The sequence below is a fragment of the Paenibacillus sp. O199 genome (assembly GCF_001636635.1).
Lineage (GTDB): Bacteria > Bacillota > Bacilli > Paenibacillales > Paenibacillaceae > Paenibacillus > Paenibacillus marchantiae.
Window position 1 is genome coordinate 1 of record NZ_LGRP01000001.1, and the last position, 57,671, is coordinate 57,671.

Annotated in this window: 50 protein-coding genes (1 of these 50 running past the window's edge); 21 read left to right on the forward strand and 29 right to left on the reverse strand. The window is 42.5% G+C overall.

Annotated features, from left to right (window positions below; genetic code table 11):
• From map to A6049_RS00015, 3 genes are all read right to left on the reverse strand, one after another.
• Nucleotides 1–706, reverse strand: a 706-nt coding sequence (gene map, locus A6049_RS00005) for a type I methionyl aminopeptidase (RefSeq protein WP_063562623.1), incomplete at its 3' end; no start/stop codon positions are given.
• A gap of 27 nt (nt 707–733) precedes the next feature.
• Nucleotides 734–1,456: a TetR/AcrR family transcriptional regulator gene (locus A6049_RS00010; RefSeq protein ID WP_063562624.1), complete on the reverse strand. Its 723-nt coding sequence runs from the start codon at nt 1,454–1,456 to the stop codon at nt 734–736.
• 297 nt (nt 1,457–1,753) lie between these two features.
• On the reverse strand, nt 1,754–2,464 hold the full coding sequence (locus A6049_RS00015; RefSeq protein WP_063562625.1) for an SDR family NAD(P)-dependent oxidoreductase: 711 nt from the start codon (nt 2,462–2,464) through the stop codon (nt 1,754–1,756).
• A 103-nt stretch (nt 2,465–2,567) separates the two neighbouring features.
• Between A6049_RS00015 and A6049_RS00020 the strand changes: the two genes are divergently transcribed.
• The 3 genes from A6049_RS00020 to A6049_RS00030 all read left to right on the forward strand — a co-directional run bounded on the left by A6049_RS00020 (nt 2,568) and on the right by A6049_RS00030 (nt 4,451).
• Nucleotides 2,568–2,927 carry a MerR family transcriptional regulator gene (locus A6049_RS00020; protein WP_063562626.1) on the forward strand — a complete coding sequence of 120 codons (360 nt, stop codon included), beginning with the start codon at nt 2,568–2,570 and terminating at the stop codon, nt 2,925–2,927.
• Between the two features lie 227 nt (nt 2,928–3,154).
• Nucleotides 3,155–3,982, forward strand: coding sequence for a helix-turn-helix transcriptional regulator (locus tag A6049_RS00025; protein WP_063562627.1), 828 nt, complete (start codon nt 3,155–3,157; stop codon nt 3,980–3,982).
• 130 nt (nt 3,983–4,112) lie between these two features.
• The gene (locus A6049_RS00030; protein ID WP_063562628.1) at nt 4,113–4,451 is read left to right on the forward strand and encodes a cupin domain-containing protein; all 339 of its coding nucleotides are present in this window, start codon (nt 4,113–4,115) and stop codon (nt 4,449–4,451) included.
• 132 nt (nt 4,452–4,583) lie between these two features.
• Here A6049_RS00030 and A6049_RS00035 read toward each other — a convergent pair whose 3' ends face one another.
• On the reverse strand, nt 4,584–7,082 hold the full coding sequence (locus tag A6049_RS00035; RefSeq protein ID WP_063562629.1) for an FAD-dependent oxidoreductase: 2,499 nt from the start codon (nt 7,080–7,082) through the stop codon (nt 4,584–4,586).
• Nucleotides 7,079–7,393, reverse strand: coding sequence for an ArsR/SmtB family transcription factor (locus A6049_RS00040; RefSeq protein ID WP_063562630.1), 315 nt, complete (start codon nt 7,391–7,393; stop codon nt 7,079–7,081). The genes A6049_RS00035 and A6049_RS00040 overlap by 4 nt, the downstream gene beginning before the upstream one ends.
• Nucleotides 7,394–8,107: 714 nt before the next feature.
• On the opposite strand from A6049_RS00040, the gene A6049_RS00045 reads away from it, so the two are divergent.
• From A6049_RS00045 to A6049_RS00065, 4 genes are all read left to right on the forward strand, one after another.
• Nucleotides 8,108–8,716 carry an RNA polymerase sigma factor gene (locus A6049_RS00045; RefSeq protein WP_240321261.1) on the forward strand — a complete coding sequence of 203 codons (609 nt, stop codon included), beginning with the start codon at nt 8,108–8,110 and terminating at the stop codon, nt 8,714–8,716.
• Complete coding sequence (locus tag A6049_RS00050; RefSeq protein ID WP_063562632.1) at nt 8,677–9,654, forward strand: hypothetical protein; 978 nt, start codon at nt 8,677–8,679, stop codon at nt 9,652–9,654. The genes A6049_RS00045 and A6049_RS00050 overlap by 40 nt, the downstream gene beginning before the upstream one ends.
• Nucleotides 9,655–10,363: 709 nt before the next feature.
• A complete protein-coding gene (locus tag A6049_RS00060; RefSeq protein ID WP_063562634.1) occupies nt 10,364–10,978 on the forward strand; it encodes a TetR/AcrR family transcriptional regulator in 615 nt (204 codons plus the stop codon).
• A gap of 76 nt (nt 10,979–11,054) precedes the next feature.
• A complete protein-coding gene (locus A6049_RS00065) occupies nt 11,055–12,569 on the forward strand; it encodes a DHA2 family efflux MFS transporter permease subunit (protein WP_063562635.1) in 1,515 nt (504 codons plus the stop codon).
• A gap of 495 nt (nt 12,570–13,064) precedes the next feature.
• On the opposite strand, the gene A6049_RS00070 is transcribed toward A6049_RS00065, so the two are convergent.
• From A6049_RS00070 to A6049_RS00080, 3 genes are all read right to left on the reverse strand, one after another.
• Nucleotides 13,065–13,541 (reverse strand): PTS sugar transporter subunit IIA, encoded by a 477-nt coding sequence (locus tag A6049_RS00070; RefSeq protein WP_063562636.1) that lies wholly within the window; start codon nt 13,539–13,541, stop codon nt 13,065–13,067.
• A 52-nt stretch (nt 13,542–13,593) separates the two neighbouring features.
• Nucleotides 13,594–15,057, reverse strand: coding sequence for a glycoside hydrolase family 1 protein (locus A6049_RS00075; RefSeq protein ID WP_063562637.1), 1,464 nt, complete (start codon nt 15,055–15,057; stop codon nt 13,594–13,596).
• 151 nt (nt 15,058–15,208) lie between these two features.
• The gene (locus A6049_RS00080; protein ID WP_063562638.1) at nt 15,209–16,588 is read right to left on the reverse strand and encodes a PTS transporter subunit EIIC; all 1,380 of its coding nucleotides are present in this window, start codon (nt 16,586–16,588) and stop codon (nt 15,209–15,211) included.
• A 150-nt stretch (nt 16,589–16,738) separates the two neighbouring features.
• Between A6049_RS00080 and A6049_RS00085 the strand changes: the two genes are divergently transcribed.
• Nucleotides 16,739–17,731, forward strand: coding sequence for an AraC family transcriptional regulator (locus A6049_RS00085; protein ID WP_063562639.1), 993 nt, complete (start codon nt 16,739–16,741; stop codon nt 17,729–17,731).
• Nucleotides 17,732–18,112: 381 nt separating this feature from the next.
• On the opposite strand, the gene arsC is transcribed toward A6049_RS00085, so the two are convergent.
• The 3 genes from arsC to A6049_RS00100 are packed head-to-tail and all read right to left on the reverse strand — an operon-like array spanning nt 18,113 to nt 20,314.
• Nucleotides 18,113–18,532, reverse strand: coding sequence for an arsenate reductase (thioredoxin) (gene arsC, locus A6049_RS00090; RefSeq protein WP_063562640.1), 420 nt, complete (start codon nt 18,530–18,532; stop codon nt 18,113–18,115).
• Between the two features lie 47 nt (nt 18,533–18,579).
• On the reverse strand, nt 18,580–19,197 hold the full coding sequence (locus tag A6049_RS00095) for an NAD(P)H-dependent oxidoreductase (RefSeq protein WP_063562641.1): 618 nt from the start codon (nt 19,195–19,197) through the stop codon (nt 18,580–18,582).
• Nucleotides 19,198–19,216: 19 nt separating this feature from the next.
• Nucleotides 19,217–20,314 (reverse strand): lipocalin-like domain-containing protein, encoded by a 1,098-nt coding sequence (locus A6049_RS00100; protein WP_063562642.1) that lies wholly within the window; start codon nt 20,312–20,314, stop codon nt 19,217–19,219.
• Nucleotides 20,315–20,438: 124 nt separating this feature from the next.
• Between A6049_RS00100 and A6049_RS00105 the strand changes: the two genes are divergently transcribed.
• Together A6049_RS00105 and A6049_RS33845 are read left to right on the forward strand one after the other, a co-directional pair.
• Nucleotides 20,439–20,978 (forward strand): TetR/AcrR family transcriptional regulator, encoded by a 540-nt coding sequence (locus A6049_RS00105; RefSeq protein WP_063562643.1) that lies wholly within the window; start codon nt 20,439–20,441, stop codon nt 20,976–20,978.
• 221 nt (nt 20,979–21,199) lie between these two features.
• Nucleotides 21,200–22,063: a cupredoxin domain-containing protein gene (locus tag A6049_RS33845; protein ID WP_240321263.1), complete on the forward strand. Its 864-nt coding sequence runs from the start codon at nt 21,200–21,202 to the stop codon at nt 22,061–22,063.
• A gap of 138 nt (nt 22,064–22,201) precedes the next feature.
• Here A6049_RS33845 and A6049_RS33850 read toward each other — a convergent pair whose 3' ends face one another.
• Nucleotides 22,202–22,327 (reverse strand): hypothetical protein, encoded by a 126-nt coding sequence (locus A6049_RS33850; protein ID WP_063562644.1) that lies wholly within the window; start codon nt 22,325–22,327, stop codon nt 22,202–22,204.
• Between the two features lie 203 nt (nt 22,328–22,530).
• Between A6049_RS33850 and A6049_RS00120 the strand changes: the two genes are divergently transcribed.
• Nucleotides 22,531–23,979, forward strand: a complete 1,449-nt coding sequence (locus A6049_RS00120; protein ID WP_063562645.1) for an amidohydrolase family protein — start codon at nt 22,531–22,533, stop codon at nt 23,977–23,979.
• Nucleotides 23,980–24,188: 209 nt separating this feature from the next.
• Here A6049_RS00120 and A6049_RS00125 read toward each other — a convergent pair whose 3' ends face one another.
• From A6049_RS00125 to pdxS, 8 genes are all read right to left on the reverse strand, one after another.
• A complete protein-coding gene (locus A6049_RS00125) occupies nt 24,189–25,271 on the reverse strand; it encodes an ABC transporter substrate-binding protein (protein WP_063562646.1) in 1,083 nt (360 codons plus the stop codon).
• Nucleotides 25,272–25,610: 339 nt separating this feature from the next.
• Nucleotides 25,611–26,177 carry an LOG family protein gene (locus A6049_RS00130; RefSeq protein WP_240321264.1) on the reverse strand — a complete coding sequence of 189 codons (567 nt, stop codon included), beginning with the start codon at nt 26,175–26,177 and terminating at the stop codon, nt 25,611–25,613.
• Between the two features lie 24 nt (nt 26,178–26,201).
• On the reverse strand, nt 26,202–27,080 hold the full coding sequence (locus tag A6049_RS00135; protein WP_063562648.1) for an RCC1 domain-containing protein: 879 nt from the start codon (nt 27,078–27,080) through the stop codon (nt 26,202–26,204).
• Nucleotides 27,081–27,233: 153 nt separating this feature from the next.
• Nucleotides 27,234–28,586 (reverse strand): FAD-binding oxidoreductase, encoded by a 1,353-nt coding sequence (locus A6049_RS00140; RefSeq protein WP_063562649.1) that lies wholly within the window; start codon nt 28,584–28,586, stop codon nt 27,234–27,236.
• Nucleotides 28,587–28,771: 185 nt separating this feature from the next.
• The gene (locus A6049_RS00145) at nt 28,772–30,823 is read right to left on the reverse strand and encodes a serine hydrolase domain-containing protein (protein WP_063562650.1); all 2,052 of its coding nucleotides are present in this window, start codon (nt 30,821–30,823) and stop codon (nt 28,772–28,774) included.
• 118 nt (nt 30,824–30,941) lie between these two features.
• Nucleotides 30,942–32,240 carry an ATP-binding protein gene (locus A6049_RS00150; protein WP_063562651.1) on the reverse strand — a complete coding sequence of 433 codons (1,299 nt, stop codon included), beginning with the start codon at nt 32,238–32,240 and terminating at the stop codon, nt 30,942–30,944.
• Between the two features lies 1 nt (nt 32,241).
• Entirely contained in the window at nt 32,242–32,982 is a 741-nt protein-coding gene (locus A6049_RS00155; RefSeq protein ID WP_063562652.1) for a LytR/AlgR family response regulator transcription factor, read from the reverse strand.
• A 248-nt stretch (nt 32,983–33,230) separates the two neighbouring features.
• Entirely contained in the window at nt 33,231–34,115 is an 885-nt protein-coding gene (pdxS, locus tag A6049_RS00160) for a pyridoxal 5'-phosphate synthase lyase subunit PdxS (protein ID WP_205411984.1), read from the reverse strand.
• Between the two features lie 132 nt (nt 34,116–34,247).
• On the opposite strand from pdxS, the gene pdxR reads away from it, so the two are divergent.
• A complete protein-coding gene (gene pdxR / locus A6049_RS00165; RefSeq protein ID WP_063562654.1) occupies nt 34,248–35,738 on the forward strand; it encodes a MocR-like pyridoxine biosynthesis transcription factor PdxR in 1,491 nt (496 codons plus the stop codon).
• A gap of 167 nt (nt 35,739–35,905) precedes the next feature.
• Here the strand turns inward: pdxR and A6049_RS00170 are convergent, their stop codons facing one another.
• The 3 genes from A6049_RS00170 to A6049_RS00180 all read right to left on the reverse strand — a co-directional run bounded on the left by A6049_RS00170 (nt 35,906) and on the right by A6049_RS00180 (nt 40,238).
• On the reverse strand, nt 35,906–37,174 hold the full coding sequence (locus tag A6049_RS00170) for a cytosine deaminase (RefSeq protein WP_063562655.1): 1,269 nt from the start codon (nt 37,172–37,174) through the stop codon (nt 35,906–35,908).
• The gene (codB, locus tag A6049_RS00175; protein ID WP_063562656.1) at nt 37,143–38,423 is read right to left on the reverse strand and encodes a cytosine permease; all 1,281 of its coding nucleotides are present in this window, start codon (nt 38,421–38,423) and stop codon (nt 37,143–37,145) included. Before codB ends, A6049_RS00170 begins: the two co-directional genes overlap by 32 nt.
• A 408-nt stretch (nt 38,424–38,831) precedes the next feature.
• Nucleotides 38,832–40,238: a family 4 glycosyl hydrolase gene (locus tag A6049_RS00180; RefSeq protein ID WP_063562657.1), complete on the reverse strand. Its 1,407-nt coding sequence runs from the start codon at nt 40,236–40,238 to the stop codon at nt 38,832–38,834.
• Nucleotides 40,239–40,435: 197 nt separating this feature from the next.
• Here A6049_RS00180 and A6049_RS00185 point away from each other — a divergent pair, with 197 nt between their 5' ends.
• The gene (locus A6049_RS00185; RefSeq protein WP_177031164.1) at nt 40,436–41,266 is read left to right on the forward strand and encodes an AraC family transcriptional regulator; all 831 of its coding nucleotides are present in this window, start codon (nt 40,436–40,438) and stop codon (nt 41,264–41,266) included.
• A gap of 100 nt (nt 41,267–41,366) precedes the next feature.
• Here the strand turns inward: A6049_RS00185 and A6049_RS00190 are convergent, their stop codons facing one another.
• Nucleotides 41,367–42,482 (reverse strand): phosphotransferase enzyme family protein, encoded by a 1,116-nt coding sequence (locus A6049_RS00190; protein ID WP_240321266.1) that lies wholly within the window; start codon nt 42,480–42,482, stop codon nt 41,367–41,369.
• Nucleotides 42,483–42,864: 382 nt separating this feature from the next.
• Between A6049_RS00190 and A6049_RS00195 the strand changes: the two genes are divergently transcribed.
• Genes A6049_RS00195 through A6049_RS00205 form a run of 3 tightly spaced genes read left to right on the forward strand, consistent with a single transcriptional unit; the run spans nt 42,865 to nt 46,297 of the window.
• Nucleotides 42,865–44,469 (forward strand): type 2 periplasmic-binding domain-containing protein, encoded by a 1,605-nt coding sequence (locus A6049_RS00195; protein WP_063562659.1) that lies wholly within the window; start codon nt 42,865–42,867, stop codon nt 44,467–44,469.
• 31 nt (nt 44,470–44,500) lie between these two features.
• Nucleotides 44,501–45,391 carry an ABC transporter permease gene (locus tag A6049_RS00200; RefSeq protein WP_063562660.1) on the forward strand — a complete coding sequence of 297 codons (891 nt, stop codon included), beginning with the start codon at nt 44,501–44,503 and terminating at the stop codon, nt 45,389–45,391.
• A 15-nt stretch (nt 45,392–45,406) separates the two neighbouring features.
• A complete protein-coding gene (locus tag A6049_RS00205) occupies nt 45,407–46,297 on the forward strand; it encodes a carbohydrate ABC transporter permease (protein WP_063562661.1) in 891 nt (296 codons plus the stop codon).
• A 108-nt stretch (nt 46,298–46,405) separates the two neighbouring features.
• Here the strand turns inward: A6049_RS00205 and A6049_RS00210 are convergent, their stop codons facing one another.
• A complete protein-coding gene (locus tag A6049_RS00210; RefSeq protein WP_063562662.1) occupies nt 46,406–48,148 on the reverse strand; it encodes a cache domain-containing sensor histidine kinase in 1,743 nt (580 codons plus the stop codon).
• Nucleotides 48,149–48,170: 22 nt separating this feature from the next.
• Nucleotides 48,171–49,793, reverse strand: coding sequence for a helix-turn-helix domain-containing protein (locus A6049_RS00215; protein WP_063562663.1), 1,623 nt, complete (start codon nt 49,791–49,793; stop codon nt 48,171–48,173).
• A 198-nt stretch (nt 49,794–49,991) separates the two neighbouring features.
• Between A6049_RS00215 and A6049_RS00220 the strand changes: the two genes are divergently transcribed.
• The 3 genes from A6049_RS00220 (at nt 49,992) to A6049_RS00230 (ending at nt 53,507) form a co-directional block, all read left to right on the forward strand.
• On the forward strand, nt 49,992–50,558 hold the full coding sequence (locus tag A6049_RS00220; RefSeq protein WP_063562664.1) for a GNAT family N-acetyltransferase: 567 nt from the start codon (nt 49,992–49,994) through the stop codon (nt 50,556–50,558).
• A gap of 253 nt (nt 50,559–50,811) precedes the next feature.
• Nucleotides 50,812–52,833 (forward strand): ATP-dependent DNA helicase, encoded by a 2,022-nt coding sequence (locus A6049_RS00225; RefSeq protein ID WP_063562665.1) that lies wholly within the window; start codon nt 50,812–50,814, stop codon nt 52,831–52,833.
• Nucleotides 52,834–52,979: 146 nt separating this feature from the next.
• On the forward strand, nt 52,980–53,507 hold the full coding sequence (locus A6049_RS00230) for a DinB family protein (RefSeq protein ID WP_063562666.1): 528 nt from the start codon (nt 52,980–52,982) through the stop codon (nt 53,505–53,507).
• Between the two features lie 6 nt (nt 53,508–53,513).
• Here A6049_RS00230 and A6049_RS00235 read toward each other — a convergent pair whose 3' ends face one another.
• Nucleotides 53,514–54,587 carry an NAD(P)H-dependent flavin oxidoreductase gene (locus tag A6049_RS00235; protein WP_063562667.1) on the reverse strand — a complete coding sequence of 358 codons (1,074 nt, stop codon included), beginning with the start codon at nt 54,585–54,587 and terminating at the stop codon, nt 53,514–53,516.
• Between the two features lie 132 nt (nt 54,588–54,719).
• Between A6049_RS00235 and A6049_RS00240 the strand changes: the two genes are divergently transcribed.
• Nucleotides 54,720–55,595 (forward strand): LysR family transcriptional regulator, encoded by an 876-nt coding sequence (locus tag A6049_RS00240; protein WP_063562668.1) that lies wholly within the window; start codon nt 54,720–54,722, stop codon nt 55,593–55,595.
• Nucleotides 55,596–55,682: 87 nt separating this feature from the next.
• Here A6049_RS00240 and A6049_RS00245 read toward each other — a convergent pair whose 3' ends face one another.
• Entirely contained in the window at nt 55,683–56,147 is a 465-nt protein-coding gene (locus A6049_RS00245) for a hypothetical protein (protein ID WP_063562669.1), read from the reverse strand.
• A gap of 18 nt (nt 56,148–56,165) precedes the next feature.
• A complete protein-coding gene (locus A6049_RS00250; RefSeq protein ID WP_063562670.1) occupies nt 56,166–56,645 on the reverse strand; it encodes a GyrI-like domain-containing protein in 480 nt (159 codons plus the stop codon).
• 106 nt (nt 56,646–56,751) lie between these two features.
• On the opposite strand from A6049_RS00250, the gene A6049_RS00255 reads away from it, so the two are divergent.
• On the forward strand, nt 56,752–57,671 hold the 5' portion of the coding sequence (locus A6049_RS00255; RefSeq protein ID WP_063562671.1) for a helix-turn-helix transcriptional regulator. It continues 43 nt past the right edge of the window; only the first 920 of its 963 coding nucleotides appear in the window; the start codon lies at nt 56,752–56,754; the stop codon falls past the right edge of the window.

The following is a 57,671-nucleotide window of genomic DNA, read 5'->3' on the forward strand; positions in this document are numbered from 1 at the left end:
CGATCGTATGCTCATATTGTGCCGACAACTTGCCGTCGGCCGTTCTCGCCGTCCACTGATCGTCGTCGATCGTGATACGGAACGTTCCTTCGTTGATCATCGGTTCAATCGTAAACACCATGCCTTCTTTTAATCGAATGCCTTTGCCGGCTACGCCGATATGCTCATAGGTCGGTTCCTCATGCAGGCTCCGCCCAATCCCGTGTGCCAACAGATCACGTACCACCGAGTACCCATGCGCTTCCGCATGCTTTTGAATCGCCGACGTTATGTCGCCGAGCCGGCCTCCGGGTATAGCCCGAGCAATTCCCAGATCCAAGCATTCCTTTGTCACCTTCATTAACTTTTGCACTTCCGGCCGAATATTGCCTACCGCATAGCTCACACACGAATCGCCGAACCATCCCCCGTATTCCACGACGATGTCGAGTTTTAGCAAGTCTCCATCCATGATTACCCGTTTCGAAGGAATGCCGTGGGCCACCACATCGTTGATCGAAATGCAGGTTTCGGCGGGGAAGCCATTATAGCCTTTCGTAAACTGCTTGCCACCCAGCTTGGTGATGTGCCTGGCAACAAAATCATTGATTTCTAGTGTGGTGATGCCAGGCTCGATGAGTTTGGTCACCTCGCGGTAACAGTCCGCAACGATTTGGCTCGCCGGCTTCATTTCTTCAATTTCCCTAGGTGATTTTATAATGATCATCTTTTGTATATTCACTCCTTAGGCATCCTATAATTTTAAAAACCCGACGATATCCCCTGCCTCCTCGTGCAGCTTTTCGCGACGCAGCGAAAGCGAGGCGCACCCAACCAAGGCAGCCATCAGCATTTCCGCGCGCTGTAGCCGATACGGCTGCTCCGCCGCGTTTCCGCCGGAAGAAGCATCCTCGTCCGCCGCACGCCCGGTGTCCACCAGCGCAGCAAACGGCGAGAGCACCTCATCTTGAAAAGCAGCCATAAGCTTGGTCGAGCGTGCTTCAGGTAGCGAGGCAAACCCCTCAAGAGCCAGCTTATACAGCAGGTATATGGCGTGGTCCTCCGCCCAAAGCTGCAGCAACTGGACGCTGGCTGCCGCGACGGGGCCAAGTTCTGCGGAAGCGGTCGTTTCGTAGTTTCCGCTTTGGGAATCCGCGACAGCAAAGTTTCCGGTATTCGCCGCAGAAGCAAAGGCGAGGGGCCCATTCGCTGGCTCATCCCCCGAATTCGAAGCGTGTGGGGCTGCTGGTGCTCCCCCTGCCCGCTCCAACGCATCCCACAGCAGATCGTGGAGCAAATCGCCTTTATTACTGTAATAATGGTATACCGTGCCATATCCGAGTCCCGCCTCAATGGCCACATCTCGGATTTCGAGTAAAGACCCTTTATTCAAAAACACATCGGCAGCGGCTTTACGAATTTGCGCCAGGCGCCGCAGCCGGATCTCTTCGTTTTGTTCTTTTGTGCGTGGAGTCATCTCGTCCGCTCACCTCTTTTATTTTTGACCTACTCTTATGTCAATATAAAACATTAGCTTGCAAATAACAAGAATTAGCTGGAGGATTACGGAAAAACAGACATACTAAGCGGGTGCCCCGGCTTAATATGTCTGTTACTTAACGAGTATATAGCTTTACCACAACATAATGACAAAGCCTTTTAACACTTCGTTCTTGTCCTTCCAAATTAATTCGCGCCATTTTACCCCTTTGATTAGCCGTTGAATGTTACTCTAACCAAAATACATTTGGATACCATTGCTTTGCAGATGGGATTACCAGGCGTACACGCCTTGCTCATTCAAGAATTCGCCGTTATGATGTTTGCCATCTGTCGCATAACCCACGATAATCGCAGCAGCTGCCTCTTTTGATTTACCGCCTTCAGCATTTCCGTTGAGGTCTGTTGATGTGAATCCAGGCGTTACCGCAAATACTTGAGCCCTGCTGCTTTTAAGTTCATAAGCCATCGAAACTGTCATAGCATTGTTGGCCGTTTTGGATGAGTTATAATCGAATGCGTTTAAAGCAAATCCAGCATTTTGCATATGATCCAGAGAAGCCATGTCGGTCGATACATTAACGATTGTGCCTTCGTTATCTTTGATTAACGGGAACAAACGCTGGTTCAGACGAAAGGTTCCGAAAAAGTTGACTTCAAAAGCGCTCCTCAGATTCTCTTCTTTGGTATCCGTAAAAGAACGGGCGAAAGCACCCGGCATACCCGCATTATTGATCAAAAGTGTTAAGTACGGATAATCCTTGGCAATCAAATCGGCTGCCCTTTCGATAGTTTCCAAGTCACTCATGTCAATTTGCACAAATTCTATGTCTAACCCCTCAGAAGTTAACTCGGTAACAGCCGCTTCGCCCCGTTCAACGCTGCGTGCACCAAGGACGACTTTCCAGCCGGCTTGTCCTAACTGCTTAACGATTTCGAATCCGATTCCTTTATTTGCTCCAGTTACAAAAGCGGTCTTCTTCATGTGAATCCTCTTTTCTCTAATTTGATTTCATTAACAATACATAAGTTACTATGCTAAACTTAGTGTAGGTCAACTATAAATTTTGATAAAAAAGAGGGTTAACATGTTAACGATTGGAGAAGTAGCGAAGAAAGTCGATATCGCTATCGGGGCGATACGCTTTTACGAAAGAAAGGGCCTGTTGAAGCCTGCTGCGCGAAGTGAGCAGAATAACCGTCTTTACACGGAAGATGATCTGAACTGGCTGGTTTTTATCAAATGTCTTCGCGAAACCGGGATGAGTGTGGAGGATATCAAAACGTATTATGACAAAGTAAATGAAGGAACCTCGACTCTGCCGGAAAGAACCAAACTGATTCAAGATCAAAGGCAAAAGTTGCTGGAAGATATCGAGGAGAAAAAAGCGCAGCTCGTTCATTTGGATCACAAACTGGAGCGCTATTATCGCGGAGAAAATTATTAAGATAAGTCTTTTCCTAAAGACAAAACTTTTGAATTTCATGTAATTAGAACGTTGAACCCAAAAAAGGCAGACGATCACGTTTGATCGTCTGCCTTCTTCATTTTATTTAGCTATAGTTCGCATAAGCTAAAGTTTCAACATCGATGAAACTATTGTTTAAATAGGTTGACAATGAGAATTGTTATCAATAATGTGGAGTGAGTTACTATCGAAATGAGGTACACAACGTGAAAATAGATGTGAATCAGTTAGCAGAACATTTTGCACACATTCCTTTTCAAGTAGAGGGAATATATAGATATGCTACGAATCCAGGAGTGAATCACGCTGACTATACCGACTCTTTTCCTGGATTTGTGTTTCCCCTTACAGGAAAGATACAATTTCAATTTAATGGAACACCTTATATTCTTTCGCCAGGAAAAGTGGTGCATGGTGGTGCAAAAATGAAATTGAATGAAAAAACGTTTGATAACTCCAACTGGGAATATATCCTTGTTTTATACCGTATATGTAGCTCAGAACTAGAAGAGTCAAGCTTTTCCCATCAGCATTTTGAATTATCAACGGGACAATCCCCACGTCTTATCGAATTAATTATGCAGCTTTGGCATGTGTATAATCAGCGTGGAGGCATTTCAAAATTTCAGACTGAAATGCTGTTTCGCGATGTGCTGAACGAAGCCTTAATAAGTGTGTCGAATAGGCAAATGAGTAGTGAATCACATACTTTATTCGAACGGGTATCTAATTATATTCATGAATACTACTATCATGGCCTTACCATAACATCGCTCGCAGAACAATATAACGTTAATCGAAATCGACTTTCTTACGTATTCAAAAAACATGCAGGGATGGGCCCGGCAGAATATCTATTAAAATACCGTATAAACATGGCACAAAAAATGCTATTTACAAGTGATGTGCCAGTACAGCAAATTGCACAAGCGGTTGGAATTGCTGACCCTTTTTATTTTAGTAAAGTGTTCAAGAAACAATTTGGTTTTTCTCCTACTGAATATCGACGGAAGTTCATCAATAATCCATCCTAACTTCAACAGGCATCCATTTTAAAGCGAAAATTAAATCAGTATACTTATGGCAGACCAAGAAAAACATCATCATGTCTTGAGTTGCGTATGCAGCATTATATCGAAGGTGAAAAAATAAGGAGGGCTTACTATCCATTATCAAGCGATTAAACTAAGCGAGGAACTATCTAAAATAAAAGATAATTGGTCACCCCAATTAATTGGTGAAATGAATGACTATCAATTTAAAATTGTTAAGATTGCTGGCGATTATGAATGGCATGTTCATCCCGAAACCGATAAGTTATTTTTCGTGATTGAAGGCAAGATGATCATTGATTTTCGTGATGGTCAGGTGAGGATTTCCAAGGATGAGATGTTTATTGTCCCGAGGGGACTTGAGATCAAACCCTCCGCCGAAAAGGAATGTCATATCATGTTGATGGAACCTAAAAGTGAAGGAAACACTGGCGGGACTGAGTCCGCATAAATACCCTACTACGTTTCATCGAACGGACATTGTAATAAACGAATCTAAGCCCCTTCAGCAATGAAGGGGCTTTTGCTTTTTAAGATAACACATGTCACTAAACAGTTGAATGGTTTTATTAACAAACCGATTTTAAATAAATAGATTATGATTTGCATGAGCTGCCTGCCCCAGATAGTAGCCCACTCCACCGATGTTAACCGAATCCATTAATTCTTCACGCTGAATCCCCATTAAATCCATGGACATCTGGCAAGCGACAAACTCAACTCCCTGCGCAGTTGCGGTCTGCATCAGTTCTTCCAGAGAAGCAACATTATTATTCTTCATAATGCCTCGAATAATCTTTGGGCCAACTCCAAGCATATTCATTTTGGACATGCCTAGCTTGTGGCTGCCGCGCGGTAACATCATGTCAAACATGCGGCCAATCATTGTTTTGGATACAGGCTGTGGCTGATGCTTACGGATAATATTCAATCCCCAGAAAGTGAAGAACATGGTTACTTTACGTCCACTTGCTGCTGCCCCATTTGCAATAATAAGAGAAGCAATCGCTTTATCTAGATCACCACTGAAGACAACCAGCGTGCTCGCAGGCTCCTCTTTAGGAGTTTCCATAGCTGACGATGCGGTCTGCGCAGTATTTTTGGCAATTACAGCTTCAATAGTACCGCTTTGGGATCGTTCCAAGTGTAGAAGTGAGGAACCAGACATCGTTGCCCATGCTTTCACATCTTCATAAAATCCTGGATCGGAAGCTTTCACCCGTAGAGTCTCTCCATTCGATAGTTGATCCATTTTCTGCTTGAGTTGTATCAGCGGACCGGGACAACTTAAACCGCACACGTTCAACTCATTATCAATACGCTGTGGCTCTGTAAAGATTGGATTGGAGAGCTCTGCTTCCTTTACAGCATGTTTCGGATTGTTGTTCTGACCCTGTCCATCATTATTATCATGGTTTCCGGTAGAAATTGGAGCAGGCCGAAATTGTGCTTGGCGGTATGTTTTATAACCTCCACTCAGATTTTTCACATTAAAGCCATGCTGACGCAAAATCTGCGAAGCTGTATATCCACGCAGACCAACCTGGCAGTATACCCAAATATCTTTGGTTGAGTCTAATTCATCTAATCGCTGACGAAGCTCATCCACTGAAATATTTATGGAGTCCGGAATATTCCCATTGCGATGCTCCAGCTCACTGCGTACATCCAGCAATATCGACTGCTCCGGCTGGCGTTCAGTTAGCTGATCATAGGTGAACGTTTCAACACGTCCAGCCGTAATATTTTCAGCTGCATAACCAGCCATATTAACTGGATCTTTCGCAGAGGAATACGGTGGCGCGTAACTCAACTCAAGCTCTGATAAATCACTGATGTGACCCCCAAAATGAATGGCTACAGCTATGTCATCAATCCGTTTATCCACACCGTCATAACCAATTGCTTGTGCACCTAAAATTTTACCTACCGGAGTAAACAGCAGTTTAAGAGTAATCGCGCTGGAACCCGGATAATACGATGCATGAGATGCAGGATGCACAATTACAGTTCGATAATCGATGCCGAGACGTTTTAGTGTTTTCTCATTACTACCTGTAGTTGCTCCGGTCATTCCAAACACTTTAATAATTGCCGTTCCTTGTGTTCCTTTGTAGATGGAACTTAGTCCGGCGATTTGATCTGCAACAATTCGTCCCTGTTTGTTGGCAGGTCCAGCAAGCGGAATAGCTGTCTTTGTGCCATGAATGGTTTCAGTTACTTCGATGGCATCGCCAACAGCATAGATATGTGGCACACTGCTTTCGAGTGCTTCGTTGACCATAATATGTCCACGTGTTCCTAGGGAAACTCCGCTATTTCTCAGAAAAGCTGTATCTGGAGTTACTCCTATCGCAAGAATAATTAGGTCAGCTGTCAGAACACGACCATCTGCAAGCTCAACACCAATTCCCTGCTCAAGTGCCTGAAAGCTCTGAACCCGCTGGGAAAACAACAGCTTCACCCCATTTTGCTCCATTTCCTGTGCCAATGCTGCTGCCAACTCAGCATCAAATGGTGTGAGCAGCTGACCATTACCCTCTACCAACGTTACATCTAATCCGGCTTCCTTCAAATTTTCCGCCATTTCAACACCAATAAATCCCCCGCCTATAACAATCGATGATATGTTGTTAGAAGAACTTATTTGTTCCTTGATGCGATCAATATCTGGAATGCTGCGCACTGTATAAATCAGTGGATTATCCGTACCCGGCAGATCGGGAATAATTGGCTTGGCACCTGGTGACAAAATCAATTCGTCATAGCTTTCTTCATATTGACCGCGCTCCTGGCTTTGTACCTGAACTGTACGAGTATGCGGATCAATAGCGACGACCTCACTTCGTGTACGCACATCAATATTAAATCGATCGACCATACCTTTGGGAGTTTGTACTAGCAAACGCTCTCGATCCTCGATCGAGCCACCAATATAATAAGGTAAGCCGCAATTGGCAAACGATATATAGGGTCCTTTTTCAAATATGATAATTTCGGCATGTTCATCCAGGCGGCGCAGACGGGCAGCTGCTGATGCACCACCCGCTACTCCGCCCACAATCAGTACTTTTTTACTCATGATTTACAATCTTCCTCTCCAAACAAAATAGGTATCATCTGTTCAATCCGTTGGTCGGCAAGCACGTAATTTACTTCAAGGCCATTGCGCTCAGTCGTTACAATACCTGCATTGCGTAGCTTCTGCAAATGCTGGGACACTGTTGATTGGGGAAGGTCTAGACACTCCTGCATATATGAAACATTACATTTCTTTTTTCGCATCAACCCGCGCACAATGCACAGACGAATTGGATGAGATAGAGCTTTCAGTAGATTAGCAGGTTCATCGAACTGTTTTAAATTAGTGCTATCAAAAGCTTCTGTATTCAAAAATACCCCTCCTGAATCGTTATATCGTAATATTACGATATTTGAATTGGGATGTCAAAATATTTTCATCTTATGCTCATGGCCCTATAAAATTTTAACCAACAAATTTATAAGGCAGCTGAACGTATTCAATCAATAATCAATTAAGTAAAGTATTTCTTTTAATATGTTAATCCTAAAATTAATACCTGAGGATACATAAAAATATTCCTTATATCTAGAAGCTGATTTCCCCCTCTTACTCTCCCCAATCTGTTAGTCACATCTAACATATAGGGGTTTATTTAATACGTCCACTTCAAAAATCGGTGCGTTCTTCCATGTCGCCCCCTACTTCTCTTCTAACTAAGTCGACCTTCATTAAAACAACAATCCCAACAGTTTTATCGAGTTTTAGTCCCAGCTAGTGTAATTCAGTTTAAGTAACAATTCTCGAATGAAAACATATCAATCACGTTTACTATGTCCCATCAATATGTTATATAACACCCATGGCTAAAATAAACATCTCCATACTAAATCCGATCATACTAATAGAATGGCTTCTCTCCACAATGTGTCGTCCTCTGTTTATATGACTTAAGCCGCTCGGCTTATACACGAATTTAACGTTTTTTCCCCACTAAAATCTAGAATAAATATAAGAAAACAAAATCATTTTTCGGAGGCACTTTTCTTTGTCTTCAAGTGTTATAGGGATAAAAGGTCAAGGAGGTGTTGGCATCGCCGCAGGAATACATTAACTCAGAAGAAGTGGAAACGCTTATCTCCAACATTCAACAAGGAAATACAAACGAATATGAAGCGATCATCAAGATATTTCAACAGCCGATTTTCCGCTATTGCTACCGTTTGCTGGGCAACAGACAAGACGCTGAAGACGCCGTACAGGATGTATTGGTCAAAGCCTATCAATCGTTGCATCAATACAAGAAAGAGAATCATTTTTCGGCTTGGCTGTATCGGATCGCCTATCATCATTGCCTGAATCTGCTGCGAAGACGCCGTATTTATCTTAATGTATTGAAGATTATTTCCTTAGAATCCGTTGTAATAAGCTACGAACAGGAGCTGGATAATATATTGTACAAGCCTCTATGGGCTGCAGCACTGTCTCGATTATCACTGGAGGAACGAAACTTGCTTATACTTCGGGTGTTTGAAGACAAGACTTTCGCGGAGATCGGCACCATTTTGAAGGTCAACCCTAATGCGCTTGTAAAGAGAATGAAACGGATCCAGCAGAAGATTCGGAAATCCATGAAATTGAAGGAGGAATTCGTTTGGAACGAAACAGAGTTGCCCATGAATACCAAGATTTAAAACAAGCATTGAGCAACGAGAGGATGCCTGAAATCGACGTCACCTGCCAGGTAATGCGCAGAATCTCTTTAATTGAAAGCCGCCGTCATTCGGTCTTGAAAAAAACAACGAGAAGCACAGTTGCAATGGGTGGTATGCTCGCCCTCATTTTGCTAATCTCAGTCAGCGCTTATGCCGCTTCGGAATACATCCAGCTCTTTACTCGTGACGGGGTCGTTAAGGTCCAACATGTTGCTTCGGATGAACCTGCTACTGGCACGGCAAACGTATATGATTATTCTGCTGCCCAGGTACAGGACTTTGCTAAGCCGGGGGAATTAATCGCTTTTTTTGTGAAAAGCGACAGAATTTCAGAAATTACAGAGCTTGGACTACGTTTTGAGTATAAAGAACAGCAAATAACTTCGTACTCCGACTTCTTGAAGGAAATCAAACGTACAGGAGCTCCTAACCTGCCTCTAACCGCCATGGGCTATTCCTTCGAGTACGGAAAGATAAACCCAAAGTTTCCAACAATTGATGTGCAAAAGAAAGACTCCTATTACCAGAAAGTATATAGTGATCTTAGAGTTCAAGCTGCCAAATCTTCTTCAGGGCAAAAGGTGTTCATGAAGACCGTACCATGGTCAGAGCCTTTAAGCATTAGCGGAATATATTCAAAAGGAAAGGCCCATATCGGAATTTCTGTCATCCTCATGAATGGAGGAAATATGGTTGTAGAGCAGGAGAAAGAGAATTCAACGGACAAAATTTTAGTCGCCGGAACGGAAGTTGTCTATAACAATATGAAAAAAAATGCCGTAAGTTATCATTACCTAAACTGGTACAATGAAGAGCAAGATGCATATTACACACTTTCCAGCTTTGGGGACAAAGAATTAACCAAAGCACAATTTTTACAATTGGCCGGAGAGTTACTAAGAAAAGGAACATCATAAGAAAGCCGATAAACACACAGAAGCTGTTGTGTTTATCGGCTTTTTTAACTACCCTTATATTATGAATGAATAATTCCCAATCTTCGGAATCAATATAAAATTAAAGACCTGATAAGAAAGAACGTACACAAAACACCCAGCAATAAAAACATCATTGCTGACTGACGTTCATTCTTCCACAATCGAATTGTATTAGCAATATTTAAAATTACCAATGCAAGCATATTAATTCTAGTATTCATTTCAATAAAATTAATACACAATAGAATAAATACCACTATCCCTACAAAAAGAAACCATATCGGTATATTCTTACTAAGCCGTTTAATCATTTCATTCCCCTTCTAAAATTAATATTCTATCTCTAATAGGGTATTCTTCAACTTTATTGAAATACCTTTATAATTTCAATAAAGTAGGAATCGTAAACGTCCACGCTAGTCACGGAAATGCGGGCTTTAATCCCCACTCGTAGCCGTTAACTCATACTCCTGCTCAATGTGGGAATAGCCGATTATTGCGGTGTTTCCAGTTCCAAGGTTGAATTTTTATACGAAACGTCGGATTCCGAGCCCATGCATCATGAGGTGCCTTTTCCACATATGACACTGTGTCATTTTTATTGTTGACTTGTGACACAAGTGTCATATATAATTCATTAATCAGCAATTGTGACACGGTGTCACTTATTAGGATTGGAGGATCATATTTGCCCAAAAAAACATTTTTTCACTTATCGAAAGATAAACAGGACACGTTAATTCAATGTGCTAAAAGGGAATTTTCTCGAGTTCCATTACACGAAGCATCTATTGCCAATATCATCAAAGACGCGGGGATCTCTAGAGGAAGTTTTTATCAATACTTTGAGGAAAAAGAGGATCTGTATTATTACCTGTTGAACCAGTCCTCACAAAAAAATAGTGACCGATTTATCGCAGCTTTAAAGGAGAACAACGGAGATATATTCGAAGCTTTTATCGATTCATTTCAATTTATGATTCAGAATCACACCAATCAAGAACACAAAAACTTTTTTAGAAATGCCTTTTTAAATATGAATTATAAAACGGAAAAAACATTTACGAAGAACATTTATGAAGAAAATCGGGATAGCCATCTTTTACCTATCATTGGGTTAATGAATACGGAAACTTTAAATATACAAGGGGACCGAGAATTGCAGCATATTTTAAAAATCATTATAGCTGTAACCTTTGATAACCTTATTCAAATATTCGTAAAAGATTTAACCTATGATGAAGCTTTAAAAAATTATGGTGAGCAGATGGAACTGCTGAAAAAAGGATTTAAAAAAATTTAAATAAATAGATGTTTATACACAAATATTTAAACGACTAAGGGATTAAATGAAGTGTAAAAAAGGAGAAAAGACATATATGGATTCAGCTTTACAAGAAAAAAAACCACCCTATTTAATGATTGCGATTCTTTTTATTGGTGCATTTGTTTCATTTCTAAATAACTCGCTCTTAAATGTAGCGCTGCCATCCATCATGGTGGATTTGAACATTAAAGATTATTCCACGATCCAGTGGCTTTCTACTGGCTATATGCTGGTCAGTGGTATATTGATTCCGGCGTCAGCATTTTTATTAACACGTTTCTCCAATAGAAGTTTGTTTATTACTTCCATGACCATCTTCACTTTAGGTACGGCCATAGCAGCCGTTGCACCAAACTTTGGCATATTGCTTACAGGAAGAATGGTTCAAGCAGCAGGCTCTTCAGTAATGGGACCACTGTTAATGAATATTATGCTGGTAAGTTTCCCACGCGAAAAACGCGGAACAGCAATGGGTATTTTCGGATTAGTTATGATTACAGCCCCTGCAATCGGGCCAACATTATCAGGTTTCATTGTAGAATATTATGACTGGCGCTTGCTTTTCGAAATGATTTTACCGTTAGCCGTCATTAGTTTACTATTAGGGATTTGGAAATCCAAAAATATAATGCAGCAAAACAAAAATGCAACACTGGACTATTTCTCGATCATATTATCTTCCATTGGTTTTGGTGGTTTGTTATATGGGTTTAGTTCTGCAAGTTCAGATGGCTGGACAGATCAAGTTGTCTTAATCACTTTAATCGTCGGAGCTATTGCTCTGATCTCCTTCGTTGTCCGTCAATTGAAAATGGAGACGCCATTATTGGATTTACGGGTTTACAAGTATCCGATGTTTGCCCTTGGCTCTGTTATTGCGATTGTAAACGCAGTGGCGATGTTCTCCGGAATGATTTTAACACCGGCATACGTACAAAACGTAAGAGGTATTACACCACTTGATTCAGGTTTAATGATGTTGCCTGGTGCGATAATCATGGGGATTATGTCACCTATTACAGGTAGACTATTTGATAAATACGGCCCACGTGTTCTTGGCGTAATCGGACTTACGATTACAGCGATCTCAACGTACATGTTGGCAAACCTACAAATCGACTCGACTCACACTTATATTATCCTTGTGTACACTCTGCGTATGTTTGGTATGGCAATGGTGATGATGCCTATTATGACAAACGGCCTAAATCAATTGCCAACACGCTTAAATCCACATGGTACAGCTGTCAACAATACAGCTCAGCAAGTGTCCGGTTCGATTGGTACGGCTATTCTGATTACGATTATGAACTCGGTGACAAAAACAAAAGCTGAAGATTTAATGACTGGTGTTGATCCAACAACTTTGACAGCAGCCAATAAAGCTTTATTAACCCAAGAAGCGTTACTAGCCGGAATTCAATATTCATTCTATATCGCACTTGGAATTAACATTGTTGCATTAATATTAGTTTTCTTCATTAAACGTGCGGAAGTAAGTGATGAACCTGTCGAGGCTTTAAAAAATCAGCAGGGTAACACTAAAACTAAAACCGCAGTAAATTAATTAAAAGCATTTGATCAAAAAAAATACAGACAATATCAAAGAAATATAATAACTAGGGGCCTACTATCTTAAGGATAGCAGGCTCCATTTTCTTTTCTCTAAACTTACATGTTATGTATGTTTTCAATCCAATAGACCGGGTATATATTCATCAATGATTTGTTCATTGGGGAGGTTAGATAAATATGTTTATGGAATTAACCATCAAACTAGTGATTAGCTTTTTTGGGCTACGGGCCATCACTTTTATTACAGGTAGAAAAACCGAACGATCATTAGAAATATGATATAAAAACTTACTTTCCCCTCCTCTACCTAAAGAGCTTCATCAAGTCCATGCTTGTCCTATTAGTATTATGGAGAACCACATCATTTAACCACTAAACGATAAGAAACCTTTAGCCGTTTAATAGGCTACAGGTTTCTTAAACTTAAAAAATGTTTGGATTACTTCTTAAGAAAGTATAATTCCTTGTAGAGAGTTTTTCTTGGGTTTCAATACTTAACCTCAATCATCAAGTCTGCTCCCTTGCCTAAAACCTGTACCTCTTTCACTATTTCTTGGCCGTTTGGAACAATAACTGGACTCAATAGTTCATATCCAGCCTTCTTGATTAAAGGAATATCAAACTCAAGCAGCACTTGACCTTGTACGACACGATCTCCGGTTTGTACATGAGCAGTAAATCCTTCACCTTTTAAAGATACCGTGTTCATGCCGACATGAATTAGAATTTGAACACCAGAATCGTGCTCAAGAATGAGTGCATGCTTGCTCTTCTCCATGATATGGGCAATCTTACCCGAAAATGGCGCTGTCACTTTTCCTTCGGAAGGTTCAACTGCAAATCCGTCGCCCAACGCTCTGCTGGAAAAAGCTTCGTCTTCTACCTCATCCAAAGAACGAGTTGTACCTTGAATTGGGGAAAAAATCTCCAGTGTATGTTCTTGTTTTCTTTTAAATCCAAACATGTTGTTTCCTCTTTTCCTTAGCAGAAGTCTGCCTCTAATCCCATTACTGTCTTCAATCTTCTAAATGCTCACCGTTACTTTTGATACAATTTTGATACCAATAAAATGAATCCTTTTTATACCGTTTATTCGTACCCTGTCCACGGTCATCCCGGTCAACGTAGATTACACCGTAACGCTTCCTCATTTCGATCGTACCACAGGAAACAATATCAATAATCCCCCACATCGTGTAGCCGATTAATTCAACTCCATCAATAATAGCCTCTTTCATTTGTTTGAAATGTTCCTTGAGATAGTCAATTCGGTAAGAATCATGAATTTCGCCTTCATTCAATTCATCAAGGGCACCTATTCCATTTTCCGCAATGAAGATGGGCAGTTGATAACGATCGTACATTTGGTTTAAAGAAACCCTCAGACCAATCGGGTCAATTTGCCAGCCCCAATCACTTGCTTTTAGATACGGATTTTTGTTTCCTGTCACTAGGTTCCCGCCGGTTCGATCCCAGTTTTTATCGGTTGTCGCTACCATGGACATATAGTAAGAAAAACTCAGGAAATCAACAGTGTATTCCCGCAAAATATTATCGTCATCCGCTTCTTTATGGATATTGATGTCGTTGTCATTAAAGTAACGTTCCATATAAGCGGGATACTTGCCTCGCGCCATAATATCCGTATAAAAATAGTTGGCATATTGTTCATCTAAAATAGACTGCATTACGTCTTCCGGCTTACAGGTCGCAGGATAAGTCGTGAAACGGGCAATCATGCCGCCTACCTTAGAGCCCGGGATGATCTCGTGTGCCAGCTTAACGGTTAGGGCATTCGCTATGAATTGGTGATGTAGACATTGGTAAATTGCATTTTCATAGTCTTCTTCCTGATCTTTTATCAAGCACACACCGTTATAGGGGTTAAACTTGCCGGCATTGATCTCATTGAATGGCAGCCAATAATCCACCCGATCTCCCAGTCTTTCGAACAGCACTCTGGCATATCGCAAGTAAAATTCGATGGTTTGCCGGTTTTTCCAGCCGCCGTATTTCGTAACCAAGTTAACCGGAATATTGTAATGCAGGATTGTGGCAAAGACTTTCATTCCTCTTTTGCGACATTCATCAAACAAATCAATGTAAAACTGTATCCCTGTCTCATTGGGCTCTGCATCATCACCGTTAGGGAAGATCCGAGCCCAGTTAATGGATGTCCGGAAGATTTTCAATCCTAATTCTTCCATCAATCTTAAATCCTCTTTATAGTTGCTGTAAAAATCAATTCCCCAGCGAAATGGGTAATGAGTCATATCTTTGTCCAATAATGCTTGCTTGAACCGCTCACCAGTCATGTTGATGTTACGATGATGGTCACGCTCCTCTTTGGTCCAGTTGCTGTCAAAATAACGCAAGTCTTGGGTATCCAAACCTTTTCCGCCCACGTCATAGGCACCGTCCGCTTGGGATGCTGAAATTGCCCCGCCCCATAAGAAATCTTCCGAAAATCCTGTTCTCATATTCATATCCTCCAATCAATATTTACATTTTTCTATTTTTAAATGGGGTTTAATCAGAACCCTCATCCTTATCATATAAAGACTTAAGGTGATGGAACAATGTCAAAAGATCAAATAAAAATAACAAAAAGTAAGATTGTAATTCTAATGTTTAGTGTTTAGATTTTTTCAACAGTACGGTTGTTAAGAAGTAGGACAGGATAAAACTGATGATAGCGCCGATAATGGCATACACAAGATTCATCGCATGATTTGGATCTGCAAAAATGGGTAGAGTCAGTAATCCAGTCGGAGCAAGCGCCAGTCTCTTAACTCCCATAAGGCCAACAAACAATCCACTAATTCCTCCGGCAACCAGTACGGCATAAAATGGTTTTTTCAGCTTGAGATTCACCCCGTAAATGGCAGGCTCTGTTACGCCGAGGAGAGCGGTAAAAGCCGCGGAGTTAGCCAATACTTTAAAATCCGGATCATTCTTGACGTGTCTGGCCACCGCAAATGCAGCTGCGCCTTGTGCAACGTTAGCCACCAGAAATCCGGCGCCAATCATATCGAACCCATAGGTTGTAATGGATTGAATGACAATGGGTATGGTAACAGCGTAATGCATACCCAGCATGATAAATACCGGCCCGAAAATACCAAAAATGAAAGGTAAAATCCACATGAGATGGTTATTCAAAAAATTGATTCCCACTGCAACATATGTTCCAACGATGTTACCTAGTGGAGCTATAAAAATTAGGGCAACCGGTGCCATTACAAGTAAAGTGATTAACGGTTTCATAAAGAAACGAACTGATTTTGGGGTTACCCGATCCGCAAACCGTTCAACATAAGAAGCAGCCCAAATCACCAAAATAATCGGGATAACGGATGAACCATAGCTTACCAAGGATACGGGTATCCCCAAAAAGTAAACAGGGTCTTTGGCTTCTACCATAGCCACAAAACTCGGGTGTAATAGAACGCCGCCTAAGGACACAGCCATCATTGGATTCATCTTAAATTTGTTTGCTGCCGAGAATGCCAGCATAACCGGCAGGAAATAAAAAGCCGCATCTGTAACAAAGTTAAGAATGGCATAGGTTTGTGTTTCTTTGGACATAAGATGAGTCATCGTTACAATGATGAGAAGCGTTTTGAGCATTGCAGCCCCAGTGATAGCAGGCAGTATGGGCGTGAAAATCCCAGAAATCGTACCCAACAAACGCGAAATGACAGACTCTTTTCTTGCAGAGACGTTTGAATCTTCGGTTTTGATCTCTTCCTGGTCAGAAGTGTTATCGCTTAACAATGGAACGATCTCATTGTATATTCGCGCCACCTCTTGTCCTACGATAACCTGGAACTGTCCACCACTGTTAACCACACCAAGGACACCAGGAATCGCCTTCATCTTCTCTTGATCTACCTTAGCAGAATCTTGGAGTGTAAAACGTAATCTTGTAGCGCAATGCGTTAACTGGTTGACATTCTCTCTGCCCCCGATTTCTTTTATGATGTTACTTCCTGTACGCTTGTAGTCCATATCTTCTTCCCCCTATTCCCTGACTTAATATCACTTTTCAATTTGTGGAAAATGTATGACCAGTGATACACTTAAATTGTAAAAGGCTTTGGAAGCGGTAACAATATCATAAAGAAAGCTATACTATATCAAAAGGTAAGGTTGAGTGATATGGACTATAACCAATTGGATTTTTTTCTAAAATCATACACCGATAGTGAAAAAAAGTATTTGGCTAATCCGGATGCGGTAAGCCCGATCTACCAAGATATGATTCAGGTAGATGTCCGGGGGCATATGGTCTATCGCTTTAAACCTCTAAATGTCATTGAAACCGGAATCGCCATTAGTAAGGACTCTCGCTTTACTAGCGTTCCTCTTTACGTTCATACCAATGTCAATATGAACTATATATACTCAGGAGAATGCACGTATGTGGTGGATGATAAAACCATAACGTTAAAGGAGGGTGATGTTTGTGTTTTTGATAAAGACGTTATTCGTATGAAGAACAAGATCGGGGAAAACGATCTTGTCATCAATATCAGTATGAGTGACCAATTTTTATCAAGTAATTTCCTCAGCCGATTAGCTAAACAAAGCATTGTATCCAACCTAATCCTTTCAGCCATATCCAACAGTCAAAATCATGATAACTTTCTGATCTTCCGTACTAAAGGTAACCATAAAATTAAACGTTTGTTTGCCGATTTGCTTTGTGAGTATTATGACTTGCGTATGTACTCAAGTGAGATTATCAATTCGTATCTGGTGATTATTTTTACAGAACTACTGCGTATATATCAGGATGATTCCGAAAATCAGAAAATTCAGTTATCCAACGATTCTTCAGGCAATATAGTGGATATCCTGCGTTATATTGAAAAGGAATATTTGAACTGCACCTTAACGTCATTATCCAAACAGTTTGGTTATCATCCGAAATACCTTTCTTATCTTATCAAGGAAAAATCGGGAAAGAATTTCAAAGAACTTCAGGTTTCTTTGAAATTGAAGTTAGCTTGTTATTACTTGGCTAATACTTCATTATCGATTCAAGAAATTGCAGAGAAGGTTCAAATCAGCAACCTGAATTCGTTTTATCAAAAATTCGGAGTGACTTACAATATGACGCCAAAAGCTTATCGCCAGACGCATAGTTAACCGATTTGGAGAGAAACGTATGAGACCAGATCATTAGCTATCATCTATGCATCCTATTCTTCCCCATGAATTTAAAATGTAATAAAAAAGCCGCTGATCTGTTCAGACCAGCGGTGGTACCTTTTGCTTTTTGCGTTATGTTTAACAGCAGTTTGAACCCCCATTAATGACTCGCGTTAATCTCTTGCCACCACATCATTCTCTCGACTTCAGTCCACTTCTTTAAACTGTCATAACTAACGGCTTCTTTGGGTTCCCACGGTATAATCACGGTGTGGTTATTCGAACCTTTCTAAATCTTCTTAATCCATTCCCGCTCAGCTATTGCTCCCTCTAAGTATTGGATCCATAATGTTAAGTTGCAGGAAAGCTCTGTTTGTGTTATCTGCCTGTTTCAGCGAACGTCTTCATGCGCTCCCCAATCTGGTCACGAACCTTTTGGAATACAGCCCATCTCTCTTCTTCTGTACCTTGTGCTTTCGTGGGATCATCGAATCCCCAGTGTTCTCGCTTCACTTGTGGAGGGGTTTTTGGACATTTATCTGCCGCATCCCCGCATAATGTGACGACGAAATCTGCACTGTTCAGTAGCTCGGAGTTAATGATGTCCGAAGTTTGGCTTGAAATATCGATACCTACTTCGTTCATCGCTTCCACTGCTTTTGGATTCAAACCGTGTGCTTCGATTCCTGCGCTATAAATGTTCCAGTCCTCACTCAGGTATTTCTTAGCCCAACCTTCAGCCATTTGGCTCCGACACGAGTTGCCTGTGCATAGGAAATAAAGTGTTTTTTTGCTCATGTTCATCATCATTACTTGCAATTTGCAAATAAATTTCGAGTTATCGACTAGAATGATGCAAAGCGCTTCTCTGTTTTTTCTAATGCTTTCGTTCTAACTTCTAGTTTACGACCATCCATACCAGCATAGTTATACCATTTCAACTTGTGAAACCCCATTTTCCGAAATGTACCACGAAATAGTATTTTAGTTATGGGATTACCAAATATCCATCTATAGAAGAACCCTGGAGTGGCCATTACTGTTAATAGCGATACTCCCTTAAGCTTTTTTAACTGGCTAACAAAGGGCCTACCTTTTTTAGGTTCCTCATAAATGATTCCTTTGGCAAACACTTTATCCAAAAAGCCTTTCGTTGATGCAGGCATCGCTTCCCACCATATTGGGAAAATAAAGATTATATGATCCGCTGCAAGCAATCTTTTTTGATAATCTTTTACCAGAGGATCAAGGGTTTTCTTTTGTCTCCACGCCGAGAGTTCTGCCCCTGACATCACAGGATTAAATCCATCTGCGTGCAAGTCAATGAGATCTACATTGTGTCCACTGGATTGAAGGCCTCTAGTAACCGAAGCCAATAATGCTGCTGAATAGCTTCTATGATGAGGAACATTCTCAGAAGAATTAGCTGTGTAAGGATGGTCAAATATAATAAGCACTTTCATAGGACTCTTTTCCCTCCTGTTATTCACAAATAATAGCGTCTTTGATGTTGCTAAAGAACATCTGTTCCCAGAGACCTTCCTGCTGATGTACCTCTTGCTTCCCATTCTCATTGACGGTCAACTTAACTGTCCCTATACTACGAACGTATGTTGGATTTATTTTCAAGACTTTTACAGCCACACGCATCGGTAAAGAAAGCTTCATGCCCTCCAATAGAGAACTTGCAACGATATCCGCTTCCCGATGATACTCAATTTGATAAGAAGTGTTATTGCCAGAGGACTGAATAAATTTCAATTGGTTATCCATGAATTTCTTTGTAAAGGGATGCTTAATCGTATCCGTTCGTTCTATCCTCGTGTTCTCCTCACGATCTTCCAGAATCACACCATCTTTAGCAATCATGATGATAGGCATGCGTGTATAACCATACTTTTTCTCCGCAATGATATCGCAAGATATCACGGTATACGGTCCAATATTAGCACGGCACCAGTACCAATGGTTGATGAGCTTGTTCATTTCTGCGTTTCCCCAATTATGATCGTGATATCCGTTACCAACTAATTCACGGCGTTGTCCATTTACAGTAAGTACGGCCTCCAGATCGGCAGAAGGCTGGGAAACGAACCATGCAAAGAAGTCCTTTTGTTTTTCTCCAAAAAATATATGTCCTGTTTTAGGTCTCCACATGGGCACGATAGATTTCATGGTACAGCGATATTCAATGTCATCGTCAACGAAATGGATTATATAATCCCCATTGGAGTATTGGATACTACTTCTATCAATTTTCACATCACATGTTTCTTTGGAAGCGCGGATTGTACTACCTTTCTCTTCGGATATTTTTTTCGAAATGTTTCTACCATCCGGCATCGTCAGATCAAACCTTATTGTTGGGCATGCCTCACCTTTGAGGTCGAACTCATACTTCGTGTAGAACACGACTACAATCTTAGTACCATCTGTAAATTCGGCGTCAAAATACCACCACTCATAACTACCTGCTTGTCCATCTGTTCTCATACCATCTTCCCAATTGGCAGGTTCTTTCGTAATCCCTAATCTTTTGTAATCTTCATTGGTATGTGCTAAAGTCACTACCTTGTTCATCCTAAATTCCTCCGCATCCCATTAGTGTCACACTTGTGTAACTTGTTGGGTTCGATTATAATTGGATGTCTATAAAGCAGTCAATACGTGTGACAGAGGTTACACATTAGAGGTGATTTGTGACATGTCTACTCGCGTTAATCCTATTGCTCAACGATCAAAGAAATGGTTATGTGATGCTTTAATTGAACTTTTACAGGAAAAACCCTATAGCGCAATCACGATAACAGAGATGTGTGATAAAGCCGGTCTAGTAAGAAAAACCTTTTACCGCAACTTCACATCCAAGGAATCTGTACTCGTCGAAATCATTGATTTAATGTTTCAGGATTTTTTTGAATATATTTGTGATCAAAACTTAGGGCCTCATGAAATGCCCCTTGCCTATTTCACATTTTGGGAGAAACATAACGTTTTTCTGCACATTTTAATCGAAAATCAATTATTTGGACTTCTTAACGACCAATACGTTCTTTACTTGGAAGCGATGGAGCATATCATAGGTACTAAGCATGAGTACCAGAGCGAAATAGAAAAAGATTATATGAGAACGATGGTGGCTGCGGGGTTATGGAGCATATTAAAAAAGTGGATAATACGCGGTTGTACGGAGTCAAAAGAAGAAATGGCCAAAATGACACTTGATTTTTTTGATATAGAGTGAAACTTATATTTAGGTTAGACCATACTCAGAAAGAGATATCAACAAAATGTCAATTTATCTTCATACTATTACGACAATCCTTTGACTTGTCTGTGACAATAGTCACGTTCTTATGATAATTCTGATATATTAGTACATGAGTGAGATGAATGATCTTGATCGTAATGTTATGAGTAGATAACTACCATCATTACTGTATGGATATTAGGAGGAATAAGATTGTGTTATTAGCGATATTAAGTATAGTTATGGTCGTACTGTTTACAGCATTCATTGTTCTTAAAACGTATAAGCGAAAAGAAAAACTCACAGATATGCCTGGCATGATGATCGCTATGACCATTGGCATGATGTCCAGCCTTGTACTTGGTGTACAATTAGGCATTGTGTTTCCTCGTGATCTAACAGTCCCATCCATTGCCGCCATATTGTTTGGCTTAGGAGCCGGATACTTCACAGGCAAACCTATCAGTATATTGGCAACTTTGGATGGTATGTTGGCAGGAATCATGGGTGGCATGATGGGCGCAATGCTCGGGGTAATGATTGGTCCTTCCTATATCATGATGATATTTGTTGATATCCTATTCATTTTTATTTTGAGCGTTGCTCTTCAATTGTCGAATCAAGAAACGGATACTAGCGCTAAAACAAATAAAAGTGGAATTGGTGTGCCGTTTATTGGAGGTATACTCACTGTAGCTTTTGGAATTGTAGCTGTGGGTGCAACGTTATTTTACCAATTCCAACCGAATGATACATCGGCAATTAAATCACAAGAATCACAGAGTGAGCAAGCTAATTCTGTTCAAGAAAATTCAGGATATCAGATTGTTTCTGTCGACGTAAAATCAGATGGTTTTAGTCAAGAAAATATTAAAGTAAAAGCTGGCGTTCCGACGAAAATAAATTTTATAAAACATTCAGGTTATACATGTATAAGAAGTGTTCAGTCTAAAGATTTAGGAATAGATGTTTATCTTGAAAAAGGAGACAACTTCATTACCCTAAAAGATCTGAAACCTGGAACGTACAACTTCAATTGTGGCATGTACATGTATTATGGAACGATCACCGTAGTATAAGCGAGAAATGTAGGATCATGTTAGGGAACGTTATGTCAGTTAATCATGACATAACGTTCCCTATTTAAATTGCTTTTGTTGACCTTTACAAAACAAAAAAACCGCCAGCGAAAGCCAGCGGAAATTCTAAGCTTAATATTAAACTAAGAATGCTTTGGAGATGATAACCAACAGAATAAACAATACCAGAATTGCACCAACGGACGTGAAGCCACCGTATCCTCCACCAAGTCCGCCTACATTTCCATATCCAACTTCGCTCATGTTTCTTCCCCCTCTTTTGTGGTATGTGTTAGATTATTCAGGATTTGTTAATTTGACAAGGCTAAAAACAAAAAAGGCTACTGCTCCCTCTTCCCTTTCAACCGTAAGATTTTTGTAAGAATGAATTAATAAAAAATCAGGATTCACACTCTAGAATGAAGATAAATCAGTTGATATCATTCATATCTATGAGGAGGACAAAAATGAGTTTAACGAGAGAATTAGGCAGCTTCAAGAAGTACATAGTAGGGTTCATGGCATTATGGATTGTGTTAGCATGCGCTACAGGTACCGGTTATGCAAGCATTGAACCTGCGACAAGGCAGACGTTAGTGCTTGAGCATGCGACGATTGTAGATGTAAGGTCCGGAAAGTTAGGCAGCGATCAGACCATTATCATTAAGGATAACAAGATCAGTTACATTGGAAGTAGCAGTCAAACGGCCATTCCCGATTACGCGCAAGTACGGAATGCGAAGGGCCAATACATCATTCCCGGTCTGTGGGACATGCATGTCCATCTGGAAGATAACTATAAAGACGCTTTTCCTCTCTTTCTGGCTAATGGGGTAACCGGAGTAAGGGAGATGGGCGCGGCGCTGACAAACGTCGATATATGGAAAACGAGTATTCAAGCCGGGATGGCTGCACCACGTCTATTCTATGCAGGTTCAACTCTAAATGGAGGTCCTGCTGACGAAGCCCCACACATGTTCTACCTGAGCACAGAGGAACAAGCGCGAGAAGCTGTACGTCTCAATGTGGCAAAAGGCGCGGATCATATCAAAGTGTACTCTTGGTTGCCGCGTCCTCTGTTTCTAGCAGTCATGGATGAAGCCCAAAAATACGGTTTGCCAGTTGTCGGTCATTTGCCGGTAGAGGTTCGAGCCAGCGAAGCCGTTCAGCTAGGATTTAAGAGCATAGAGCACCTACACGGGTTGTTTATTGCCACTTCGAGCATCGAGGATGAACTTTTCAAACATTCCGATATGAGTGATTTGCTTGGTTATTCGCTCGCAGAGGTCGAGGCTTCCCAATCTTATGATTCAGTAAAGGCTAACAAGCTGTTCCGCAAATTCAAAGAAAAAGGTGTCTGGCCTGTACCGACCATGGTTACCTATTTGAATATGGCCAAAACCGAAATCGATCCGCGGTCCAAATACGTACCGACGGCCGTGCAGAAGCAATGGGCCGAAGTGATTCGCGCAACCCCTCCCGAACAAACGGAATTAATGGAGGCCATCAATTCCCTAACGCCGGGCATGGTCAAAAAGTTAAATGATGCTGGCGTGCCTATGCTTGCAGGCACCGATTCCAGTTACGAAATGACTAACTTTATATACGGCATTTCCTTGCACGATGAACTTGAATTGCTAGTTAAAAGCGGCCTCACCCCACTCCAGGCCTTGCAGTCAGCAACGTTGAATCCGGCACGATATTTGGAAAGAGAGCAGGAACTGGGCACCGTAGAAAAAGGAAAACTTGCCGATCTCGTAATTCTTGATAAGAATCCGTTAGAGGATATCCGAAATACGACAAGCATCTCAGCCGTTATCTTGGATGGGAAACTGATGGAGAAACAAACTTTGGACCATGCAGTTCAAACCTATCCCGTGATAAAAGTGGCCGATGTGAAAGAGGAAACGCAATAATCTGGGTCTTCTGCCAATAAAAACATCCTTCATTAATCATTAATGCGGACAAGCCCTTCTCTTCCCGAATATGAAGAGGAAGGGCCTTATCCTGTTTCGATACTTTGATCATATTAAAATGAAAACGACAGCCCAGTAAATTACTGTTCTGCCGTTAAAATAAACATGATATTTATCGGATCATGGTAATCAAGCAAGCGCATGTGCCCTTACAAGTTCAGATCATCTGCAAGTGCTTCAACTCCTGTGAAGATAGAATCGCCGTAACCCCAGAAGTTGTTGAAATCGATAACGTAAATTTTCTTGTTTTTAATCGCGTTAATACTTTGCAATTGCTTGTTGGCTAGCAGCTTTTCAATCGTTTGTTCTGGATCAATACCGCCGGCATATTTCGAAATAATCATGGCATCTGGATTGATCTCGATTAGCTTCTCCAAACTTAGGGTGCCTTCTTCGTTAATCAGCATATTATGCATATTGATTAATGACATTGCACTTTCAATAAATGTGTCTCCATTTCCGTTGTACACTCCAATGGTTCCATCACCATTATCAAAGAAAGATGCATAATTGATCGTTTCAGCGCTTGCTCGAGCCGATAACGCTTTCTCACGTGCTTTGAGCTGATCGATATATGCCGCTGCATTCGCTTGTACGTTAAATATTTTACCTAGCTCAGTGATATCCTGATATAGATTATCTAATTTTGCGTCAGTAACACTGGTACTTTGTACAAATGTTTTGATATTCATCTCATTCAGACTGTTTACAGTGCCAACGCCCCAATCAGCATCTTCAAACAATCCCCCGCGCCCCATAATCAGATCAGGTGAAGCACCTATGGTCACTTCTTTACCTACATAACCTTCAGATAACACAGGAATTTTTTTGAAATCTTCAGCAATATCATCAGGTACATTGCCAAACAACGCCGCTACGCCAACAATCTTGTCAGTCAAACCAAGACGAATCAATAACTCTGCTGCACCTTGTGTATTGGCAACTACTCGTTCAGGTGCCTTATCAAAGGTTTGTTCCTTTGCCACCCAGGTGCCGTTTTCAGTTGTATAGTTTGACACAACAAATGGGTACGTTGTTTGAGCTGCGCCTGTCGCATCCGCATCCGTTTTTTGCTCATCTGTTGAAGCATTCGTAGCGGTATCCGTCACTGCTCCCTGTGAGCTAGTGTTTGCATCTTTGCTGCTGCCATTACTACTGGAGCAAGCTGCAAGCACAAAAACAAGTGCAGTAATTAAACAAAGGATTGCTCCTTTTTTCACTCGTAAAAACATTCAAAATCTCTCCCTTTTCCTTTTTCTTTTTGGCCATTATGTATCATAGTCATTGTCAGTATACAGCAAATGTCGAACTACGTAAATGAGAATGATAACTATTATCATATAAAGAAGTTGCGATTTATAGAGCCCCACATTCCATTGGTGAAATTTCCACGACAGATCAACTATCCATGCCCTCGAGATCTTCCGTTTCTAGTAGCACATCCAGATAAAACAAAAAAAGCCGCTATAATAGCGACTTTCAATGGAGCCCTAACCGATTGTGCCAGTCGGAACGTGCCGTCTTCGAACCTTCTACTCATCCGTTCGTTACATTGCCGCTGATATTAAACATTAATTGTATTGACGAATATCAGGCGGTACATAAGTACTTATAAAAGTGTTAATTTCGTCTAAAGAATCTGTAACAAGTATCTTTTGTCTATCTGTTTTCGTTAAGAAACCTTCTTCGACCATTTTGTCATAGAATTGGCCAATCAGATCATAATATCCGTTCACATTGTAGAAGATGCATGGATTGACATGCTGCCCAATTCTCCCCCACGAAATGACCTCTGTAATTTCTTCAAGTGTCCCTGGTCCACCTGGAATTGCAATATAGCAGTCTGCAAGTTCAATCATTTTAGCTTTTCTCTCATGCATATTAGACACAATAATGATTTTGTTAAGCTGCTCATGGGCCAGTTCTCTCGCTTGCAAAAAGGTGGGTATAACCCCAGTAACAATGCCACTACGTTGAATCACAGTATCAGCGAGTACTCCCATTAATCCTGCTTTTCCGCCACCATAGACTAGTTCATGTTCCTGGTCAACAATCCAGTTACCTATCTGAACGGCAGCTTTCTCGTAAATAGCGTTGTTACCTTTACTTGCACCACAATATACCGCAATCCGTTTCAATTCATTTCCCCCGTCCATAGTAAATTAGCCGCGCCAACTGCTTACATCACATTGACCATATTCATTATCCCCCACAGCCACCACCGTGCCGTCTGATTTAATGCCAAGAGTATGAGCACAACCCGCAGCTACCGCCACAATATCACACCAGCCCCCTACATTGCACTGTTCATGCTTATTCAACCCCACAGCCACAACCGTACCGTCCGATTTAAGGCCAATGGTATGATTACTTCCTACCGCTATCGCCGTAATATTACCCCAGTCGCTTGTATCGCATTGGCCATGTTTATTCCTACCCACGGCAACCGCCTTACCGTCCGATGTAAGCCCCACGGTATGAAGATACCCTGCCGCTACTTCGACAATGTCGCTCCAACCGCTTACTTCACATTGGCCATACTGATTATTGCCCACAATCGTCACCGTTCCGTCTGATTTAAGTCCGACGGTATGCCAGTCACCCGCCGCTACCGCCACCATATCACGCCAGCTGCTTACATCGCATTCGCCTTCATTATTTCGTCCCACTGCAATCACTGTGCCGTCCGATTTAAGACCAACGGTACGACGCCACCCCGCAGCAATTGCTACAATATCGTGCCAGTCGTTGACTTCGCATTGATCGTGTATATTCCAACCCACAGCCACTACAGTGCCCCGAGACGTTAGGCCGATAGTATGCGCATTACCCGTGTTCGTTGCCATGTGAACATTACCAGCAGCTACCGCCACCATATCGCGCCAACCGTTTACATCACATTGTCCAACTTTATGATCACCCACTGCCGTCACCGTTCCGTCCGATCTAAGACCAATGGTATGACGTCGCCCCGCCGCTATGGCGGTATATTTAGGGCGCTTCACCTTTAATGCCGCTTCAATCGACGAAATGTAATCCATCTTTTACCTCCTTAAAATAAATTACCAGAACCCCGTTGCAGTATGAATATTATTTTTTTACATCTTACTCTACAATAAATAGTAAATACAACGATTAGAAAGGTCAAAAAAACCGTTAACTCTTTTCAGAATTAACGGTTTGGAAATCGTACCCTATTTTAATTTAGCTGGCGGAATACTTTGCGGGTTATTAAACACATTTTTCGGATCATATTTCGCTTTTACTTTTCTCAATCTGGCGTAGTTCTTCCCATAATAGGTCGGCCCTGGATTTTTAATACCTTGGTCTGGTACGTTAATGTAGGACCCTACAATATAAGGCTGCAATTTCTTTCTTGTGTTCCGAGTCAAAGCAATATTTTTAGCTGCACGCGATGGCTTCACCCATGAGCTGTTCCATTCCACATAAAATTCAGCTTTTCGCCAATAAAACGCAGTGGCTTGAGGAGCGACTCGACTTACAGCACCGCCCCAGTTAAGGAAATAGAAACCGGCTGGTGTACCTTCCTCTGCATTTTCCAGAAACTCACGCATGACTTTGAAGGCTTTATCCGGGAATGGCTGTCTACCAAAGCCACTGGAAAACTGGTTGCTGTACCTTTGAGTGAGCACAGGATCTGGGGCTAGTAAAAACTTCGTGGCTGCCCTGTATGGCAGGTACAGAATGCTTTTTTTGGTAGGCGTTCCTACGCTAAGAATGGGTTCCAACTGACGGAGGGCTTCACTCTTCGAACCGAGGTATACCCCTATCATGCTAACATTTCCGCCTTTTTTGGGACCAACACTTAATTCACTTCCCAGCTTGGTACTGGCATTAGGCGCCCATACTTGCCATTTCTTCACGACTTTTTCGAACTGATTCCATGGCCATGTGATACTAAATACAGTAGCTTTGGCTGGAGAGCGCCGCACCTTGAATTTATATTTAGTATATACACCGAAGTTACCGCCTCCGCCGCCACGTGTAGCCCACAGAAGATCGGAATTTTTCTTTTTGTTCGCCCGAATAATCCGCCCTTTAGCGTCAACCATTTCGAGCTCGATTAGATTATCACAGATGAGACCCGTTGTCCTTTGCAGTGGACCAATTCCACCACCAGGTGTTATTCCACCAATTCCAACCGTTGGACTGTCACCAAATGGGGCCATATATCCTTGTCGAGCCAACGTATCCACGATTCTTCCTACCCGATTTCCTGTCTCCACGACGGCCGTTCCGCTTTTTTTGTTTAATTTGATTTTCTTCATTTCGCTAACGTCGATGACAATACCACCATTGACTTGTGATAGGTTGGGCTCTAAAGCGTGCCTCCCACTTCTCGGACGAATAGGGACCTTATTTTGACGCGCCCATCTTATGGCATTGGCTACATCCTGTGTTTTTTGAGCAAATACAAAAACTTTAGGGAATCTGTCCGTATGCGGATCCCAGTTCTTCCGAGCCACTTCATATCCAGGGTCACCTTTAAACACCACTCGCCCTGTAAGCTTAACTTTTGAAATCACGTATCTATCCAACTCCTTAGTTATGAAAACACATAATTTTCATTAACAAATTAGGCTGATTCCATATAACCTATGAAGGGGAATCATGTTGTGTTTGGGCGTATACAAAAAGAAAAATATCGGATCACGAGCAACCTACGCTCAGAATCCGATATTTTCGAATGAAATCATTTTTCCTTATGCAATCACTTTAGTTGAAGCTTGAAAACATCTCCCACTTCACCACCAAAGACGATAAAACCACCTTTGGGAAGCAGCGTTGATTGTTGATTGGTTGCTTTCGAGAATTGAACCACTTCACCTTTATCGTTATATACCGCATAACCTCCACTCTCCGGAGAATCCACGGTTAACGTTTTGTTCGCCGAGCGGGAATCGATGGCATACCACCGAGCTTGACCGTTTGAAGGGATGGTGGTGATGCCTTTTTTCCCACCGAAGATTGGTGTAATGGCTTCCTCCGCAATATACTCCTGTCCATCCTGAGTTAAGTACTCCGCTTCGTTCTTCGTGCGGAAATGCAGATCGAAAGCATCTCTTCCGTTCATCACAGGAATCTGGGCAACATTCTCTGCATTATCCGGATCTACAATTTGGTTGCCATTCGCATAACCGTTCTCCACATCTACGGTCAGGTTTTTGATCAGCATCGATGGCACCAGATAGAAGATCGACGTTATCTTTTCATCCAGCGCGTAATATTTCGAGCCGTTTCTAGCCTTCCATTTCTCTTTCGATGCTGTATCCAGCGAATTATTTTCCAATTTTTGATAATCATATGTGTTCATGACCGTTTGGCCTAATCCAGGCAGCGTGATATTCGCCTGAACTTTAAAATATACCTTGTCGTTGCTTTCTTTCTCGAAGCTGACCTTCACACTTCCGTCTTTACTCGTAAATTGTCCTTCACCCGTGTATACGTAATTCTGCTCTGGGATAAGTCCTCCCTGCATAGCCGGAAGTGCGATCTCGCCATTCTTAACCTCTATATCAATTGTTGTACCTACCGTACCATAGAGGCCTGAATACGCCGTCAATTCCGAAGGCATCGTTGTTTTGACAGGTGATGAGAATGTTTGATCAGGATCTATTTCGTCGATGATGCCTTGATCTTTAAGAACCTCCAGCAGAACTTTAGTGGCAAACATCTGATTATAAATAGAAGACCCGCCCGAAGAAAGGACCGCCATTGAGATATCATGTTCCGGTATAGTGATTAATGAGGCATGATACATCATGGTGTCTCCACCTTTGGCAAGTGCGGTAATGCCATAATCGCTGAACGGTGCTAGTGCTACAGCATCCCATCCGAGACCATAGTTGAAGGTATTTCTCTCTTCGGACACCCATATTCCCCGACGATATTCATGATTTTGCATGGACTCTGCTGCTGATTTGGACAGAATATCCGGTTTGTTTCCTATCAACACTTCAGCGAACTTGCTTAATTCTTCTGCAGTCGAGTAGACTCCACCTGCACCGATGATATTGGCATTTTCGACAGGCAGTTTCGTTTCAAACGAAGGCCAATAGGTTTCGGATAATTGTTTTCTATCAAAAGAATCAAGCGGTGTCTTGGTTGCTTGCAGCTGTAACGGCTCACTAATGAACTTGGCAATAAATTCGCTGTAGCTCAATCCACTCACACGTTCAACCAATATCTCAAGCAATTGAAAGCCATCATTGCTATAGACGGAATAGGCTCCCGGGGTTGATTTCAATTTCTCTGACTTTAGTTTGAGTAGTAATTCATCATGATTGCGGGTATCGGTATCGTCAAATAACATACTGTTTCCATAATGCGTACCATAAAGCCCGGAGGAATGGTTCATGAGCATTCGTGGGGTTATTTGGGTATACCGGGCATCTGCCATTTCAAAATCTTTAATATAGGAAGTGAGGGACTGATCCAGATCCACTTTACCGGAATCCACCAGCATCATGGTGGCAGCCGTGACAACCATTTTGCTAACGGAGCCTATTCCAAACATGGTATCCTTGTCGACTGGTGTCTTGGATGCTTTGTCCTGAAATCCAACACTGTCGGACAAAATGATCTTCCCTTCATCCATGATCGCATATTGTAAACCTGTGACACCATAATTCTGCACCATCTCTGTGGCGAGTCGCCCAGCCTGATCTTCAATCGCTCCCATCTTGTTCGTCTCTGCACTGACATCTGTCATCGGAATGACTACAAGTACAGCCGTACATAGCATACTGATTAGTTTCTTCATGATAATAACTTCCTCCCTTATGATACTGCTCATATAATTACATTCATCATATCGGGGAAGAAGCATATAGAACGATAACGAACCCTGAATGGAAAAAAACAATCCCCGAACGGTATGTTCAGAGACTGTTCATGTCAAAAGGAAGAACGACCATGTTATTAAATGTCCGATGATTATTCTCGATACTCATATGTCCGCCATACTTGTCGCACATTCTCGATATATTGGTTAAGCCGATCCCATGGAACTCGGGATTGGGCTTCTCACTCTTGAGGTGAGTCAATTTTTGCTCCACATGATTTAGAATCTGGATTACGAGTGCAGACGCCGTGGAGTGAATTGCAACCAGGATATACCTGTCTTCGGCATGTCTAACTTTCTTGGAAGCTTCGATGGCATTATCCAACATATTGCCGAGCACAACGCACAGATCATAACGATCGATATGGAGATGTTGTGAATGGAGTTGAATACGGGTGTCGACTTTGATCCCATTTGCCTTCCCCACGGCGATGGTATTCGTAACAAGGGCATCGATAACAAGATTGCCGGAGTTCACCCGCTGGTACGCTCCTTCAATCTTATTCAATGTGAGTTTAATATGCTCACCTGCGGCATCAAGCTTGTTTTGCTTGATACACTCTTCAATGTACAGGAACTGCTGATTGGTATCATGGATGATGCTTTTCACGTTTTTGAAACTGTGCACTGTCTTTTCATAGTTGGCATCCTGATAGTCCATCTGACGCTGTAGTTGAACATTTTCATGTGCGAGCTGAACCTTTTCCACCATATTATCGAATACATAAACAATGAACACATTGAGAAAAAGAGAGCCCAGCACGGAAACGACGTAATATATATTTTTTTCACTATAAGTCGAGGCCACATTGATCTGATAGATCGTAATGGTGGGTACGATCAGAAACAAGAAATAATAACGATATTGCACAGCGAAACTTCTCCGTTTGGCAATCAAACGCACAATCTGGATAACAATGAACATGATACTGCAACCAAGCAACATCACTTTGGAGAACACCCAGTGATAATCCACGTTGAAATGATCCCATATGCTGTAATCCGTGGAATCGATCGCACTCATAATATATACGGCAATGTAATTTACCGTTGTGAGCAGTACTGCATAGAGGATGGTAAAAGCAAGTTTTATGATGAATTCCACTTCATAGGATTGTGCCAGGCTGAAGATGAATAACAATGCAAAAACGGACGAAACGACAGGTGAAAATGAAGATACCAAATAGAAATACCCTAGTACGATAAATACAATGAAATAGATTGCTCTATATGGCTTTCGTCTGGACTTGCCCAGCACGGAATTGAAATAAAAATTCACCTGGAATGCCATAAGTAAAGGAACGACGAGCACAGACAAGTATACATACATATCCATATCACTGAATCCTCATGATCATATATTTGGTATAAGCATCCTTGACTTCCTTGACTTTGGAGCGGCCTATAGGCAATTCCGTACCATTTAACATGATGACTTGAGTACCCGCAAACTTCTGAACATGCATCAGGTTGATAATAATCGAGCGATGAATTTGCAAGAAACCATGATCTTTCAAAGCGGTAGCGTAACCGGATAAGATGCCTTTGCTCTCATGCGAATTTTCCTGAGTCACAAATTTTAATTTGTTCTTGATCGTCAAACTCTTCATGACCTCAATCCAGAGAATATCATCGTATTTCAATAGAAGCTCTTCATAGTCTGATTTAATCAGTACATACTTTTTGTCCAGCGCTATAAAATATTGGCACAGCTTAATCATTTTCTCCTCGAAGATATCCGGCAGGATTGGTTTGATCAGATATTGAAAAGTAACCACATCAAAACTCTCCACCATATACTCGGGGTAGCTGGTCAGAAACATGATTTGCACATCCAGATACTTCATATTCCTGATTTCTTTGGCTGTCTGGATTCCGTTCATTCCGCTCATCTCCACATCCATGATGAGGATATGAAACGTGTCTCCAACGTTTTTATAATGTGAGACGAGCTGCTCACCGGATGCAAATAATGTAATTTGAAAATCAATATTCGTTTTTAGAGATAAGGAGATAAGCATCGTTTTTACAAGTTCTCTTTGGTTCTCCTCGTCATCACAGATTGCAACATTGAACATGTTTGAACATCCGCCTTTCATCGACATCGATGCTGAATTTCACTCTCAAATATACTATTTTATCACAGGTTTAAGAGCGAGATTCGGATGAAACGCATGATTCAGACCCTAAAGCGCAACAAAGCCGATCAATTTTCTCATTGATCGGCTTTTCTTGATATCTATTCCTACCCCATTCAAGCTCAATGCTCATATACAGTGTTGTGTAAAATCATAACAATACTTTAAAATTAATGTTCTATTTAAGCTTACCAACCGCGGTTGGACATGCGCTCTTCTGGAGCCAATTTAGAAATTTCAATGCCTTTCATAGGGGCACCCAAGTTTTTGGATACTTCGGCAATCAGTTTGTAATCCGTGTAATGTGTTGTAGCTTCAACGATTGCACGAGCGAATTTCTCAGGGTTATCTGATTTGAAGATACCTGATCCTACAAACACACCGTCTGCTCCCAGATGCATCATTAGTGCTGCGTCTGCCGGAGTGGCTACACCGCCGGCTGCAAAGTTAACGACAGGAAGTTTTCCATTTTCATGAACATCGCGCAGTAATTCAAAAGCTACGCCCAGATTTTTTGCTTCAGCGTACAACTCATCCTTGGACATGTTTTTCACTTTGCGGATCTGGCTGTTAATCAGACGCATATGACGAACTGCCTCAACGATGTTACCCGTTCCAGGCTCGCCTTTTGTACGAATCATCGATGCACCTTCACCAATACGGCGAAGAGCTTCTCCCAGATCTTTGGCTCCACATACAAATGGTACAGTAAACTCATGTTTATCAATATGGAACACTTCATCTGCAGGCGTAAGAACTTCACTTTCATCGAGATAGTCCACACCTAGAGATTCAAGCACTTTGGCTTCTATGTAATGACCGATACGCGCCTTGGCCATAACCGGAATAGATACAACCTTCATAACCTCTTCCACGATGGTTGGATCTGCCATACGAGCTACACCGCCAGCTGCGCGAATATCGGAAGGTACCCGCTCAAGAGCCATAACAGCTGTTGCCCCTGCCGCTTCAGCAATTTTAGCTTGCTCTGCATTCATGACGTCCATAATGACGCCGCCTTTTTGCATCTCAGCCATTCCTCTTTTTACACGATCTGTACCTGTTTGCATGATTGTATTCCTCCTAATTTAATTTATTGTTTCACTTCAACCTATGATTTAGTATAAAATGAGAATGGACAACTAAAAAGATCCAATTATTTCGGTTTTTATTGTACCACTTCTAATTTAACCTCTGGAGGGCATATGCAATTTCATGTAGCTTACAGTTCATATTTGAACCGAAAATATACCAAGATGAAGGCTCTCTATCATGCAATTCGTGATGCTATTCATGAAGGTAATCTGGTGCATGGCGAGAAGTTACCATCTACGAGAGAGTTAGCTGCGACGTATCACATTTCCCGAGGCACAGTGAATCAGGTTTATGATACATTGACTGCTCAAGGTTACATTCATTCAGAGCATGGAAGAGGAACCTTTGTTGCTTATCAGTTGGATTTAAGCAATGATGCGTCCACCGTGAAAGCTTGCGCTCATCACTTATCAGCCTGGGGGAATCGTATTCAGCAGTTTGAACAGCACACAACTCAAAGGAATTCACAAACCAATGCACAAACAAGTAATTCCAGAATAAAAAGCGACGAAGTTATTGATTTTAGCAAATACCAGCCTGATTTCTCCAAATTCCCTTACGATGAATGGAACAATCGATTGTATGCTGAGATACGAAATCGAGAGCATCACATAGAAACAACCTCTGCTCTTGTTAGTTCAACAGGAGAGCCGAAATTGCGAGAAGCCATTGCTGCCTACCTTCGGCGGATGCGGGGGATTCAAGTCGATGCGGATCATATTGCAGTGACTGCAGGCTCTATGCAAGCTATAGCTCTACTCACTCAATTACTTGCAGATCCCGGAGATCATGTAGTGACGGAGAGTCCTTGTTATATCGGGATTTCTCAAGCCATTTTGGCTGCAGGTGCAACGTTGATTGAAGCCAATCTCGATGGTCAAGGCGTTGTTCCCCAAAACTGGGAAGCACGTATGTTGTTTGTCACGCCGTCCCGACAATTCCCTACTGGCGAAATGCTCAGCCTTGAACGCAGACAAACATTGCTGGACTGGGCACATCGTCATGATGCCATGATTGTCGAAGATGATTATGATAGTGAATTCCGATATCGCGGAATGCATGTTGAACCGCTGAAAACATTGGATAAAGCGGGGCGCGTAATCTACCTGGGTAGCTTTACGAAAACCTTGCCTTTGGAAGTACGGCTTGGTTATGTGGTTCTCCCCCCTACTTTGGCAGACACCTTTAGAAAGGCACAGGCATTATACGAGCCAAGACCCGTCAATCTGATCGAGCAGCGGGCATTAGCAGCATTTATGACAAGCGGCCAATATGAGCGTCATCTGCGCAGGATGAATCGTTTATACAGTCGCAAATTTCATCTGTTACTCAAACTTTTGAACCAGCAACTCTCTACATGGTTTGATTGGGTGGAAAATGAAGCCGGTCTGCACGTGTTTGGCTGGTGGCGAGGTGATGCGTCCACTTATGAAGTCTTTCGTTCGTCGGCTAGATTAGAGGGGGTTGTATACGCAGAAGTCAGCAGTTCAACGTCTGACGGTACGAAGTATGGTATCTATTTATCATTTGCACATTTGTCAGATGTTCAATTACAGGAAGGCGTATCCAAATTAAAAAATGCCGTCACAGCTCCATTGTGAGGTACTCTCTCTCGTCTCTATCTCGAATTTCAAAACGGAACAACAAAAATCCCCTCTTTTGTACAGGAAGATTCCACAATCATGGAATCTCTATGGACCTGTCCACCCTGAGGGGATTTATTGGCTAATGCGAGGGCTCTGGTTGAAGCATCGCATTTATCATTGGATTATTTATTGAACGTAACCTTCTCCGAACCACCTTCAAGAATGATCGACGTGTCACGAGGTTTTGTTTCCGCGATTTTACGGCCACCTCTATACGAGTACAGTACACCAGCCTGTTTGCGAACAGCCTCGTATTCGTTCTCTGCTTCAAGAACGATGAAGTTGGCAGGTTTTCCTACTTCAATGCCGTATACATCCTCGATATGCAACGTTCTTGCGCTGTTTTTCGTAATGAGATCGACCGAATTTACGATTTGATCATAACCCAGTAACTGCGAAGCATGAATACCCATATGCAGTACTTGGAGCATGTTGCCCGTTCCTAGCGGATACCATGGATCGAAAATGTCATCATGACCGAAGCACACGTTAAGACCAGCTTCCTGCAGTTCTTTGACGCGAGTCAGACCTCTTCTTTTTGGATACGTGTCGAAGCGCCCTTGCAGGTGAATGTTGACCAACGGATTGGAGACGAAATTGAGGTCAGCCATCTTTAGCAATCTGAACAATTTGTACGTATATGCGTCATTATAAGACCCCATCGCTGTCGTGTGGCTTGCTGTTGTACGAGAGCCCAGTCCGCGTTCGTAGGCTTCCTTGGCAACGACTTCCACGAAGCGGGATTGCTCATCATCGATCTCGTCGCAATGGATGTCGATCAAACGGTCGTATTTTTCAGCAAGGTCAAAAGCAACCTTCATCGAATCGACGCCGTATTCTCTCGTGAATTCGAAGTGCGGAATGCCGCCGACCACGTCAACGCCCATTTTCAGTGACTCTTCCAGCAGTTCTGCACCGTTCGGATAAGAATGAATACCTTCCTGTGGGAAAGCCACAAGCTGAATGTCGATGTATGGTGCCATCTCTTCTTTTACTTCAAGCATCGCTTTAACTGCAGTCAAGGTTGGGTCTGTAACGTCCACATGTGTCCGCACATGTTGGATTCCTTGCGCCATTTGCCATTTCAGTGCTGTTTTGGAGCGAGTTTTAACATCTTCATGTGTCAAGAATGCTTTACGTTCCGACCAACGCTGGATGCCTTCAAACAGCGTCCCACTCAAATTCCACTCCGGCTCGCCAGCCGTTAACGTTGTATCCAGATGGATGTGAGGCTCAATGAACGGTGGCAATACAAGTGAACCGTTGACGTCAAGTACTTCCTCATTTGCAGTGGCTTGTAGCTCCTGCGTAATTTGTTCGAACTTCCCGTCTTTTACAACGATATTCCATAGACCTTCTTTACCCCGCAATTTTGCGTTCTGTATAATCATTCATTTTCCCCTTTTCTTTAATGGATTCTTTGTTAGGAACGATCAGCATCAATACGATGTAGGCCACTGCCGTACCGATCAGTGCATTCAGTGGTGTTACGCCTGGAGCCAACTGAGCAAACGCAACGCCGATGGCCCAAGCCACCATTGCTACCCAGTTTACAGTTTTGAAACTCATCTCAGCAAACGGTTTATAGTTTCTGCGCTTCACGAAGAAGTAGTCTGCGATGATGATGGCCCCAATGGACGGTACTGCCGCGCCCAGCACATTCAGAAAGCTGACGAAATTGTTGTACATCCACATGGCAAATACTGTACCCACAATGCCGTTTACGATGACGAAGAACTTTTTCGAAATTTTAGTGATGTTGGCAAAACCCAATCCGGAGGCGTACAAGGCGTTATCGTTGGTTGTCCAGATATTGAGTCCAAGAACGATAATCGCAGGAATGAGCAGGCCTTGCAGGAACATGACCTCTGAGATATCAGCCAGGTTATATGCCATTGCACCAACTGCCCCGAACAGGAACATAAGCGAGTTCCCAAGGAAGAAGGCAATAACCGTTGCGGTAACCGCCTGCTTGGACGTCCGGGAAAACCGAGCAAAATCGGGCGTCAACGTTCCGCCACTAATGAATGAACCGATACAAATGGTCAATGCTGCAGCCGCGGTGAGTGTCTCTGTCGGCGTGTAATCGAGCAATCCTTGCAGACCTCCCAGCGATCCTGCACCTTTGAACATGGAGTAACCGCCGAGAATGGCAATAGCCGGAACCGCGATATAACCCAAGATGACGAGCGACTTCATACCGAAGATGGCAGATGCCGTCATAGCAAGACCAAATAGCAGGATTAACAGGTACACGTTCCAATCCATCGCTCTGGCAACCGGAATTGCGAACATGGCCACGCCTACCCCGAACCATCCGACCTGTGTAAAGCCAAGCAGGAATGATGGCAGGTACGATCCTTTCGCACCAAACGCATATTTAGCAAGTAAATGTGTGGAAAGACCCGTCTTGGCTGCGATATGTGCCAGTGCCCCTGTATAGATACCGAGCACCAAATTGCCCGCAAGCACGATGCCAATGAACTCCATAAACGTCAAACTGACTCCAAGCGTACCCCCTGCCAACATACTCGCCGAGAAGAAGGTGAAACCCAACATGACGGATAACGTCTTCCAAAAATGATTTCTCTGCGTTTTTGGCACCTCTTGCCATGAAAACTCTTGATCTTGTTTACTCATCAGAATACCTCCAGCTTAAAGTGTATCTGATACCAAAAAAAAGCAGAAAAAAGAGGCTACTCGTCAATTTACGCACTGACAAGTAGCCTCTTTTTACATCATAATCGGCGCGAAGACGCAGAGCATCCCTGATGGGATATGCCCTGATTCACGCGTGATTATAAAATCCGCTGCCCTTGCCAGCCTCTCTGGACTGAATTAAAGGTACCAGTATTCAATTACATTTATTATTTTAGAAAAAGCTGCACATGTCAATGTCATTATTATCCAACCATTATAAATCCCTTCTACAACAAGCTTTTTTTATACTTCTTTATCTTTTAGATGAACTAGGATTTATTAATAAAATCAAAGACCACGTAGTTTCCTTTAGAAGGGTTAACGTGGTCTTTTATCATTATCTATACCTTAGCTATACTGCAGTCTGTCCTTGTACCAGACGTCGGGAATCATATCACGTTCCAGTTCCAACAATTCATGAATGATCTTGTCCGCGTCACTGATGGAACTCACCAGCGGATCGGTGAGCATCGCCCTTCTCAGCTTCTCGTAGCTCTGCTCCAGAACAGCTTCGACCGTCAGCTCATGTGTATCCAGTACAAGTTCTTGCATTCCTCTTACTCCACGCGGCATCTCGCCTACATGAACTGGCTTAACTCCGTCCATTCCCACATCGCACAGCACTTCCAGGAACGAATCGGCATTCATATTGGTTACCGCGCCTTTATTAAGCGTATTGATGAAAAACTTCTTCCCCAAATTCCCTACCATGTTCTCAATGATATCAGTCGCATGGTCTGGCCCAAAGGTGCTCATGTAATCGGCAATCGGGATGTTCCCCGCAAGAAAGTCATCCACCTGACGCCACATTTCGTCGTGACGCTGATACCTGTCCTCTGTCTCCCAGATGGATAATGGCGGAATTGCGTCTGTAGTCTTACCCAGACCTTGCCAATACCGAACGTATTCCTTCGTATGAGCCGTGCAAGTGGGGATGATTCCGAAAATATCATACAGTTCGTAGGTAATCGCATCGTTAAAAATAGCTTTTGCTCCGCGATCACCGCCGTTGTTCTCATCACCTGCCATTTTGCGCATGGCTTCCGCGATTAGGGGCATCACATTTTCCCCTTCGAATTCCGCTTTAAGCAGCCAAGTGAAATGATTGACGCCAGCGATGCGGAAATCGAATTTCTGATCGATCTCATTGGTGAACTCGTCTGTCTTTTCGATGATTCCAGCTCTTACAGCGTAATAGGCTTTCTTATGCGGCATATGATGACTATCGCACAGGGCAAACGATTTCAGCTTCGGCGCATAGCGATGTAATGCGATGCCATGAACGGTAGACGGGTTAATATAATTAATTACCCAGGCATCAGGACATAGCTCTTCAATGTCTCTGGCGCATTCCATAATAACCGGAAGCTCTCTCATAGCCCTAAAAATTCCGCCGGGGCCAATCGTATCGCCGGAACACATACGAATGCCATACTTTAGAGAGACTTGGCAGTCAATTCCCCGATATTTGACTGATTGCTCTGCAAAGCTAAGCACAACGAAGTCAGCTCCCGGAAGCACTTGTCTTCGGTCCACCGAGCCCTCAATCTTTAAGGATACATTGTTCTCCCGGGCGACCCTCTCTGCAAGTGTTACCATTTTCGAGAGCCGCTCCTCGTCCGTATCCACTAAAGCCAAAGTTCCCTGGTTCAAGTATGGTGAGTGAACCATCTGCCAGATGGACTGACGACCGAAAAACAGGCTGCCCGCCCCAATAACAACTACCTTTGGATGCTGTGTGTTTGTAGCATTCATCAATAACCCTCCTCGTAACGATATAAGTTCATTATAGGTGAGTGAGCTGGAATCGGAATGTGTGATAGTTTTCAAAACATGTCATATGGTACGATAGATAACAAGAGATAAATCCTTTGCTACATTATTAAAAAATGAAGGATGTCATAAAGTGGAGGGGTGATGAGTTGGATCAGACGCATGCAGGGATAGTAAATATGAGTATAATGGACGAACTTTCGGAGTATATAACACTTCGCATGAGCTCTTATTTGGAACAAACTCACGACAGCAATTGGATGGAGCACAAGTCTCATTCCGATTATGATCTGTGGTTTATTACAGCAGGCTCCGTCCAGATTACTATTGATGGAATCGCGCATACAGCGGACCAGGGTGACGTGGTGTTTTTTTATCCGGATATGCCCTATCTTGCTTCCGCGACCGGAGAACTGTGCCGATTCATATACATGCACTTTGATTTCAGCATTGCCGAGCAAAAGCGAATTCTAGGCGAGTTTCAACTGCCGGGCATCGTACCTGGCAACCTTGTTCGGGAGGAATCAACACTGTTCACCTCGTCCTATCGAAGGTTCAAGCAGGACAGTGGCGCTTCCGGAAGTCCACTTTATTTGAAGGCTTCTCTGCTTCTCGTCATTGCAAAAATTTTGGAGCTTCACGGGCAAGGTCTGTATTACGGTGAATTTCTAAAAGACCAAAAACCGAGGAAAACGGAAGGAAGTCTGGAGGTTCTGCAGAACGTCTTCCCCTACGTGGATGCGAATCTGCACCGTGTCATCCGAGTTAACGAACTTGCAGCCATCGCCGGTGTCTCTGAGAAATATTTCATTTCTTTGTTCAAGAAAATTCTGGGCATTACACCAGGACAGTACATCAATCAAATCAAGATGAACCGGGCACGGGACTATCTGTATGAGAAAAAATATACGGTCCAGCAAATTGCCGGATTTCTGGGCTATCCCGATCCCTTCACCTTCTCCAAAGCATTTAAAAAATTTTACAACGTGCCTCCTTCCAAATTTGAATAGAGTGCCATAGCTAAACGAAGAGGCAACCGGTCTATGCCGGCTGCCTCTTCGTTTAGTCACTGGTTATTCATGCTTCAGGTGTATGTCACTTCAGCGGTCCTCATAACGTAAAGGGTGCTTCACTCGAATACATGTCATGGAAAAATCCCCTGTACGGTATATCCTCTTCCAGACATTTAATGAGATACAACACTTCTTCGTTATCCTCCGGTTCTTCGCCCGTATGCTGCATTTCCTCCAATTGACCTAGGATATTCTCCAAAAGGGTAACTTGAATAAATAAAGGCAGCTTCTCCAACATCGAATCTTCGATCTTGGTTTCGGAAGTATAACCAGCGAGGGCGGTTTCAAAATAATCATGCATGAACGCTTTGCGTTTACCAGCGTCAGGTTCGAATTGTATCCAGCCCACACCGTGTGTCCATAGATCTGCTAGATCATACATATACCAACCGAAGCATGAATTATCGAAATCATACACCGTGATCTGACCGGTATCAAAATCGATCGAGTAATTCCCATCGTTATAATCGAAATGGATCATTCCGAATGTTTCCTGGTTTGTATCCAAACCTTTTAAAGTATTCAGCAGTTCGAACATCTTCTCCTTAAGCAGCGAGAATGATTCAGGTATCAAGTTGTTGATATATTCACCTTTGTAATTATCAAAAAAATGATGCCGGCGATGGACGGGTACATAGCTTTTGGATAGCTGATGCATTTTGCCCAGAACTTTGCCGCTATTATAATAGTATTCGGTAAGTGGAACACCTTCTCGGTACTGATAATTATTTTCTACCAGCAACTTTCCCTTGGCCTTGTTAAACAGGCTGACAAAAAACGTATGATGATCATAAGTGATCTCTTCTAACAGACTGCCCTTCTTGGAACTCACTACATTCGAAACGCTGGCTCCATGATCAAACAGATACTGGACATATTCCAGCTCGGCAATGTAATCTTCCCGCTTTCTGTCAGGCAAAAAAGACACTCGGAGAATTAGCGATTCATCCCCCTCTTGCTCACAGGTGTAAACGACATTCCGCCCACCCTCATGAGGTGGAATAAGCTGAATGTTATAACCCTCCAGATGAAACAGCTCGGATACCAATGCCAGTACATGCGTATTGCTGATGTTAACAGCTTCGTTAAAGTTAATAATAATCTCCTCCAGTAAACATTGTCGGGACGATCTCCCGCACTGCAATGTCCACAAAAGGAATTCCCATGCCGCAAATATCCTTCTGTGAACCTAAAGCACAATCACCTTGTTAGTCATTGAAATTCGCTCCTTTTTGTTCAGATGTATATATCTTAACCTAAAATTCCAGATTCTTCTATTGTTTTTGTTAATACTGCCGCCACGTAATAATATCGAATCAAAATATCTGGGTCGTTGTCATTGGGCCATGAGTAAAAAAAGATTTGGTGAAAAGTAAAAAAAGTGCACAACCCACTTTTGTCATTTCTCCGCTTTAACCCAAAAGTAAAAAAACATGTGGATTCTCGTCAATAACCTTTATATCCCGTTCTCCCTTTCTCGTTTAGACTATTTTCAAGAAAACGTATTCAAATATGACGCTTAAGGGGGAAAGGAAATGAACAAGAAAACCAAAACTTTGATGTTGTCTTTATGCCTGTCGACCTTATTGGTCGCCGCCTGTACAAATGGAAGCAGCACCGAGAAAAGTACATCCAATACCGATTCGGATGCCAACGAGGGCGGAATAACAACCATCCACACCGTAACGTCAGAATATACTTCTGCCAAATATCCAAAGGGCGATGATATCACAAACAATGTGTGGATTAAGCGATACAAAGAGCAGTTTAATATCGATGTCAAAACAGACTGGGTCAGCGATGAGTATGATACCAAATTGAATTTGGCAATAGCATCGAATGATCTCCCCGACGTGTTTAGGGTTAATCCATCACAATTAAGGCAGCTAGTCGAAGCAGATATGGTAATGGACCTTACCGATGTCTTTGAACAACACGCTTCAGAACGTCTCAAAGGCTATATGGAAACGGATGCGGATAGCTATGAGTCTGGTAAAAAGGACGGCAAACTGTACGGGATACCGCAGATGCACTGGGGATTAATTGAACAACCCGATTTCATCTGGATTCGGAACGATTGGAAAGAAGAACTGGGTCTCCAAGATCCGAAATCGGTGGAAGACATCAAGAACATTGCACTGAAATTTATGGAAAAGCACGGCGGATATGGCATAGCAGTAGATCAATCACTAGATTACCTCAACCTGCTCGCCATTGCATGGAATGCGCATCCAGATATGTGGATGGAGGATAACAGTGGGAAATTAGTGTATGGCTCAGTCCAGCCTGAGATGAAGAATGCACTGGCTGAGTGGTCGGAATGGTACAAGCAAGGTATCATTGATCCGGAATTTGCAATCAAAGACTTTAATGCGATGAACGCGGATATCGTAGCCGGCAAAGTGGGCGTACAGCCTTATTACCAGTGGTGGGGTTATAATCCTGGTGTTGATACAGTAGCCAATCTGGGTAAAGACGCGATCTTTTATCCGTATATCATCCCTACCATTGATGGTAAGGAAGCGAAACAATCCATCTTCTTCGCCAACAACAATTATATTGTCATGAAAAAGGGATTTAAGAGCCCTCAAGAAGTGATTAAGATCTTAAATGACTATGCTTATATCGTTGATGAAGGCAATGGTAAGGAATCCAAAGAAACACTATCCGCTTTGCTCGACAATGATATTGCCCATGTGGTCGGGGCGTTCCGTGTACTTAATCCGAATTCAGATTACGAGCAGTTCGAGGCTGTATCAGCAGCCCTTCAATCCGAGGATACCAGTGGACTCACAACTTCGGGAATGTGGCAGAAATATAACAACAGCGTTGAGTTTATGAAGAATGCAACACCGGGAGCAGTTGGTGACTATCTGCAACAGGGTGCTCCAAAGAATGCGTATGGTCTGGCTAAGAAAGTACTCGATAGCGAGAACTACACAAAGACGGCGCTATGGGGTGTTTCACCGGAGGTGCTGTCAAGTTACGGTACAACGCTGGATGATATTCTGACAGAAGGCTTCACCAAGATCATCATGGGTAGTGAACGTATCGATTATTTCGATGTTGTCGTCCAGAATTGGCGAGCGGCCGGAGGCGATGAAGCAACCCAGGCAGTTAATGATGCCTACGGAAAATAATATTGCGGTTGCCAGGAACGGAGGAATATGAATGCTGAGAAAATGGAAGCAGCAGAGTCCCTACCATCTCATGTTGATCCCAAGCCTAGTCTTGGTCTTCATCTTTAGCTACATCCCTTTTTATGGGCTTATTATTGCATTTCAAAAATACAATCCGGGTCTCGGCTTTAACTCTCCATGGGTTGGATGGGACAATTTTTCCCATGTATTTAGTCAGCCAAACTTCGTAAGAACCATCTGGAATACACTGTATATGTCCGTCTTTAAGATTATCGGGGGCATTATCGTGCCTGTTATTTTCGCATTACTGCTTAACGAAGTGCTGAACAGTGGTGTCAAACGTACATTTCAAACCCTGGTTTATATTCCGAACTTTCTGTCTTGGGTCATTATGGCTGGCATCATGCTGGATATACTTAGCTCCGATGGCATCATCAACACATTTCTAGGCGTATTCGGGATTGCACCTATCTCTTTTCTGGGCACACCGTCCATATTCCCATGGACGATGATCGTGAGTGATATCTGGAAAGGCTTCGGATTCGGCACGGTTGTATATCTAGCAGCCCTGACCAGTATTGACCCTGGTCTATATGAGGCTGCGGTAATTGATGGAGCCAAACGATGGAAGCAGACCATCTACATCACATTGCCCCTCCTCATGCCAACGATTGTCTTAATGACTGTATTGTCACTTGGTAACGTCCTCAATGCCGGATTCGATCAAATCTATAACCTGTATTCCCCTGTCGTGTATCAGACTGGAGATATTATTGATACCTATGTATACCGTCTGGGAATTCAGCAGGCACAGTATTCGATTGGTACGGCTGTCGGATTATTTAAATCCATCATTTCCAGTGTTCTCGTTGCCGTATCGTATTTCCTGGCTTACAGGGTAGCCGGCTATCGTATCTTCTAAGGAGGAACGTTCATTATGATCTATGATAAAAGTATGAGCAGGCGTTTGTTCCATATCCTAAACTACATGATATTGCTTCTAATCTCCCTACTCTGTATCCTTCCATTTATCAACCTGTTGGCTGTTTCATTCAGTAGCAGTTCGGCTGTATCCGCGGGCAGTGTTACGTTCTGGCCAGTTGAATTCACAACTAAGGCTTATGAATTTGCATTATCTGGAGGGTCATTTTTCTCCTCTCTCTGGGTGGCGATCCAACGAACCGTTCTCGGAACGTTTGTAAATCTGGTTCTGATCGTGCTCACCGCCTATCCACTATCCAAATCCAAACAAAAATTGATGGGCCGTAATATCTATATGGGATTTTTCATTGTGACCATGTTATTTAGCGGAGGATTAATTCCTACCTATCTGGTGGTCGTCAAAATGGGCTTGATTGATTCGATTTGGTCTCTGATCCTGCCCGGAGCTCTGCCCGTATTTAGTATGATTATTCTTATGAATTTCATTAGAGGTTTGCCGGAGGAGATAGAAGAATCAGCGATCATCGACGGTGCAGGGCCTGTGCAGGTATTGCTTCGTATTCTACTGCCGCTCCTCAAGCCCGCTCTCGCTACGGTCGGTTTGTTCAGTATCGTCGGCCATTGGAATTCATGGTTCGATGGCATTATCTATATGAACAATCCAGCCAATTATCCATTACAAAGCTACCTACAGACCCTGCTGCAGAGCTTTGAGCAAATCATGCTGAAATCCGGCTCCGATTACACTCAACTGTTATCGATGATGAACGCCAGAACTGGACGCGCTGCTCAAATGTTCTTGGGTGCCATTCCGATTTTGCTCGTTTATCCGTTCTTGCAGAAATACTTTACCAAGGGTTTGGTACTCGGTAGTGTCAAAGGATAACCAAAAGAGCTTGCAGTTAATCCTGCAAGCTCATTTCGTGTGTTTAACCTACGAAACATACTTGGAATCGTTCTAACATTGTAAACGTGTGCATGATAATTTCTATGACTACAGTGTTTCTTTGATGGCAGGTAACAGAATGGTAAAAGTCGTACCTTCACCAATTCGACTAGCCACCTGTATTCCATAAGGCTTACCAAAATGAAGTTGAATACGCCGCTGCACATTAGACAGGCCAATTCCTGTTCCTTTGTCTGCTTCGAGCCTATCTTCCATAAAGTTCTGGATCATATGTTGATCCATACCAATGCCATTATCGCAGACTTCGATCACAATATCTCTGCCCCGTGGTTGAATCCGAATGGTAATGACTCCGTCTTCTTCAAGTTCGGCCAGACCGTGAAAGATTGCATTCTCCACAATGGGCTGCAGAATCATTTTGGGCATACGATAATCGAGCAGTCTATCCTCAATCTCATATTTCATCTGAATACAGTCGTAGTACCTGACATTCTGGATCGTCACGTAATTCGCTATATTATCTATTTCTTCACGAATCGTTACGAGGGTTCCATCGGATCTAGTTGCATAACGAAGCATCGAGATTAATGCATCGGTCATTTCCACGATTTTGTCAGCCTGCTGCATGGAGGCGATCCATTTCACTGAACCCAAAGTATTATACAGAAAATGAGGCTTGATCTGGTCGTGAAGCGCACGCATCTCGGCCTTTGCCTTCTCTATTTCTTCCTGTTGCATCCGCTCAACCATACGCTTCAATTCATGTGACATCTTGTTAAATCGAACTGATAAGTGCCCAATCTCATCGCGAGAACGAATATGTTCAACTTGTTCAAACTGCCCCTTCTCGACCAACGAGATATTGCGCAGCAGCTTCTTGATGGGGGTGGTGATGACATGAGATAGAAAAATCGAAATAATGGCAGCAAAAAGAACCAGGACAATGGACAGTGTAACCAGATTATGCCCTAATATTTTGCCGTCGGCAGTCAGCTCATCCAAAGGCATGTATAAGTAAGTAGTCCATTTCTGCTGACTAAGTGGACTGGTCACCACAACATTTAATGATTCGGGAGGACGAACGTTGTCCCGGAACAATGTACCGATTAAGCGGTCATCTACGTTATAAACAATTTTGTCATTCTCATCGACAATCATGAACCTGGAACGTAGCCCTTCCTGCAAGTTACGATTAACGATTTCGATGAACTTTATATCAATGCTGACGACAATCACGCCAAGCAGTTCCCCGCTAGCCACATCATGAATTTTACGAGCGTGTGACACTGCCAGAATTTTATTCTCCAATTGCTCATCGATTCGGGTTGTCAACGTGATGGTTCGATCATTATCATGCATGAACTTTTTAAACCACAATTCGTTCGCCACTTTGAAGTCCGGGTCAATAGGCTGGTTAGGACTGACGAAGAGATCTTGTCCCCCGTTCAAATTATAGAGGTAGATGGAAAATACGCGATCCTTCATCATGATATAATTCATCAAAATATTGTATGCGGCAATCTCATTTTGTTCATCACCCTCTCGCAGGAAATCCTGGATCGGAAAGCTTCCTTCATGGGTTGCAGATAAATTATCGCTAAGTCCATTACTGGCAAGCAGTGTGATCTTCTCAATCTCCTTTAGGAACTCGTCAATGCGAATATTCGTCTGCTTGGCCAGATCGTTGAGCAGATTTGTATAATTCTGTGCCAGTAATCGCTCAGAAGAGTAATACGAACTAATCGTCATCACAAGTACTGGAAGAATGATGACAGTTATACATATCACCATGATTTTGTACTTGATTGGTAAGAGCCGGGCATGCTTCATATGCTGCACCTCTATTCACGGATTACATGAGTCCCTGCTGTCGATCTCGATATTCCTCAGGAGTGAATCCTACCGATTTTTTGAAAATCTTACTGAAGTACGTGTAATTATGGTAGCCCACCTTGTCAGCGATTTCATATACTCTCAGTTCCCTGCTCAATAGGTAAGCCTTGGCATGTTCAATCCGAACTCGTGTCAGGTATGCGATGAAGTTCTCTCCTTTTTCCTGCTTAAACAATCGGCTAAGATACGAAGGATTGACACTGATCTGGCTAGCAATACTATGCAACGAAATATCCTCAGCATAATACTTGTCCATTAACTCAATGGCGAGGTCTGTGTAGGAACGTTCCTGCATGATCTGGGAATCGGTTTTAAAGTAATACGCGATATGAGCCAGCATATCTTGGTGAATATCCTCCCAATACTCTCCTCTCAAAACGATTTCGTAAGGCGATCTCTCGGTAAATGAAAGCTTGCCTCTTTCAGTAACTCGTGAGAGATGGGAGTGTATGGTTTCCATCACCATGATATATTGCTTGCGAATACTGCTCTCATCTGCTCGTTGCACCTCCAGATCAGAGCGAATTTCTTCAAGGAATTCCTCCGCCTTTTTGTTATCTTTACTCACCCATAATTTGAGGAAATCTCGTTCTTGCTCCGGACTGAGCATTCCATTCACTTCTCTCCGAGCTGGAGCTTGAATCACGTCCGCGTAGTACAGTATCTGGTTGCTGCCTTTAAAGAAACTTTGCCTTAGGGCGAATTCCGCTTCTCGACATGCCTGTCTTATGCCATGGAAATCGGAAACGATTGTACTTACACCCGCTGAGAGTGACAGATTCATAAAATCTTTGATTGAAGACAGGAGCTTATTACATAGTTTGTTTAGATCAGCTTGTACAGACTCACTCCCAGGAAGAACATTGACAATAACCCAATATTCAGAGGAGCTTTCCACGAAAATCTCTTTCTCCCATTTGGATGGAATGATCTCTTCCATAATATTCAGAATAGAGAATCGAAGTAGTTTTTCCCCCTTCTCGACATATTTCCTCTTCGCTTCCTCGTAATAGTCCACAATAAACTGGATGACGACCAACTTGTCTGATCGTATACGGAAATACATTTCTTCAGCTTTGGGAACCATATCCTTTTCATTTATGAATCCGCTTACAACATCTTGGAAAAAGCTATCCTTTAGATGTCTCAGGCTCTTGAAATAGTCGTGTGTCATAAATGGTACGTTGGTCTTAGTGTCACGTTCACTTTTTAATTTCTCTTCAATGGTGATAAGAAGATCAACTAGAGAGGTTTCTGTAATCTCACTTTTAATCAAGTAGTCTACAGCCCCAAGCTTCAGTGCCTCTTTTACATAATGGAATTCGTCAAAATTGCTCAGGATGACATATTTACAGGTTTTCAATAAACAAGATGCCTCTTGTATGAGCTCTAACCCATCCATGATCGGCATCTTGATATCGGTAATAATTAGATCAGGGGTCACTTCTAGCGCGAGTTCCAACGCTTCCTTCCCGTTCCCCGCTTCTCCCGCAACATAGAAATTGTAGTCTTCCCAGTTTAGCATGGAACGAATTCCAACCCGCATGAGCAGTTCATCCTCTACGATCATCAGTTTATACATGAGCATCCTCCAACATGAACCATTTTCACTATTTTACCATTAAACCGTTTATTGCAAAGATGTCTAGCCGCCCTATTAATTGTGATTTCTAATCAAATGGATGTCCCTTTCGTTCTTGTTCTCAACAGATGTATCCTATGATAAACTTGGATTGCTTAATGATGTAAATGAAAAAAGATAATTCAGAGGAGATGTCACTTGGGATTGAATGCAGAACAATTTGATTATATTTCAGAGACAGAACGGTTAATAATAAGACCTTTAAAGAAAGACGACTATGAAAATTGGTTAAATGCATTTGAAAACCGTTTCCCCTCCCAACACCGCCACGATAAAGGGAAAATGGATATGACTGAATGTACACCCGATTGGTTTCATCATCTTGTAGATCGACATCAAGAGTTAGCGCGTACAGATGCCGTTTATGTATTTGGTGTATTTAGAAAGGAAGATGGTACACATCTGGGTATGATTGATATTGCGACTTTAGCAAGAGCGGATTTTCAATGGGCAAGCTTCGGATATACCATCCATAATCAGTATTGGAGAAAAGGCTACGGCAAAGAAGCCGTGAATGAAGCTCTTCTTATTGCATTTGAACAACTGAAATTCCACCGTATAGAAGCCCATATTAATATGGATAATATATCTTCTATGAAACTTGCGGAAAGTGTAGGCATGGAATTTGAATGTGTTCGCAAAGGTTTCATACACGAAAACGATGAGTGGACAGATCAATTGGTTTATTATAAGAATTTCAATTAATCAATTCCAACCGTTGATTAAGAAGAGAGAACAAAGCACTGGTGTGCCCTGTTCTCTCTTCTCCTTGTCTTCATATTACTGTCTTCGTCTTATTCGGCCCAATGTTTTTTCGTATCTGACCAATTAGCTGGTTGCTTACCTTCCACCGCTTCCTTATGAACACTTGACTGTTATCTCAGTATCTAAGATAATTACAGTTTGACTAAAAAATTCCTTACAAGAAGATCATTCATTTGGAAGAGGGGCGATCGTTATGAATTGGTTAAATGAACTCTATACGATAAATAAGCGGGAATCGAAAAGGGAAATCGAACGTTCTTTGGTTAACGCCATCTTCCGAATCTATGATCGGTTCCCTCGAATTGGTCTTAGAGAGCGAATCGGGCAGCAAGAAATGTCTCTCGATATAGCCGAAGCTTATATCCACGGGCATAACGCCATGATTGAAGCTGGTGTCGGAATCGGTAAGTCTTTTGGGTACCTGATACCGAGCCTGCTCATGAATCAAATGTCGCAGAAACCGGTCATTATAGCTACATCTTCCATTCAGCTTTCGGAACAGATACATAAAGATTTAAGGGTCATTGGTAGCCGGTTGGGCTTCACAACAGTTCGCTCTGTCGTTGGGAAAGGTATGGGGCAGTATGCGTGCCGAAGTAGGGCCGCGGAATGGAGCAGGCCTGATAATCCGAACTCCTCACTGTCTACCCTTGCCCAGCGCATTTTAGATTTTGAAATTGATGAAAGAGCGGATATTAAAGCTGGAATTAGTGATGCCGAATGGTCCAACTTTTCCGTAAATGATTGCAAATTTGAACGTTGCCATCATAAAAATGCGTGCTTGTTTTACGATATGAGAGCTAAATTAAATGCAAAGGCTCATGAGATTGATTTTATTATTGTGAACCAGGACCTGCTCATACGGGATTTGATGAAGAAAAAAGAAGGAACCAAGAGTATCATCTCAGAACAGCCGGCTCTGATCGTCATTGATGAAGCGCATAATCTGGAAGCAAAAGTTCGAGATGCCAGAACGCTTGAGTTCACTTATCGGGGAATCAGCCGCATTCTGGATAATACTGTACAGCTTCTAACGAAGCAGTCCGGGGATAAAAGTCTCTTCTCACAATCCAAGTTTATAAAAAAATGTGTTGAACGAATCTTCCAACAGATAAACGCGGATCTGCTCCACCATGCCAAGCAGGATAGCGACCGTATAAAAGTGTCGGAGATCAAAGGTATACCGTTAAACCAAGTCTCGAACGATTTGAAAGATCTTAGTCTTCGCCTTTCCATTTTGACCTCCCGTCACGAACGGGAGATTGATGACGCTTTTGAAGCTATAAACGGGCTTATTACCCTCATCCATGTTTTGGCTGAAATAGAGGATAACTATCTCATATGGGCAAGCAGTCCCTTGGGAGTAGCCACAATCAGCATCTGTCCCAAAGATATAAGCCAATTTCTGAAGTATGCTTTATTTAATGGCAAAGCGCCTGTTATCCTAACGTCGGCAACGCTGTGCCAAGGCGGGGATACGCTGGAGGAACAATACTCTTATTTGACGCAGTCCCTCGGTTATAAGGGGGATTTTATGGATCGAAAATCCTCCCCTTTTGATTACACCAACCATACCATGATGTACATCTCCAACAAAGTTCCATATTACCACCATGACCAGCGCGAAGACTATCTTGAAGCAGCCTACAACGAATTGGTTCAACTATGTAATTTAACACAAGGAAGAACAATCGTCCTTTTTTCAGCAAAGGAAGACATGAAGTTCATTCATAAGAAGCTGATTTCAAGGCCTGATGAATATAAAGGGTCAGTTCATGTTCAAAAAGAAGGATCTTCCCAGGACAGTGTCATCGCCGAATTCAGGAAAAGCAAAGGTGTGCTCCTGGGTACAGGTGTATTCTGGGAAGGCGTGAATATCGAGGGTTCTGACCTGTCACAGGTCATTATTTTCCGGCTGCCCTTCCCTGTTCCTTCGGACCCTATTTATGAATATAAGGCATCTGTAACGAAGAATTCGTTCATGGAGGTGTTTGTACCGGATATGCTTCTCCGGTTAAGGCAAGGAACGGGACGCTTGATTCGCAGTGAAACGGATCTTGGCATACTCAGCATACTAGACTCCCGTCTCAGCGCAGTGGCAAAAAAGAATTATCGGGAACAGGTGCTGGACACACTACCATTCAAAGAAGTGACTGAGGATTTTTCGATTTTGGAGAAATTTGTTCAACAAAAAGGGATACGACGTACGGATTGAATGTGGAACAGCCCAACCATAAAACTGTGCAAATCACATGAAATCGGCCCTTCCGCCCATAAAGCGGAGGGGCCAATTTCAATGCTGGAAGTAAGATATATGCTACAATATATTCCAGAGCTATGAATCCCAAAGGAGGCATTTACATGGTTGAAAGACCTACTACAGCGGAATATGCAGCTTTTTATGAAGGTTACATCCGGCTTATTCCTGAAGGAAATATCATCGAAAGGTTAGAGCAGCAGGCCAACATCGTACAAACTTTGCTTTCTTCATTAACAGAGGAGCAAGCAAATTATCGTTACGCCGAAGGCAAATGGAGCGTGAAGGAGGTCATCGGCCACCTTTTGGATAACGAACGCATCATGAGCAGTCGATTGCTTCGCATCGCCAGAGGTGACAAAGCGAATCATCCTGGCTACGATCAGGACGTGCTTATGCAGAGCCAACCCTTCAATGCGTATACCGCAGCCGATCTGAACGAAGAATATGCCGTCACACGCCGCTCAACCATTCTTATGCTCCGTCGCCTCACACCAGAAGCTTGGCTCTGTAGAGGGATCGTCAGTGATAATCCTGCTTCAGCTCGATCGATCGCATTTGTTATGGCTGGACATGAGCTCCACCATTTGTCAGTACTTCGCGATCGCTATTCGCTGGATGTGAAATTATAATCACTACTAAATGATTGCTCTGGCTTCTTCTACCATTTGATTAATGATATCGCTTGCAGATTGGTTATCTGTTAACATTCTCGTTCCCTGACCTGCCCAAAGGGCCATATACTCGGGATTATTTTGCTTAGCAGAAGCATTCCTGATCTCGCGAGTTAATGTATTTTGGGTAGGAAAGGTTAGCGGCTTAATACTGGATGCTTCCCAATGCTGTATAAAGTCGTTCTTGATGCCACGCGCTGGCCGTCCAGAAAAGGCATTTGTAATTACAGTGCTTTCCTCTGTGCTATCAAGCAACGCACGTTTATATACCTCATGTGCACCAGACTCAACTGATGTCAAGAAACGAGTCCCCATTTGCACCCCTTGTGCTCCCAAAGCAAGTGAAGCCACCAGCCCTCTCCCATCCATAATTCCGCCTGCCGCAAGGACTGGAATATGGACATGATCTACAATTTGTGGGACAAGTGCCATGGTTCCGATATTTGCTCCACTGAGCTGAGATGATACATCAAAAGTTCCTCGATGCCCTCCTGCTTCACTACCTTGAGCAACAATGACATCACATCCGCGCATCTCCGCTTGAATAGCTTCCTCTACCGTGGTGACCTTACTCATAATTTTGATGCCTAACGATTTTGCCTTCTGCATATGATGCTCGGAAAGTAATCCAAACGTTGTACTAATAATCGGAACTTTTTCGTCCAACAAGATGTCAAACTGTTCTTCAAAATGATTGGGTGTACGTATTTCATCTTGAGCACGCTGCTTCACACCCAAGGATTCTCGAATCGGGGTCAACTCTTCGTTTACCGCATCAAAATTCGTATAATGATCCGGTCCAACATGAGCAAAAATATTTACGGCAAACGGTGCTTGCGTCCGTTTTTTAATCTCGTGTATGGCGCCTCTTAGTTCCTCAGGACTCATATACGCAGCGCCTAACGTCCCTAACCCACCTGCATTAGAAACCGCAGCGACTAGGGGTGCCATGTTTGCAATACCGGCCATCCCCGCAAGAACGATTGGATAACGAATATTGAAGCTTTCACAGAGCTTATTGTTTAATTGAATAGACATCGAGGTTTCCTCCCCATCAATTCAGATTCCATTCTTTATAGTTTACATCGAGTTTATCCATCTTGTATAATCCGTAAATCAGATGTTACATATCATGATTTCAGATAGATTGTTTTCTAAAGGAGGGTCAACTTGGAAATTCACTTACTGGAAATTTTCATTCAAACCGTTCAAGAAGGAAGTATTTCCAAAACAGCGAAAAAACTAAATTATGCTCAGTCCAATGTTACAAACAAAATTCAACAGTTAGAGGCGGATCTTCAGACCGCATTATTTTACCGTCACAAAAAGGGAGTTACACTTACTCCTTCAGGACAAATTTTAGTCGGTTACGCCGAAAAGATTCTACATACCATTAACGAAGCCAAAGCCGCAGTAGGAAGCAGCTCCATTCCTTCAGGTCCTCTGGTTATCGGTTCTATGGAAACAACTGCAGCGGTCCGGCTGCCTTCCGTGTTCGCGCAATATCATTTGAAATATCCGAATGTTGATTTCTCTTTAGTTACAGGGCCAACAGAAAAGCTGCTTCATGGAGTTCTGCATTATGAACTGCATGGAGCTTTTGTTTCCGGTCCGATAGAACACGCAGATCTCACGCAGGACAAAGTCATCAATGAGAAACTTGTTCTTGTCACTTCACCCAAACATCCCTTGATACAATCGATCCATGATTTACAAAATCATACGATGCTGGTTTTTCCCAAAGGATGTTCATACCGAGCCAAACTTAACACTCTCCTGCAAGAAGAAGGATTATTGCCTGTGAAATTAATGGAATTTGGAACCCTCGAAACGATAATTGCTTGTGTTAGTGCTGGTATGGGTATTACTTTACTGCCTTATTCCATCATTGCGGATTATGAAGTCCGTGACAAGGTAACCTGCCACTCCTTACCGGAGAAGTATTCTTCAGTAACGACCATGTTTATTAAACGAAAAGACACCCTCATTACACCGGCGCTATCTGCTTTTTTAGATGAAACCAAGAAAGAGATTCTCCAAAGCTAGTTGCACAGATAAAACAAAAAAAGCCGCTAATACAGCGACTTTCAATGGGGCTATGCTCAGCTTCTTCCACATGCACTTTTGCCCACTTCAATACTCTCTCTTGATTACAAAAAATGAGCCCCGAATGGTTCCAGCTAACTTAGATTTCTGTCTGGCAAACTTAAACTTGCCTTCTAACTCCGCTGGAACTTCCATCCCCTCAGAAAGCTTAAAACCCACGGCCCGCTTCTTAGGGTCATCCACCGTATACATGACATTGAGTCCAAGACCATCTTCATAAAAGACGTAGGAGAATCGAATGTTTTCCACTTGAAAAGCTGATGTTTCCAAGGGCTTGGCTGCAAACTCAATATCACGTTCTTCCTTCAAAATTCGTGTTACATAGTCAAGGGTGTCCTGACTTTCGCTAGCAGGAACAACCGTAAATTCATGCTTATATTTGTTCATAAAATAACGGGCTTCATTTGCACGCAAACCTGCAAGCGCTGCTGCTACTGGTGAGGACTCTAGACCGACTGTAGACACATTTTTAAAACCAACGATATATGACATTCCGATCTCTCCTTTACCTTATTTCCTAACAACAGGAATCCATATTTCACCAAATAACAAGCCGTTTTGTTGTCCCATCTCAACCGTAGTATTTGGCCCACCAACATATGCATAATTCGTTTCCGCTGGTAGAACTTGTCCGAATGCAACGCCAGTAAGGTTATTACTCAACTCATCAGATGTTGTCCCTTCCCCTTTAACGACCAGGTATTCTCCCTTGGGGAATTGGATTACTCTGGTTGCTTCTGGCAGTGTTTCTTCTGTCATGACGCCCGCATAATGCATCATCTTGTTATTCACCGCTTCGTTCACGGCAAAAATATAGTCATTTGTCGCTATAGCTTTTAAAGCATCCAGGCTTCCATCTTCTTTCACAGCCGACCAAAAATCCACCTTTTCTTTGTTAATACCAGCAAAGTCGGTGTAGTGGCTCTTAAGCTCAGTTCCTATACCTAAAACGATAAAGCTGTCTTTTTCCTCAATATTGTAATTACTCATTCCTAACACCGTCCTCTTTAAATTTATCAATGGATTTGTCTTTTCACTTGATGGGTTTATAATAACCTTAAATCATGTCAAATTATGATACTGTTTAGGGGGACCCATGAAAAAAGTTGAACGGATCAATATCATCATGAGGTATATCAATAACCGCGCCCACTTTACCATTTCCGAAATCATGCGGGAATTTAACATCTCTCGTTCGACCGCTATTCGAGATATCCGAGAAATTGAAGCTATGGGTATGCCGCTTGTCGCTGAAGTTGGGAGGGATGGGGGTTATTTTGTCATGAACAACTCTGTCCTGCCTACGGTCCGCTTTACGGATAATGAAATCAAAGCTCTTTTTCTCGCCTTTATGGCAACCCGAAATCAACAACTTCCTTATCTGAAGAGTCGTCAAACTTTAACCGAAAAGTTACTGGGCCTCATCTCCGAAAATCAGCAAGATGACCTTGTTCTTTTAAATCAAATATTGCTTTTTGAAGGAACCAACCCCCATAATCCCGACTTGCTTGATCTGTCAGACCTGCCCCACCCTATGTTGGAAAAACTCATACAGCTTCTTCTTATAGAGAACTATCTGTTGGTTACCGTCCAAGAAGAGATGGAAATAAAGTCTTATCCCATTTATCTTTTGCACCTTTATCGTGAAAAAAGCCTATGGCTCATTGAAGGCTTTGACTTAGAGGAAGAAAAGAGACGGATTTTATCTGTCGATAATCTCACCCATATAGAATTATTCCCTGTGAAAAAAAAGTTAAGTAAGAAAAAGATTTTAGAACAACTAAGTAAGCAGGAGGAAATGATTAACCTTGTCCTTGAACTGGGTCCAAAAGCGATTGGCCAATTCAAGAAATACCATCCTTTAAAGCTTTCACTTTCTTATACGAACCCTTACCAAACCACAGCCGTTATAAAGACCTTCATCAATGTTCATCATGCAGAAGAATTAACCGAAATAACCAATTGGTTGCTTTTCTTAGGTGGAGATATCAAGATCAAGGAGATGCCAGAAGAAAT

Bases quoted from the DNA above. Each gene is read 5' to 3' on its own strand.
- A6049_RS00010 (WP_063562624.1), bottom strand. From the start codon at position 1,456: ATGACTCCACGCACAAAAGAACAAAACGAAGAGATCCGGCTGCGGCGC.
- A6049_RS00015 (WP_063562625.1), bottom strand. From the start codon at position 2,464: ATGAAGAAGACCGCTTTTGTAACTGGAGCAAATAAAGGAATCGGATTC.
- A6049_RS00020 (WP_063562626.1), top strand. From the start codon at position 2,568: ATGTTAACGATTGGAGAAGTAGCGAAGAAAGTCGATATCGCTATCGGG.
- A6049_RS00035 (WP_063562629.1), bottom strand. From the start codon at position 7,082: ATGAGTAAAAAAGTACTGATTGTGGGCGGAGTAGCGGGTGGTGCATCA.
- A6049_RS00065 (WP_063562635.1), top strand. From the start codon at position 11,055: ATGGATTCAGCTTTACAAGAAAAAAAACCACCCTATTTAATGATTGCG.
- A6049_RS00070 (WP_063562636.1), bottom strand. From the start codon at position 13,541: ATGTTTGGATTTAAAAGAAAACAAGAACATACACTGGAGATTTTTTCC.
- A6049_RS00075 (WP_063562637.1), bottom strand. From the start codon at position 15,057: ATGAGAACAGGATTTTCGGAAGATTTCTTATGGGGCGGGGCAATTTCA.
- A6049_RS00080 (WP_063562638.1), bottom strand. From the start codon at position 16,588: ATGGACTACAAGCGTACAGGAAGTAACATCATAAAAGAAATCGGGGGC.
- A6049_RS00085 (WP_063562639.1), top strand. From the start codon at position 16,739: ATGGACTATAACCAATTGGATTTTTTTCTAAAATCATACACCGATAGT.
- arsC (WP_063562640.1), bottom strand. From the start codon at position 18,532: ATGAGCAAAAAAACACTTTATTTCCTATGCACAGGCAACTCGTGTCGG.
- A6049_RS00095 (WP_063562641.1), bottom strand. From the start codon at position 19,197: ATGAAAGTGCTTATTATATTTGACCATCCTTACACAGCTAATTCTTCT.
- A6049_RS00100 (WP_063562642.1), bottom strand. From the start codon at position 20,314: ATGAACAAGGTAGTGACTTTAGCACATACCAATGAAGATTACAAAAGA.
- A6049_RS00105 (WP_063562643.1), top strand. From the start codon at position 20,439: ATGTCTACTCGCGTTAATCCTATTGCTCAACGATCAAAGAAATGGTTA.
- A6049_RS33850 (WP_063562644.1), bottom strand. From the start codon at position 22,327: ATGAGCGAAGTTGGATATGGAAATGTAGGCGGACTTGGTGGAGGATAC.
- A6049_RS00120 (WP_063562645.1), top strand. From the start codon at position 22,531: ATGAGTTTAACGAGAGAATTAGGCAGCTTCAAGAAGTACATAGTAGGG.
- A6049_RS00125 (WP_063562646.1), bottom strand. From the start codon at position 25,271: ATGTTTTTACGAGTGAAAAAAGGAGCAATCCTTTGTTTAATTACTGCA.
- A6049_RS00135 (WP_063562648.1), bottom strand. From the start codon at position 27,080: ATGGATTACATTTCGTCGATTGAAGCGGCATTAAAGGTGAAGCGCCCT.
- A6049_RS00145 (WP_063562650.1), bottom strand. From the start codon at position 30,823: ATGAAGAAACTAATCAGTATGCTATGTACGGCTGTACTTGTAGTCATT.
- A6049_RS00150 (WP_063562651.1), bottom strand. From the start codon at position 32,240: ATGGATATGTATGTATACTTGTCTGTGCTCGTCGTTCCTTTACTTATG.
- A6049_RS00155 (WP_063562652.1), bottom strand. From the start codon at position 32,982: ATGTTCAATGTTGCAATCTGTGATGACGAGGAGAACCAAAGAGAACTT.
- pdxR (WP_063562654.1), top strand. From the start codon at position 34,248: ATGCAATTTCATGTAGCTTACAGTTCATATTTGAACCGAAAATATACC.
- A6049_RS00170 (WP_063562655.1), bottom strand. From the start codon at position 37,174: ATGATTATACAGAACGCAAAATTGCGGGGTAAAGAAGGTCTATGGAAT.
- codB (WP_063562656.1), bottom strand. From the start codon at position 38,423: ATGAGTAAACAAGATCAAGAGTTTTCATGGCAAGAGGTGCCAAAAACG.
- A6049_RS00180 (WP_063562657.1), bottom strand. From the start codon at position 40,238: ATGAATGCTACAAACACACAGCATCCAAAGGTAGTTGTTATTGGGGCG.
- A6049_RS00185 (WP_177031164.1), top strand. From the start codon at position 40,436: ATGAGTATAATGGACGAACTTTCGGAGTATATAACACTTCGCATGAGC.
- A6049_RS00195 (WP_063562659.1), top strand. From the start codon at position 42,865: ATGAACAAGAAAACCAAAACTTTGATGTTGTCTTTATGCCTGTCGACC.
- A6049_RS00200 (WP_063562660.1), top strand. From the start codon at position 44,501: ATGCTGAGAAAATGGAAGCAGCAGAGTCCCTACCATCTCATGTTGATC.
- A6049_RS00205 (WP_063562661.1), top strand. From the start codon at position 45,407: ATGATCTATGATAAAAGTATGAGCAGGCGTTTGTTCCATATCCTAAAC.
- A6049_RS00210 (WP_063562662.1), bottom strand. From the start codon at position 48,148: ATGAAGCATGCCCGGCTCTTACCAATCAAGTACAAAATCATGGTGATA.
- A6049_RS00215 (WP_063562663.1), bottom strand. From the start codon at position 49,793: ATGTATAAACTGATGATCGTAGAGGATGAACTGCTCATGCGGGTTGGA.
- A6049_RS00225 (WP_063562665.1), top strand. From the start codon at position 50,812: ATGAATTGGTTAAATGAACTCTATACGATAAATAAGCGGGAATCGAAA.
- A6049_RS00230 (WP_063562666.1), top strand. From the start codon at position 52,980: ATGGTTGAAAGACCTACTACAGCGGAATATGCAGCTTTTTATGAAGGT.
- A6049_RS00235 (WP_063562667.1), bottom strand. From the start codon at position 54,587: ATGTCTATTCAATTAAACAATAAGCTCTGTGAAAGCTTCAATATTCGT.
- A6049_RS00245 (WP_063562669.1), bottom strand. From the start codon at position 56,147: ATGTCATATATCGTTGGTTTTAAAAATGTGTCTACAGTCGGTCTAGAG.
- A6049_RS00250 (WP_063562670.1), bottom strand. From the start codon at position 56,645: ATGAGTAATTACAATATTGAGGAAAAAGACAGCTTTATCGTTTTAGGT.